The 57,272-nt window shown below is 68.2% G+C and carries 49 protein-coding genes and 1 pseudogene (1 of these 50 cut by a window edge); 21 read left to right on the top strand and 29 right to left on the bottom strand.

What is annotated here, in order from left to right; genetic code table 11:
- The 4 genes from BU28_RS0118800 to BU28_RS0118785 all read left to right on the top strand — a co-directional run.
- Positions 1 to 137, top strand: the final stretch of a protein-coding gene (locus BU28_RS0118800) for an ROK family protein (RefSeq protein WP_028720786.1). Its footprint begins 772 nt before the window's first position; 137 of the gene's 909 nt are visible here — the last part of the coding sequence; the start codon falls outside the window, past its left edge; the stop codon is at positions 135 to 137.
- On the top strand, positions 131 to 1,228 hold the full coding sequence (locus BU28_RS0118795) for an N-acetylglucosamine-6-phosphate deacetylase (protein ID WP_036763556.1): 1,098 nt from the start codon (positions 131 to 133) through the stop codon (positions 1,226 to 1,228). The genes BU28_RS0118800 and BU28_RS0118795 overlap by 7 nt, the downstream gene beginning before the upstream one ends.
- A complete protein-coding gene (locus tag BU28_RS23835; protein ID WP_036763554.1) occupies positions 1,225 to 2,220 on the top strand; it encodes a CobW family GTP-binding protein in 996 nt (331 codons plus the stop codon). Before BU28_RS0118795 ends, BU28_RS23835 begins: the two co-directional genes overlap by 4 nt.
- A 76-nt stretch (positions 2,221 to 2,296) precedes the next feature.
- A complete protein-coding gene (locus BU28_RS0118785; RefSeq protein WP_028720784.1) occupies positions 2,297 to 3,580 on the top strand; it encodes a lytic murein transglycosylase in 1,284 nt (427 codons plus the stop codon).
- A gap of 19 nt (positions 3,581 to 3,599) precedes the next feature.
- Here the strand turns inward: BU28_RS0118785 and BU28_RS0118780 are convergent, their stop codons facing one another.
- From BU28_RS0118780 to BU28_RS0118760, 5 genes and pseudogenes are all read right to left on the bottom strand, one after another.
- A complete protein-coding gene (locus BU28_RS0118780; protein ID WP_028720783.1) occupies positions 3,600 to 3,995 on the bottom strand; it encodes an acyl-CoA thioesterase in 396 nt (131 codons plus the stop codon).
- Positions 3,996 to 4,063: 68 nt separating this feature from the next.
- Positions 4,064 to 5,452 (bottom strand): annotated as a pseudogene (locus tag BU28_RS23830) (L-cystine transporter).
- 146 nt (positions 5,453 to 5,598) lie between these two features.
- Positions 5,599 to 6,015 carry a type II toxin-antitoxin system VapC family toxin gene (locus tag BU28_RS0118770; protein WP_028720782.1) on the bottom strand — a complete coding sequence of 139 codons (417 nt, stop codon included), beginning with the start codon at positions 6,013 to 6,015 and terminating at the stop codon, positions 5,599 to 5,601.
- A complete protein-coding gene (locus BU28_RS0118765; RefSeq protein ID WP_028720781.1) occupies positions 6,016 to 6,270 on the bottom strand; it encodes a type II toxin-antitoxin system Phd/YefM family antitoxin in 255 nt (84 codons plus the stop codon).
- A gap of 113 nt (positions 6,271 to 6,383) precedes the next feature.
- On the bottom strand, positions 6,384 to 7,691 hold the full coding sequence (locus BU28_RS0118760) for an MFS transporter (protein ID WP_028720780.1): 1,308 nt from the start codon (positions 7,689 to 7,691) through the stop codon (positions 6,384 to 6,386).
- Positions 7,692 to 7,897: 206 nt separating this feature from the next.
- Here BU28_RS0118760 and cyoA point away from each other — a divergent pair, with 206 nt between their 5' ends.
- From cyoA to BU28_RS0118735, 5 genes are read left to right on the top strand one after another with little or no spacing between them, the layout of a single operon-like run.
- Positions 7,898 to 9,103, top strand: a complete 1,206-nt coding sequence (gene cyoA, locus BU28_RS23825) for a ubiquinol oxidase subunit II (RefSeq protein ID WP_051578318.1) — start codon at positions 7,898 to 7,900, stop codon at positions 9,101 to 9,103.
- 12 nt (positions 9,104 to 9,115) lie between these two features.
- The gene (cyoB, locus tag BU28_RS0118750) at positions 9,116 to 11,128 is read left to right on the top strand and encodes a cytochrome o ubiquinol oxidase subunit I (RefSeq protein WP_028720779.1); all 2,013 of its coding nucleotides are present in this window, start codon (positions 9,116 to 9,118) and stop codon (positions 11,126 to 11,128) included.
- Positions 11,129 to 11,131: 3 nt separating this feature from the next.
- Entirely contained in the window at positions 11,132 to 11,752 is a 621-nt protein-coding gene (cyoC, locus tag BU28_RS0118745; protein WP_028720778.1) for a cytochrome o ubiquinol oxidase subunit III, read from the top strand.
- Positions 11,752 to 12,153, top strand: coding sequence for a cytochrome o ubiquinol oxidase subunit IV (cyoD, locus tag BU28_RS0118740; protein ID WP_036763551.1), 402 nt, complete (start codon positions 11,752 to 11,754; stop codon positions 12,151 to 12,153). The genes cyoC and cyoD overlap by 1 nt, the downstream gene beginning before the upstream one ends.
- On the top strand, positions 12,150 to 12,893 hold the full coding sequence (locus BU28_RS0118735; RefSeq protein ID WP_233145013.1) for an SURF1 family protein: 744 nt from the start codon (positions 12,150 to 12,152) through the stop codon (positions 12,891 to 12,893). Before cyoD ends, BU28_RS0118735 begins: the two co-directional genes overlap by 4 nt.
- Here BU28_RS0118735 and BU28_RS0118730 read toward each other — a convergent pair.
- From BU28_RS0118730 to BU28_RS0118705, 6 genes are all read right to left on the bottom strand, one after another.
- Positions 12,890 to 14,260, bottom strand: a complete 1,371-nt coding sequence (locus tag BU28_RS0118730; protein ID WP_028720775.1) for an alpha,alpha-trehalose-phosphate synthase (UDP-forming) — start codon at positions 14,258 to 14,260, stop codon at positions 12,890 to 12,892. The two genes, BU28_RS0118735 and BU28_RS0118730, sit on opposite strands and share 4 nt — an antisense overlap.
- Positions 14,257 to 16,053 carry a glycoside hydrolase family 15 protein gene (locus BU28_RS0118725; RefSeq protein ID WP_028720774.1) on the bottom strand — a complete coding sequence of 599 codons (1,797 nt, stop codon included), beginning with the start codon at positions 16,051 to 16,053 and terminating at the stop codon, positions 14,257 to 14,259. Before BU28_RS0118725 ends, BU28_RS0118730 begins: the two co-directional genes overlap by 4 nt.
- A complete protein-coding gene (gene otsB / locus BU28_RS23820) occupies positions 16,050 to 16,796 on the bottom strand; it encodes a trehalose-phosphatase (RefSeq protein ID WP_051578317.1) in 747 nt (248 codons plus the stop codon). The genes BU28_RS0118725 and otsB overlap by 4 nt, the downstream gene beginning before the upstream one ends.
- Before the next feature lie 233 nt (positions 16,797 to 17,029).
- Positions 17,030 to 17,209 (bottom strand): hypothetical protein, encoded by a 180-nt coding sequence (locus BU28_RS0118715; RefSeq protein ID WP_028720773.1) that lies wholly within the window; start codon positions 17,207 to 17,209, stop codon positions 17,030 to 17,032.
- A gap of 84 nt (positions 17,210 to 17,293) precedes the next feature.
- Positions 17,294 to 18,031 (bottom strand): calcium-binding protein, encoded by a 738-nt coding sequence (locus BU28_RS0118710; protein WP_036763709.1) that lies wholly within the window; start codon positions 18,029 to 18,031, stop codon positions 17,294 to 17,296.
- A 206-nt stretch (positions 18,032 to 18,237) separates the two neighbouring features.
- Complete coding sequence (locus tag BU28_RS0118705) at positions 18,238 to 19,233, bottom strand: AraC family transcriptional regulator (RefSeq protein ID WP_233145014.1); 996 nt, start codon at positions 19,231 to 19,233, stop codon at positions 18,238 to 18,240.
- Between the two features lie 141 nt (positions 19,234 to 19,374).
- On the opposite strand from BU28_RS0118705, the gene BU28_RS0118700 reads away from it, so the two are divergent.
- From BU28_RS0118700 to BU28_RS0118685, 4 genes are read left to right on the top strand one after another with little or no spacing between them, the layout of a single operon-like run.
- On the top strand, positions 19,375 to 21,048 hold the full coding sequence (locus BU28_RS0118700; RefSeq protein WP_028720770.1) for an AMP-binding protein: 1,674 nt from the start codon (positions 19,375 to 19,377) through the stop codon (positions 21,046 to 21,048).
- 3 nt (positions 21,049 to 21,051) lie between these two features.
- Positions 21,052 to 21,819 (top strand): 3-hydroxyacyl-CoA dehydrogenase, encoded by a 768-nt coding sequence (locus tag BU28_RS0118695; RefSeq protein ID WP_028720769.1) that lies wholly within the window; start codon positions 21,052 to 21,054, stop codon positions 21,817 to 21,819.
- A gap of 4 nt (positions 21,820 to 21,823) precedes the next feature.
- Positions 21,824 to 23,005, top strand: coding sequence for an acetyl-CoA C-acyltransferase (locus BU28_RS0118690; RefSeq protein ID WP_028720768.1), 1,182 nt, complete (start codon positions 21,824 to 21,826; stop codon positions 23,003 to 23,005).
- The gene (locus BU28_RS0118685) at positions 23,002 to 24,141 is read left to right on the top strand and encodes an acyl-CoA dehydrogenase family protein (protein ID WP_028720767.1); all 1,140 of its coding nucleotides are present in this window, start codon (positions 23,002 to 23,004) and stop codon (positions 24,139 to 24,141) included. The genes BU28_RS0118690 and BU28_RS0118685 overlap by 4 nt, the downstream gene beginning before the upstream one ends.
- 9 nt (positions 24,142 to 24,150) lie before the next feature.
- On the opposite strand, the gene BU28_RS23815 is transcribed toward BU28_RS0118685, so the two are convergent.
- The 13 genes from BU28_RS23815 to BU28_RS23800 form a co-directional block, all read right to left on the bottom strand.
- Positions 24,151 to 25,788, bottom strand: coding sequence for an OpgD/OpgG family glucan biosynthesis protein (locus BU28_RS23815; protein WP_233145015.1), 1,638 nt, complete (start codon positions 25,786 to 25,788; stop codon positions 24,151 to 24,153).
- A 134-nt stretch (positions 25,789 to 25,922) separates the two neighbouring features.
- Positions 25,923 to 27,290, bottom strand: a complete 1,368-nt coding sequence (locus tag BU28_RS24350) for an ATP-binding protein (RefSeq protein WP_028720766.1) — start codon at positions 27,288 to 27,290, stop codon at positions 25,923 to 25,925.
- Positions 27,287 to 28,006, bottom strand: a complete 720-nt coding sequence (locus tag BU28_RS0118670; RefSeq protein WP_028720765.1) for a response regulator — start codon at positions 28,004 to 28,006, stop codon at positions 27,287 to 27,289. The genes BU28_RS24350 and BU28_RS0118670 overlap by 4 nt, the downstream gene beginning before the upstream one ends.
- A gap of 81 nt (positions 28,007 to 28,087) precedes the next feature.
- A complete protein-coding gene (locus BU28_RS0118665; RefSeq protein WP_051578315.1) occupies positions 28,088 to 30,385 on the bottom strand; it encodes a FepA family TonB-dependent siderophore receptor in 2,298 nt (765 codons plus the stop codon).
- Positions 30,386 to 30,588: 203 nt separating this feature from the next.
- Positions 30,589 to 31,989, bottom strand: a complete 1,401-nt coding sequence (locus tag BU28_RS0118660; RefSeq protein ID WP_028720763.1) for a Vgb family protein — start codon at positions 31,987 to 31,989, stop codon at positions 30,589 to 30,591.
- Positions 31,990 to 32,194: 205 nt separating this feature from the next.
- Positions 32,195 to 32,941, bottom strand: a complete 747-nt coding sequence (locus BU28_RS0118655; protein WP_028720762.1) for a FadR/GntR family transcriptional regulator — start codon at positions 32,939 to 32,941, stop codon at positions 32,195 to 32,197.
- A gap of 5 nt (positions 32,942 to 32,946) precedes the next feature.
- Positions 32,947 to 33,927: a galactofuranose ABC transporter, permease protein YjfF gene (gene yjfF / locus BU28_RS0118650; protein ID WP_081791473.1), complete on the bottom strand. Its 981-nt coding sequence runs from the start codon at positions 33,925 to 33,927 to the stop codon at positions 32,947 to 32,949.
- On the bottom strand, positions 33,924 to 34,922 hold the full coding sequence (locus tag BU28_RS0118645; protein ID WP_028720760.1) for an ABC transporter permease: 999 nt from the start codon (positions 34,920 to 34,922) through the stop codon (positions 33,924 to 33,926). The genes yjfF and BU28_RS0118645 overlap by 4 nt, the downstream gene beginning before the upstream one ends.
- On the bottom strand, positions 34,919 to 36,433 hold the full coding sequence (locus tag BU28_RS0118640; protein WP_028720759.1) for a sugar ABC transporter ATP-binding protein: 1,515 nt from the start codon (positions 36,431 to 36,433) through the stop codon (positions 34,919 to 34,921). The genes BU28_RS0118645 and BU28_RS0118640 overlap by 4 nt, the downstream gene beginning before the upstream one ends.
- A 48-nt stretch (positions 36,434 to 36,481) precedes the next feature.
- Positions 36,482 to 37,444, bottom strand: coding sequence for a galactofuranose ABC transporter, galactofuranose-binding protein YtfQ (gene ytfQ / locus BU28_RS0118635; protein WP_028720758.1), 963 nt, complete (start codon positions 37,442 to 37,444; stop codon positions 36,482 to 36,484).
- 120 nt (positions 37,445 to 37,564) lie between these two features.
- On the bottom strand, positions 37,565 to 37,771 hold the full coding sequence (locus tag BU28_RS23805; protein ID WP_036763549.1) for a hypothetical protein: 207 nt from the start codon (positions 37,769 to 37,771) through the stop codon (positions 37,565 to 37,567).
- Positions 37,772 to 38,059: 288 nt separating this feature from the next.
- Positions 38,060 to 39,643 (bottom strand): DHA2 family efflux MFS transporter permease subunit, encoded by a 1,584-nt coding sequence (locus tag BU28_RS0118620; RefSeq protein WP_028720756.1) that lies wholly within the window; start codon positions 39,641 to 39,643, stop codon positions 38,060 to 38,062.
- A 1-nt stretch (position 39,644) separates the two neighbouring features.
- Positions 39,645 to 40,841 (bottom strand): HlyD family secretion protein, encoded by a 1,197-nt coding sequence (locus BU28_RS23800; protein ID WP_051578314.1) that lies wholly within the window; start codon positions 40,839 to 40,841, stop codon positions 39,645 to 39,647.
- Positions 40,842 to 40,949: 108 nt separating this feature from the next.
- On the opposite strand from BU28_RS23800, the gene BU28_RS0118610 reads away from it, so the two are divergent.
- The gene (locus BU28_RS0118610; protein WP_028720755.1) at positions 40,950 to 41,624 is read left to right on the top strand and encodes a TetR/AcrR family transcriptional regulator; all 675 of its coding nucleotides are present in this window, start codon (positions 40,950 to 40,952) and stop codon (positions 41,622 to 41,624) included.
- On the opposite strand, the gene BU28_RS0118605 is transcribed toward BU28_RS0118610, so the two are convergent.
- Both BU28_RS0118605 and BU28_RS0118600 read right to left on the bottom strand, forming a co-directional pair.
- Positions 41,583 to 43,427, bottom strand: coding sequence for an ABC transporter ATP-binding protein (locus BU28_RS0118605; RefSeq protein WP_028720754.1), 1,845 nt, complete (start codon positions 43,425 to 43,427; stop codon positions 41,583 to 41,585). The genes BU28_RS0118610 and BU28_RS0118605 overlap by 42 nt on opposite strands.
- Before the next feature lie 60 nt (positions 43,428 to 43,487).
- Positions 43,488 to 44,309: an ABC transporter permease gene (locus tag BU28_RS0118600; RefSeq protein ID WP_233145016.1), complete on the bottom strand. Its 822-nt coding sequence runs from the start codon at positions 44,307 to 44,309 to the stop codon at positions 43,488 to 43,490.
- 81 nt (positions 44,310 to 44,390) lie between these two features.
- On the opposite strand from BU28_RS0118600, the gene BU28_RS0118595 reads away from it, so the two are divergent.
- The 5 genes from BU28_RS0118595 to BU28_RS26535 all read left to right on the top strand — a co-directional run bounded on the left by BU28_RS0118595 (position 44,391) and on the right by BU28_RS26535 (position 51,101).
- Positions 44,391 to 45,914 (top strand): KpsE/RkpR family capsule polysaccharide export protein, encoded by a 1,524-nt coding sequence (locus BU28_RS0118595; protein WP_233577852.1) that lies wholly within the window; start codon positions 44,391 to 44,393, stop codon positions 45,912 to 45,914.
- Positions 45,915 to 45,917: 3 nt separating this feature from the next.
- Positions 45,918 to 46,592, top strand: coding sequence for an ABC transporter ATP-binding protein (locus BU28_RS0118590; protein WP_028720751.1), 675 nt, complete (start codon positions 45,918 to 45,920; stop codon positions 46,590 to 46,592).
- Positions 46,593 to 46,702: 110 nt separating this feature from the next.
- Complete coding sequence (locus BU28_RS25740; protein ID WP_051578313.1) at positions 46,703 to 47,239, top strand: biliverdin-producing heme oxygenase; 537 nt, start codon at positions 46,703 to 46,705, stop codon at positions 47,237 to 47,239.
- Positions 47,236 to 49,794, top strand: coding sequence for an HWE histidine kinase domain-containing protein (locus BU28_RS0118580; RefSeq protein ID WP_198945029.1), 2,559 nt, complete (start codon positions 47,236 to 47,238; stop codon positions 49,792 to 49,794). The genes BU28_RS25740 and BU28_RS0118580 overlap by 4 nt, the downstream gene beginning before the upstream one ends.
- A gap of 209 nt (positions 49,795 to 50,003) precedes the next feature.
- Positions 50,004 to 51,101, top strand: coding sequence for a Hint domain-containing protein (locus BU28_RS26535; protein ID WP_233145080.1), 1,098 nt, complete (start codon positions 50,004 to 50,006; stop codon positions 51,099 to 51,101).
- 77 nt (positions 51,102 to 51,178) lie between these two features.
- Here the strand turns inward: BU28_RS26535 and fba are convergent, their stop codons facing one another.
- The 3 genes from fba to BU28_RS0118560 form a co-directional block, all read right to left on the bottom strand.
- Positions 51,179 to 52,219 (bottom strand): class II fructose-bisphosphate aldolase, encoded by a 1,041-nt coding sequence (fba, locus tag BU28_RS0118570; protein ID WP_028720749.1) that lies wholly within the window; start codon positions 52,217 to 52,219, stop codon positions 51,179 to 51,181.
- 6 nt (positions 52,220 to 52,225) lie between these two features.
- A complete protein-coding gene (locus BU28_RS0118565) occupies positions 52,226 to 53,203 on the bottom strand; it encodes a class 1 fructose-bisphosphatase (RefSeq protein WP_028720748.1) in 978 nt (325 codons plus the stop codon).
- 227 nt (positions 53,204 to 53,430) lie between these two features.
- Positions 53,431 to 54,756, bottom strand: coding sequence for a C4-dicarboxylate transporter DctA (locus BU28_RS0118560; protein WP_028720747.1), 1,326 nt, complete (start codon positions 54,754 to 54,756; stop codon positions 53,431 to 53,433).
- Positions 54,757 to 54,903: 147 nt separating this feature from the next.
- Between BU28_RS0118560 and BU28_RS0118555 the strand changes: the two genes are divergently transcribed.
- Positions 54,904 to 55,806 carry a LysR family transcriptional regulator gene (locus tag BU28_RS0118555; RefSeq protein WP_028720746.1) on the top strand — a complete coding sequence of 301 codons (903 nt, stop codon included), beginning with the start codon at positions 54,904 to 54,906 and terminating at the stop codon, positions 55,804 to 55,806.
- 69 nt (positions 55,807 to 55,875) lie between these two features.
- Positions 55,876 to 56,997 carry a helix-turn-helix transcriptional regulator gene (locus BU28_RS0118550; RefSeq protein ID WP_028720745.1) on the top strand — a complete coding sequence of 374 codons (1,122 nt, stop codon included), beginning with the start codon at positions 55,876 to 55,878 and terminating at the stop codon, positions 56,995 to 56,997.
- Positions 56,998 to 57,272: the final 275 nt, after the last annotated feature.

The following is a 57,272-nucleotide window of genomic DNA, read 5'->3' as shown; positions in this document are numbered from 1 at the left end:
TCGACCGTCTGGCCCAGGCGCTGGACGGGCGCCGGCTGGGCGGCGTGCGGGAGCCCGACCTGCGGCTGGCGCTGCATGGCGACAGTTCCGGCGCGCGCGGCGCGGCGCTGATGGCCTGCGGGGTGGGCCCGTGCTGATCGCGGCCGACCGGATCTGGCAGGAGGGCGCGCTGGTCCCGGGCATGGCCGTGGACACCGACGGCCGCCGCGTCCTGGCCCTGCGCCCGCTGGGCGCCGACCGGCCCGACCATCATGTGCCGCTGCTGGTGCCGGGCTGCACCGACCTGCAGGTGAACGGCGGCGGCGGCGTCCTGTTCAACGCCGACCCGACGCCCGAAGGGATCGCCGCCATCGCCGCCGCCCATCATCGGCTGGGGGTGGCGCAGATCCTGCCCACGGTCATCACCGACGCGCCCGAGGTGCTGGAGGCCGCCGCCGATGCGGTGATCGCCTGCCGGGACGCGCCGGGCGTCGCCGGCATCCATATCGAGGGGCCCCATATCGCCCCCGAGCGGCGCGGCACGCATGAGGCGCGCTTCATCCGCCCGCTGGATGCCCGCACGCTGGCCGTGCTGCGCCGGCTGCGCGCCGCTGAGGTGCCGGTGCTGCTGACGCTTGCGCCCGAGACCGCCGATCCGGCCCTGCTGGCCGAGGCGAAGGCCCTGGGCGTGGTGCTCTCGGCCGGGCACAGCATGGCTGATGCCGCGCAGACGCGCATCGCGCTGGCGCAGGGCGTCACCATGTTCACTCATCTTTTCAACGCAATGCCGCAGATGGCGGCGCGCGATCCGGGGGTGATCGCCGCCGCGCTGTTGTCGGATGGCTGGTGCGGGCTGATCGCGGACGGCATCCATGTCTCGGCCGAAATGCTGGCGATTGCGCTGCGGGTCGCGGGGGATCGCTGCTTCCTGGTCTCGGACGCGATGCCGACGGTCGGGGGGCCGGACCGCTTCAGCCTGTACGGGCGCGAGATCGCGGTTCGCGACGGCAGGCTGGTCAATGCCGAGGGCGCGCTGGCCGGCGCGCATCTGGACCTGCCGCAGGCCATGCGGGTGCTGGTCGCGCTGACCGGGGCCAGCCCCGAGACCGCCATCGCGATGGCGACCGACCGGCCGCGCCGGGCGATGGGCCTGCCGCCGCTGGCCGTCGCGCCGGGGACCGCGCTGCGCGACCTGCTGGCGCTGGACCACGACCTGCGCATGGTGCCGCTGCCGGGGCGCGGCGCATGATCCCGGTCTTTGTCGTCACCGGCTTTCTGGGCGCGGGCAAGACCACGCTGGTCAACCGCCTGCTGGCCACGCATCCCGATACGGCCTTGATCATCAACGAATTCGGCGCGGTCGCGGTCGATCATCATCTGGTGCGACAGGGACGCGAGCGGGTGCTGACCAGCACCGGCTGCATCTGCTGCACGGCGGGAAGCGACCTGCGCAGCACGCTGGACGAGCTGCTGCGCGGGCGGCGCGACGGGTCCTTGCCCGGCTACGCGCGGGTGCTGGTCGAAACGACGGGGCTGGCCGATCCCGCGCCCGTGGTGAACAGCCTGATCCCCGGCGGCCTGCCCGCGACCGCGCTGCGCGACCATGCGGTGGCGCGGGCGTTCCGGCTGTCCTCGGTCATCACGGTGGCGGATGCGCAGGGGATTGCGGCGTTGGTCGCGCGCCATGCGCAGGCGCTGCGGCAGGTGGCCTTTGCCGACCATCTGGTGCTGAGCCACACCGATCTTGGCCCGCCCTGCGACTTGTCGGCGCTCACGGCGATCAATCCCGGGGTGCAGGTCCATGACTCGGGCGATCCGGGGTTCGATCCTGGGATGTTGCTGGCCCCCGGCAGCTATGACGCGGCGGGCAAGGGCGCGGCGCTTGGCGATTGGCTGGCCGAGGCGCGGGGGCCGGGGCATGGCGGCATCGCCGCCCATACGCTGGCGGCGGATGCGCCCCTGGAGCGCGCGCGGCTGATGAAGTTCCTGGCGGGCCTTGTCGCGGGCGGGCAGGTCCTGCGCGCCAAGGGGCTGGTCGCGGCGGCCGATGACCCGAGCCGCCCGCTGGTCGTCCATGCCGTGGGCCACCGGCTTTATCCCCCCGTCATGGCCGAGGCCTGGCCCCAGGGCCCGGCCGGCTCGCGGCTGGTCGTCATCGGCGAGGGGCTGGACGGCGCGCTGCTGCAACGCCGCTTCGCCGCGCTGGCGGCGGGTGCGCGCGTGCCGGGGCTTGGCGGCTGAGCGTCGATTCCAGGGGTTCCGGCCGGGCTGCGCTTTGGCTAGGCTGGCCGCAACCAAGAACACACAAGGGGCAGTCATGCGCATTTCATTCAGGCATTCGGTCGGCTTTGCGGCGGTGGCGTTGATGCTCGCCTCGTGCGGGGTGGGGAACTATGGTCCCGGTCCGCGCGGCGTGGCCCCGCAAAGCCAGGAGATCAAATGGGGCCGCAACCAGAACCCGCCCCCCGCCAAGGTCGCGGGGCTGAACGCCTGGGTCGCGAACTTCAAGGGTCAGGCGCGGGGGCAGGGGATCAGCGACCAGACGCTGGAATTCGCCTTCCGCGACGTGGTCTACAACCCCGAGGTGGTGAAGCGCAGCCAGAACCAGGCCGAGTTCAAGAAATCCCTGTGGGAGTATCTGGAAAACGCCGTCTCGGAAAAGCGGCAGACCAACGGGCGCGCGGCGCTGGGGCAATACGGCGGCGTGCTGAACGCGGTCGAGGCGCGCTACGGCGTCGACAAGGAGGTCGTCACCGCGGTCTGGGGCATGGAATCGACCTATGGCGAGCGCCGTGGCGACCTGCCGCTGATCGAGGCGCTGTCCACCCTGTCTTATGAGGGGTATCGCGGCGACTTCTTTCGCAGCCAGCTGATCGCGGCGCTGAAGATCCTGCAGGCGGGCGACATCGACCCCGCGCATATGACCGGCAGCTGGGCCGGCGCCATGGGGCACACCCAGTTCATTCCGACCACCTATCTGGCCTATGCCGCCGATTTCAACGGCGACGGGCGGCGCGACATCTGGTCGAACGACCCGTCGGATTCGCTGGCCTCGACGGCGAACTACCTGGCGAAATCGGGCTGGCAGCGCGGCCTGCCGGCGGCGGTCGAGGTGGTGCTGCCCGCAGGCTTCGACATGGGGCTGTCAGGCAAGGGCAAGCGCCGCTCGGTCGCCGAGTGGCAGTCGCTGGGCATCCGGCAGGCCAGTTCCCGGCCGCTGCCGCCGGCGGGGGCTTCGGCGGAACTGCTGGTGCCGGGCGGGCGCGACGGGGCGGCCTTCCTGATCACGCGCAACTTCCATGCCATCCTGCGCTATAACAACGCCGACAGCTATGCGCTGGCGGTGGCGCATCTGGCCGACCGGCTGAAAGGCTATCCGGGGCTGACCAACCCCTGGCCCGCCAGCCACCCCGGCCTGCGCATCGAGAGCCGCAAGGAGATGCAGGAGCTGCTGACCGCGCGCGGCTTCGACACGCAGGGGGTGGACGGCAACGTCGGCTCGAACACCACGAACGCGATCCGGGCCTATCAGCAGTCGCGCGGCCTGCCCGTGACCGGAGAGCCGAGCGCCGAGCTGCTGGCCCAGCTGCGCCGGGGCTAGGGCAGGGGGGTCGGGCGGCCTAGCCGCCCAGCACCGCCCGGGCTGCGCCGTTCTCGTCCAGGGCGACGAAGGTGAAGGTGGCCTCGGTCACCTGCTGGCTGTCGTCGCGGTGGCGTTCGCGGCGCCATGCCTCGACATGGATGCGCATCGAGGTGCGGCCGATGTGGACGATCTCGGCGTACAGCGAGACCTCGTCCCCGACCTTGACTGGGCGGTGGAACTTCATTCCCTCGACCGCGATGGTGGCGCTGCGGCCGCGCGCGGTCAGCGCCGCGACCGAACCGGCGGCCAGGTCCATCTGGCTCATCAGCCAGCCGCCGAAGATGTCGCCCGCCGGATTGGTGTCGGCGGGCATGGCGATGGTGCGGATGGTGGGGCTGCCGGGCGGCTGGATGTCGCTGTCGGTCAGGGGCATGGTGTCTCCTTGCGGGCGGGGGCTGGCAGGTCTTGCTAGCCGATCCGCCCACCCGGGGGAAAGCCCGTTCAGGCGTTCTGCAGGCTGCCTTCGTCCTCGCTGGCCATGACCGCGCGGTCGGTCTGGCCCAGCAGCTGCGAGGTGATGGTGCCCGCCGTCATCGAGCCGTTGACGTTCAGCGCGGTGCGGCCCATGTCGATCAGCGGCTCGACCGAGATCAGCAGCGCGACCAGCGTGACCGGCAGGCCCATGGCCGGCAGCACGATCAGCGCGGCCATGGTGGCGCCGCCGCCGACCCCCGCGACCCCCGCCGAGGAGAGCGTGACGATGGCGATCAGGCTGACGATCCAGCCCGGATCCAGCGGGTTGATGCCGACGGTCGGCGCGACCATGACGGCCAGCATCGCCGGGTAAAGCCCGGCGCAGCCGTTCTGGCCGATGGTGGCGCCGAAGCTGGCGGCAAAGCTGGCGATGGTCGGCGGCACGCCCAGGCGGCGGGTCTGGATTTCCACGTTCAGGGGGATGGTGGCGGCGCTGGACCGGCTGGAGAAGGCGAAGCTGAGCGCGGGCAGCACCTTGCGGAAGAAGGCCAGTGGGTTCACCCCGGTCGCCGCCAGCAGCAGCGCATGCACCCCGAACATGATCGCGAGCCCCAGATAGGACGCCAGGACGAACTTGCCGAGGTTCAGGATGTCGGCGGCGTTCGAGGTCGCGGCCATCTTGGTCATCAGCGCCATGACGCCGAAGGGCGTCAGCGTCATGATGAGCCGCACGAGCTGGGCGATCCAGGACTGCATCAGGTCGATGAAGGCGATCAGGCGCCCGCCCTTGTCCGGGTCGCGCCGCACCAGCCGGATCGCCGCGACGCCCAGGAAGGCCGCGAAGATCACCACCGAGATGATCGAGGTCGGGTTCGCGCCGGTCAGATCGGCGAAGGGGTTCTTGGGGATGAAGGACAGGATCAGCTGCGGCAGGGTCAGGTCGGCGACCTTGGGCGCATAGGTCGATTGCAGCGTCTACAGCCGGGCGGTTTCCTGCGCGCCCTGCGCCAGCCCTTCGGCGGTCAGGCCGAAGGCCAGCGACATCGCGACGCCGACGAAGGCCGCGATGGCGGTCGTCCCCAGCAGCGTCCCCAGCGTGAGCGCCGAGATGCGCCCCAGCAAGGACGCGTCGTGCAGCTTGCTGACCGCGTTCAGGATGGCGACGAAGACCAGCGGCATGACGATCATCTGCAACAGCTGCACATAGCCGTTGCCGACGATGTTGATCCAGCTGATCGTGGTGGCCAGCGTCGGATCGGCGGCGCCATAGACCAGTTGCAGGCCGATGCCGAACAGGGTGCCCAGCACCAGGCCCACGAAGACCCGGGCGGACAGCGAAAGCGTGCCGGATTGCAATCGGGCGAGGCCGAACAGCAGGGCAGCGAACAGAACAAGGTTGATGAACACGGGCGCCATGGTGCGTCTCCGGCTTATTGTATGGGGTCCTTATGCTAGTCACCGCCGCGCCGCAGGGTAAGGTCGCCGCGAAAATAAGCACGAACCCGGTCGCTTAGCGCCGGGGGACGTGAAAAAGTTCCACCCAGGCGGGAAAGCGTGGAACGCTATCCGGCCCCTTGCGCGAAGGGATCGACCAGCCGGCAGCCGGTCGGCCGGAAATCGGCGGTGTTGCCGGTGACCACGGCCGCGTCATGCGCAAGCGCGGTCGCCGCGATCAGCAGGTCGGCCCCGGCGTGGCCCAGCCGGGCGGAAAGCTGGCCCCAGAGCAACGCCTCGGCCGCGCCGAAGGGCAGCAGGCGGTCGGAAAACAGCGTGACGGTGCGCGTCAGCCAGTCGCGCAGGTCGCGGGCAAAGGGTGGGTTCTGCGATTCCTGGCGGGTGATGCCGCGCTCGATCTCGCCCAGGGTGACGACGGAGAGATAGAGCGCGGTGTCGTCCTGCCGGGCCAGCCAGGCGGCGACCGCCGGGCTGCGTTCGGGGCGGCGCAGCGCCGACAAGACATTGGTATCCAGGATCAGCATTCAGAAGCTGACGTCGCGCGGGGCCACCCGGGCGCGCCCGGAATCGGGGCCCAGGTCGGGGCCGGGAAAGCTGAGGAGGTGGGCGGCGAAGGAGCCGCGGTTTTCCTGCGTCGCGGCCAGCATCCGGGCGTAATCCGCGGCGGCCAGCACCACGACGGCGGGCTTGCCGCGCCGCGTCACCTGCTGCGGCTGGCCGGCAAGCGCCGCATCGACCACGGCCGAAAAGCGGTTCTTGGCATCCTGAAGCGTCCACATGGCGGTTTCCTGTCTAGCTCTCTGGCTAGATAGATAGCGCAGGATGGAGCAGGTTTCAAGAAAAACGCCCGGGCTGGGGCGGCCCGGGCGTGCTTGCAGGGACTGGGACGGGGTCAGCTGCGCCCGAATTCGATCCGGCGGGCGAAGCGCAGCGCCAGAACGGTGCAGACCGCGCCCGACAGCAGGTAAAGCCCCGCCGCCGGCAGGCCCAGCCAGGACGACAGCGCCAGCGCCGCCAGAGGTGCGAAGCCCGCGCCGAAGAGCCACGCCAGGTCCGACACCACCGCCGAGTCGGTGTAGCGCCGCGCCGGGTCGAAGAGCGATGCGACCGCGCCCGAGCTTTGGCCGAAGCTGACGCCCAGCACGATGAAGCCGACGGTCATGTAGACGGCCTCGCCCAGCTTGTCGCCCGACAAGAGAAGCGGCGCGACCAGGCTGAAGATGGCGATGGCGATGGCGCCGCGATAAAGCAGCTTGCGGTGCCCGATGCGGTCGGCCAGCAGCCCCGAGGCCGCGATGGCGAGAAAGCCCCAGCCGGCGGCGATGGCCTGGATCACCAGGAAGCCGGCGGGGTTTTCGCTGGTGTAGAGATAGACCCAGGACAGCGGGAACACCGTGACCATGTGGAACAGCGCAAAGCTGGCCAGCGGCACGAAGGCGCCGATCAGGATCATGCGGCCGTCCTGGCGGAAGGCGGCGCGAAAGCTCGACGGGTTCAGGTGGCGCGTCTCGAACGCCTCGGTGTATTCCGGGGTCACCACGATGCGCAGGCGCGCGAACAGCGCCACGACGTTGATCGCGAAGGCCACGAAGAAGGGATAGCGCCAGCCCCAGTCCAGGAAATCGGCCTGCGACATGTTGCTGAGCAGATAGGCGAACAGCAGGCTGGCGACGGCCAGGCCGACCGGCGCGCCAAGCTGCGGCATCATGGTGTAAAGGCCGCGCCGCCCCTTGGGCGCGTTCATGTTCAGCAGCGACGGCAACCCGTCCCAGGCCCCGCCAAGCGCGAAGCCCTGCCCGATTCGCAGCAGGCACAGCAGCCAGATCGAGGCCGCGCCGATGTTTTCATAGGACGGGATCAGGCCCATGCCGACGGTCGAGGTGCCCAGGATCAGCAGCGCCAGCGTCAGCTTGGCGCTTTTGCCGTGGCGCCGGTCGATGACGGTGAAGAACGCCGTGCCCAGCGGCCGCGCCAGGAACGCCAGCGCAAAGACGGTGAACGACCACAGCGTCGCAGTCAGCGGATCGGCAAAGGAAAAATACCGCGCCGGGAACACGATGACCGAGGCGATGGCGAAGACGAAGAAGTCGAAGAACTCGGACGACCGGCCGATGACGACGCCCACCGCGATGTCGGAAGGCGAGACGTGGATGTCCTTCGCCTCATCGGGAAGCGTGGAAGGGGTGTGCGCTGCGCTCATGTCTAGCTGACCTCTTGGGGGCACCCGGGCCGAGGAGGGGAGGCTTTGGGGGCAATAGAAGGCCGAGAGCATCCTTTGGTCAACCGCCAGATTCAAGGTGTGCAGGGTGTGGCAAATTGTCCTATGTCTGGTTCCGGGCCCAGCCTTTAGGGGGTGGGGCTTAACCGACTCATCCTCATGCTCCCCCCTTGGTGAGGTCAGGCTTCATGCACATACCCTTTCGCCTGGCGCGCCTTGCCGCGCTTGCCCCGATCGTTCTTGGCCTCGCCGCCTGCAAGATGGAGGTCCTGTCGCCCTCGGGCGATGTCGCCGAGCGGCAACGCGACCTGCTGGTGCAGTCCACCTGGCTGATGCTGCTGATCATCATTCCCGTGATGGCGCTGACCATCTGGTTCGCCTGGCGCTATCGCGCCTCGAACCGCGATGCGACCTATGCGCCCGACTGGGACCACTCGGCCAAGTTCGAGCTGGTGATCTGGGCGGCGCCGCTGCTGATCATCATCTGCCTGGGCGCGCTGACCTGGGTCGGCACCCACCTGCTGGACCCCTATCGCCGGCTGGACCGGCTGTCGGTCGAGCAGCCCGTGCCCGACGAGGACCCGTTCCGGGTCCAGGTCGTCGCGCTGGACTGGAAATGGCTGTTCATCTATCCCGAGCAGGGCGTCGCCTCGATCAACGAGCTGGCGGTGCCGACCGACCGCGAGATCGAGTTCACGCTGACCTCCTCGACGGTGATGAACGCCTTCTACATCCCGGCGATGGCGGGCATGATCTATGCCATGCCGGGGATGCAGACCACGCTGCACGGGGTCTTCAACAACCCGGGCGAATATCAGGGTCTTGCCTCGCATTACTCGGGACACGGTTTTTCGGGGATGCGGTTCAAGACCCATGCGACGGACCAGGCGGGCTTCGACGCCTGGGTGGACGAGGCGCGCGCCGCGGGCGGGCTGCTCGACCGCGCGAAATACCTGGAGCTGGAAGCGCCGACCGAGAACGTCAAGCCGCAGACCTTCGCCGACGTGGACCCCGAACTGTTCGACCGCGTGGTCAACATGTGCGTCGAGCAGGACAAGATCTGCATGGCCGAGATGATGGCGCTGGACGCGCAGGGCGGCACCGGGCTTGCCGGCACGATCAACACCGCGCAGCTGACCCATGACAAGGACCTGCGCCGCGGCATTCCGCGCCCGGTGCTGGGGCCCACCCCCTTCATTGTCACCGGCTTCTGCACGCCCGAGGATTCGGCCAAGATGTTCGCCGACCTGCGCAAGACCGATCCGCAGACCCGCATCGACCAGTCGCCCATGCGCGGCGTGGCGTTGCCCCGCCCTGAAAACCGCCTTGGCATCGATATGCCTCGGAGCATCCAGGACGCACGGCGAGACAACGCCGTCGAAACCCAACTCTGACCGGAGTCCCAGATGGCCATTCCAACAAATGTCGAAACGACCTTCCTTCTGGGGCGCCTGAACTGGGACGCCATCCCGAAGGAGCCGATCGTCATGGCGACCTTCGTGGTCGTCGCCCTGGGCGGCATCGCCATGGTCGCCGCCCTGACCAAATACCGCCTGTGGGGCTATCTGTGGCACGAGTGGTTCACCTCGATCGACCACAAGAAGATCGGGATCATGTACATGATCCTGGGCATCGTCATGTTCGTGCGCGGCTTTGCCGACGCGGTGATGATGCGCATCCAGCAGGCCATGGCCTTCAACGGGTCCGAGGGCTACCTGAACGCGCACCACTATGACCAGATCTTCACGGCGCATGGCGTCATCATGATCTTCTTCGTGGCGATGCCGGTCGTCACAGGGCTGATGAACTATATCGTGCCCCTGCAGATCGGCGCGCGCGACGTGTCCTTCCCGTTCCTGAACAACTTCTCGTTCTGGATGACAACGGGCGGCGCGGTGATCGTCATGGCCTCGCTGTTCGTGGGCGAATTCGCGCAGACCGGCTGGCTGGCCTTCCCGCCGCTGTCGGGCATCGCCTATTCCCCCTGGGTCGGCGTCGACTATTACATCTGGGGCCTTCAGGTCGCGGGCGTCGGCACCACGCTGTCGGGCATCAACCTGCTGGTCACCATCCTGAAGATGCGCGCCCCGGGCATGACCATGATGCGGATGCCGATCTTTACCTGGACGTCGTTCTGCACCAACATCCTGATCGTGGCGTCGTTCCCGGTGCTGACCATGACGCTGATCCTGCTGACGCTGGACCGCTATCTGGGCACCAACTTCTTCACCAACGACCTTGGTGGCAATCCGATGATGTACATCAACCTCATCTGGATCTGGGGCCACCCCGAGGTCTATATCCTGATCCTGCCGCTGTTCGGCGTCTATTCGGAAATCGCGGCCACCTTCTCGGGCAAGCGGCTGTTCGGCTATACCTCGATGGTCTATGCCACCATCTGCATCACGGTCCTGAGCTATCTGGTCTGGCTGCACCACTTCTTCACCATGGGATCGGGCGCGTCGGTGAACTCGTTCTTCGGGATCACCACGATGATCATCTCGATCCCGACGGGCGCCAAGATCTTCAACTGGCTGTTCACCATGTACCGCGGCCGCGTGCGCTATGAACTGCCGATGATGTGGCTGGTGGCCTTCATGCTGACCTTCGTCATCGGTGGCATGACGGGCGTGCTGCTGGCCGTGCCGCCGGCGGATTTCGTGCTGCACAACTCGCTGTTCCTGATCGCGCACTTCCACAACGTCATCATCGGCGGCGTGCTGTTCGGGACCTTCGCCGCGATCAACTTCTGGTGGCCCAAGGCCTTCGGCTTCAAGCTGAACGTGTTCTGGGGCAAGGTCCAGTTCTGGTGCTGGGTCGTCGGCTTCTGGGTGGCGTTCATGCCGCTTTATATCCTGGGCCTGATGGGCGTGACCCGCCGGGTGCGCGTCTTCGACGACCCGAGCCTGCAGATCTGGTTCATCATCGCCGGCATCGGCGCGGCGCTGATCGCCGCCGGGATCGGTGCGATGTTCGTGCAGTTCGCCGTCTCGATCTGGAAGCGGAACGAACCCGAATACCGCGACGTGACGGGCGATCCCTGGAACGGGCGGACGCTGGAATGGGCGACCTCGTCGCCGCCGCCCTTCTACAACTTCGCCTTCACGCCGGTGGTCCACGGGCTGGACGCCTGGTGGGACATGAAGCAGGCGGGCGCCGCGCGTCCCAAGGCCGATTACATCCCGATCCACATGCCGCATTACACCGGCAGCGGGGTGGTGCTGGCGGGGCTGTCCACCCTCTGCGGACTGGCGATGATCTGGTACATCTGGTGGCTGGCCGTCCTGTCCTTTGTCGGCATCGTCGGTTATGCGATCTGGCACACCTTCAACTATGACCGCGACTATTACGTCCCCGCCGAGGAAGTGCGCGAGACGGAAGAAGCCCGCGACCGCGCGCTGGCCGCACAGGGAGCCTGAGGCATGAGCACCGCAACCGAACTCAAGTCCCCCGCCGAATACTGGGAGACCGAGCCCCACCATCATCCGGAAGGCGCCTCGACCAGCATCGGGTTCTGGGTCTACCTGATGAGCGACTGCCTGATGTTCGCGGTCCTTTTCGCCTGCTACGGCGTGCTTCAGGGCAACCTGGCCGCCGGTCCGGGGCCAAAGGACCTGTTCGACCTGGAGCTGGTCGCGATCAACACGGCGATGCTGCTGTTCTCGTCGATCACCTACGGCTTTGCCATGCTGTCCATGGCCAAGGGCGACCGCAGCGGCACGCTGCGCTGGCTGGGGATCACGCTGTTCTTCGGCCTGTGCTTCCTGGCCATCGAGCTTTACGAGTTCCACCACCTGATCCACATCGGCGCGGGACCGGGACGCTCGGCCTTCCTGTCGGCCTTCTTCACGCTGGTCGGCACCCACGGGCTGCACGTCACCTTCGGCTCGATCTGGCTGGTGACGCTGATGGTCCAGGTGTCGAAATTCGGGCTGACCCAGGCCAACCAGCGCCGGCTGATGTGCCTGAGCCTGTTCTGGCACTTCCTGGACCTGATCTGGATCGGGGTCTTTACCGTCGTCTATCTGCTGGGGGTGCTGTGATGGCCCATTCGCACAATCATCATCACGACGCGCATCATGGAGACCATGGCCACGGCCAGGGCGATCACCATGACCACGGCAGCTATTCCAGCTATATCACCGGCTTCGTGCTGGCGGTGATCCTGACGGTCATTCCCTTCGGGATCGTCATGGGCGGCTGGATCGACAGCCGGCCGCTGGCCGTGGGCATCATCGTGATCTGCGCCGTGGCGCAGATGCTGGTCCACATGGTCTATTTCCTGCACATGAACAGCCGCGCCGAAGAGGGCTGGACCCTGCTGTCGACGCTGTTCACCATCGTCATCGTGGTGATCGTCCTGGCCGGTTCGCTGTGGGTCATGTTCCATATGAACCAGAACATGATGCCGCAGATGAACCACGAACTGCAGGTCATGCCGTGACCCAGCGCGCGGCCCCCGGCGGGCCGCGCAGGCGCGGCGCGGGCTGGTGGCTGATGGCGCTCGCCTCGGCGCTTGGCGTCGTCGTGCTGTGCGCGCTGGGGGTCTGGCAGGTCCAGCGCCTGCACTGGAAGACCGACCTGATCGCCCGGGTCGAGGCGCGGCTGGCCGCCCCGCCGGCCCCCGCGCCGGGGCCGGGCGACTGGCTTGGCCTCACCGCAAAGGACGACGAATACCGCCGCGTCGCGGTGACGGGCCGCTACGATTTCGCGGCCGAGGAACTGGCCCAGGCGGTGACTGCGCAAGGCCCCGGCTTTTGGGTGATGACGCCCCTGGAAACCTCGCAGGGCTGGGCCGTCTGGATCAATCGCGGCTTCGTTCCCATGGACCGCCGCGAGGCCGCCGACCGCGCCCGCCCGGACGGGACGGTCGAGGTCACGGGCCTGCTGCGCATGACCCAGCCGGACGGCGCCTTCCTGCGCAAGAACGACCCGCAGGCCGGGCGCTGGTATTCGCGCGATGTCGCGGCCCTGTCGGCGCAGCACGGCATCGCGCAGGCCGCGCCCTATTTCATCGACGCCGAGGCGGGTGAAGTCGCGGGCGCGCTGCCCGTCGGCGGGCTGACCGTGGTGAGTTTTCGCAACACCCACCTCAGCTATGCGCTGACCTGGTTCGCGATGGCGACGGGCCTGGCCGCCGCCTCGGTCTTTGCGCTCAGGCGGGACGGCCGCGACGAGCCCTAGGCCGCCGAGGCGTGCTTTCGTCCCTCGAGGTCGGTCACGAAGTTTTCCGCCCAGACCGAGACCGGGTAGCGTTCCAGGCGCCGCAGCATGTCGGTATGACGCTCGCGCCGTTCGGCGATGGACATGGTCAGGGCGCGGGCGATGGCGTTGGCCACCTCTTCGACGTCATAGGGGTTCACGATCAGCGCCGACTGCATCTCGGCCGCGGCGCCCGCGAACTGCGACAGCACCAGGACGCCCGGATCCTCGGGGTCCTGGGCGGCGACATATTCCTTGGCGACCAGGTTCATGCCGTCGCGCAACGGCGTCACCAGCCCGACCCGCGCCAGCCGGTAAAGCCCGGCCAGCAGGCTGTGGCTGAAGGCGCGGTTGATATAGCGCACCGGAACCCAGTCGAGCGTGCCGTAGCTGGCGTTCAGCCGGCCCGCGCGCTCGGCGACCTCTTGCTGGATGCGGTCATAGCCTTCGATCCCGCTGCGCGAGGCCGGGGTGATCTGCAGGAAGCTGACGCGGTTGTGCAGCCCGGCATGGTTTTCCAGCAGCTGCTCGATGGCGCGCAGGCGCTCGGGCAGGCCCTTGGAGTAGTCCAGCCGGTCCACCCCGATCACCAGGTCGCGGGGGCCGAAGCGCTGGTGCAGGTCGCGGATGCGGGGCAGGTCGCGGGCGCGGCGGGCGCGGGCGGTGAAGCCGCGCGTGTCGATCGAGATCGGATAAGCGCCGATCCGGGTCCCGCGCGGCGAGGTCGCGCGCTCCAGCCGGTGGCGCGCGGCGTCCAGCGCGTCGCGCAGGTTCTTCGCGTCCCCGGGCGTCTGCAGGCCCACCACATCATAGGCCAGCATCTCGGACAGGAAATCGTCGGCGCGGGGCAGGGCGCGGAACAGGTCATGCGCCGGCCAGGGAATGTGGTGGAAATAGCCGATGCGGTTCGTCACCCCCAGCGCGCGAAGCTTGGCCGCAAGCGGCATCAGGTGATAGTCGTGCACCCACACCAAATCGCCCGGCTGCAGCAGCCCGACCAGGACGCGGGCGAATTTCTCGTTCACCGCCAGATAGCGCTCCATCGCCGTGCGGTTGAATTCCAGCAGGTCCGGGCGGTAATGGCACAGCGGCCACAGGACCGAATTCGAGATGCCCTCGTAATAGCCCGCGATGTCCTCCGGGGTCAGGTCCAGGGCGGCATAGGTGACGTTGCCTTCGTCGACCAGCCGCAGGTCGTCGGTCGCGTCCTCGACCGCGCGGCCCGACCAGCCGAGCCACAGCCCTTCGTGATGTTTCAGCGCGGCTTCCAATGCCACCGCAAGCCCTCCGGCCGCGACGCCCTTGCCAAGGGCGGGCAGGCGATTCGACACGACGACAAGGCGGCTCATACGACCTCCTCCCAGCTTCTGGACAGTTTCATCGCGGCATCGACCAGGCCGACCATGGAATAGGTCTGGGGGAAATTGCCCCAGAGCTGGCCCGTTTCGACGTGGATCCCCTCGGACAGCAGCCCCAGCCGGTTGCGTTGCGCCAGCACCTCGTCGAAGATCTCGCGCGCCTCGTCGTGGCGACCCAGTCGGCACAGCGCGTCGATCAGCCAGAAGGTGCAGGCGTTGAAGGCCGTCTCGGGCGTGCCGAAATCGTCCGGAGCCTTGTAGCGGAACAGGTGGTGGCCCTGGCGCAGCTGCTCCTCGATCGCGGCGACGGTGGACTGGTAGCGGGCGTTCGCGCCCGTGGTATAGCCGACCTCGGTCATCAGAAGCAGGCTTGCGTCCAGGTCCTCGCCGTCGAAGGTCATCACATAGCTTTCCAGCCGGGGGTTCCAGCCGCGCGCCTCGATGGCGTCGCGGATGGTGTCGGCATGGCCCGCCCAGAACGAGGCGCGGTCGGGCAGCCCAAGCTGCGCCGCGATGCGCGCCAGCCGGTCGCAGGCGCCCCAGCACATCAGCGCGGAATGGGTGTGGATGCTTTCGCGGGTGCGGAATTCCCACAGGCCGGCGTCGGGCGTGTTCCAGCGCGCCACCGCCTGGTGGCCCAGGTTCTCGAGCCGCTCGAACAGGTCTGTGCCGCCCAGACGGGGCAGGCGTTCGTCGAAAAAGCACTGGCTGACCGCCAGGATGACCGAGCCGTAGCCGTCGTTCTGGACCTGGGTATAGGCCGCGTTGCCGCGCCGCACGGGGGCATTGCCGCGGTAGCCGGCCAGATGGGGGCACTCCTCCTCGGTGATGATGCGTTCGTGGCCCAGGCCGAACAGCGGCTGCATGTAGCCGTCCGGCGCCCCGGTCGCGAGGTTCAGGACGTAATCGAGATAGTCCTCCATCGTCTTGGTGACGCCAAGCGCGTTCAGCGCCTTGACCGTGAAGAAACTGTCGCGCAGCCAGCAGAAGCGGTAATCCCAGTTCCGGCCGGTGCCCTGGTATTCGGGGATCGAGGTGGTCAGTGCGGCCACGATGCCGCCGGTTTCCTCGTATTCGCACAGTTTCAGCGTGATCGCGGCGCGGATCACCGCCTCCTGGTAATCGGGCGGGATCGAAAGTGCGCGGACCCAGTCCAGCCAGTAATCCTGCGTCCGTTCAAGGAAGCGGTCGGCGATCACCTGCGGCGCATCGCTCAGCGGCTCGTTCGGGCCCAGCAGGAAGACTTGCGGCCGGTCCAGCAGGAAGGGCGTTTCGTTCAGCACGAATTCGATCGGCGCGGTGGTGGTCAGGCGCAGTTCTTCGGGGCCGAGCTCGTAGCGGACGTGGTTCGATCCGCGCCGGACCCGCGCCGGATGCTCGCCATAGCCGTGCCGCGGGCGCAGGCGCATGGTGATGCGGGGCATGCCCGTCAGGGGCTCGATCATGCGCACCAGGGTACGGCCGCGGAACATCCGGCCGCGGTCGCGAAAGCGCGGCATGAAGTCGGTGATGCGCAGGCTGTTGCCCTGGTCGTCCGTCAGCACGGTTTCCAGGATGGCGGTGTTGCGGCGATAGGCCTGGTGGCACTCGGCCAGGTTGTCCACCCGGATCGACCAGCGCCCCTCGTCGGGGCCGGCGACGGGTTCCAGAAGGCCGCAGAACAGCGGATCGCCGTCGAAGCGGGGCAGGCACATCCAGCAGATGTCGCCCCGCGCGTCGACCAGCGCGGCGGTCGCGGCATTGCCGATCAGGCCCAGGTCCAGCGAGGTGGGCAAAGCGGTCATGCGGCCAGCCTCCGTTCCAGCCACAGCGCCAGGGCGGCGGGTCCGGGCAGATGGACATCGGCGGGCATGTCGCGTTCGCCCATGGCGACGGCGATGCCGCCCGCCTCGCGCGCGGCCCGCAGCATGGGCAGGTCGTTCAGGTCGTCGCCGAAGGCCACGGGGCGGCGCCCGGCAAAGGGCGGCACGGCCAGGAAGCGGCGCAGCGCCGTGCCCTTGTCGGCCCCCCGCGGCCGGATCTCGGCCACGAACTTGCCGGGCTGGATGATCCAGCCGTCGCCCAGGTCAGCCAGGGCGCGGGTCGCGGCCTCGGTCATCGCGGCCTCGGCCATGGGGACGGCCCGCCAGTGCAGGGCCAGTCCTTCGCCCTTGTCCTCGAGGACAGAGCCGGGATGCGCCTCGGTCAGCGTCCGAAGCGGTTCGAGCAGCGGGCGCACCGCCGCGACGCGCCGCGCCCGGTCCGGGTCGTCGGACTCGGCCGGGTCGGGAAACTCGACCCCGTGCAGCCCCGCGACCGGGATCACCTCGCCCAGGCGTTCGTTGATCTCGGACCGCCCGCGCCCCGAAATGATCGCCACCGCGCCGCCCGTCCGCTCGCTGAGCCGCAAAAGGTCGTCGCGCAGCCGGTCCGAGATCGAGGCGTCCTGCGGGCGGTTGGTGAATTCGGCCAGGGTGCCGTCGAAATCGAAGAAGAAGGCGTGCCGGTCCAGGTCCAGGGTGGCAAGGTCGACGCTGGTGTCTTTCAAGGGTCTCTCCGTTCCTTTGCGGGTCTTGCGACCGGCGGAACGCCTCCCGCCGGGGCGCCCGGTCACGCAAGAAATGCGTCCCGCCGCGCCATGGTTCCGCGCTGCGGCGCCCGGGGCCCGGCCGTGCCGCGTGATTGATCGCCAGGCAGGCAAGGACGCCCCCAAGGGCATGCCGCGACAGGGGCCATGCCTGGGGGTTTCGCACGATTATCGCGGAAAATCAAACGCCGCCGTCAGCGGCCGCGCCGCAGGAACAGCGCATAGGCCAGATACAGCCCCGCCGCGGCAAAGAGGCCCGCCCAGACATGGGCGCCGGAATAAAGCTCGACCCCCGCCCAGGCGAGCGGCAGTATCACGCACAGGAGCCGCACCCAGAGCGCGTCGAAGAAGGGATTGTTCGGATCGACCAGCATGCCCCTTGGTAGCCGGGCGCGGCCCGCGCCGAAAGGGCCAATCGGGGGGACCGCCGGCCGGAACGGGCCGGCGGTCGTGTCGTGTCACCAGCTGAAGTCGTCGCTGCTGAGCTGGTTCAGGCGCATGTCCTGGATCACCACCCGGTCGGCGCCGGCATTGATGACCACGCTGTCGCCGCTTTGGACCGCCGCGCCGCGAATGTCGGCGAAGCTGTCGAAACGGGCATAATAGGACAGGTCGATGCGGTCGTCGCCGTTCTCGAAATCGGTGATCACATCGCGCCCGCCGTTCCAGACGAAGACGTCCGCGCCTTCGCCGCCGCTCATAGTGTCGTTGCCGGCACCGCCGTTCAGGGTATCGTTGCCCTCGTGTCCGAACAGCCGGTCGTTGCCGGCCTCGGCCAGGATGCGGTCATCGCCTTCGCCGCCATAGATGATGTCGGCGCCCGCGCCCGAACGGACTACGTCATTGCCTTCGCCCGCCCAGATCTGGTCGGCGCCCGAGCCGGTCACCGCGCTGTCGTTGCCTTCGCCCAGGGTGATGCGGTTGTTGCCGTGGCCGGCGTTCACCACGTCGTTGCCGTCGCCCGCGTCGATGATGTCGTTGCCGGCGCCGGCCGTGATGACGTCGTTGCCTTCGCCGCCCAGGACGCGGTTGTGGCCCTGGCCCGCGTTGATGCGGTCGTTGCCTTCGCCCCCGTCGATGGTGTCGGCGCCGTTGTAGCCGTTGATCGTATCGTCCCCGGACATGCCCCAGATCCGGTCAACCAGATTGGTGCCGTTCAGGCGGTTGTCGTCGTCGTTGCCACGAATGTTGGCCATGATGGTCTCCGTCATGCAATCGTCTGTGCCGGCGGGTCAGAGCGGACCCAAGGGACCCCTCGCCGCGCAGGGCTGCCGGTTCGGCCGCTGCGCGGGGTGGTGCGCGGCTTGATCGGCCCGCACGTTCCACAGGGATGACGCGGCGGGTGGGGGGATTATTCCGCACCCGCGACAAATATCTGGTCCTCGGCGGAACCTTGCCGGCCTCAGGCCCCGGCCGCGCTGTCGCGGTAACGGGCCGGGGTCGTGCCCTCGAGCTTGAGAAAGGCGCGGTGGAAGGCCCCCGGCTCGGCATAGCCCAGCCGCGCGGCGATGCGGGCGACGCTGTCGGTGCCGTCGCGCAGCAGGCGGCAGGCCTGGGCGTGGCGCATCTCGGCGCGCAGGGCGGCAAAGCCCTGGCCCTCGGCCCGCAGGCGGCGGCGCAGCGTGGCGGGCGACAGGCCAAGGTCGCGCGCGAGCCTGTCGAAGTCGGGCCATTCGGCGGGCGCCGTCGCGCGCAGCAGCGCCCGAACCCGCCCCGAGACGCCCTGATCGTGGCGATAGCGCAGCAGAATGTTCGCCGGCGCCCCGCGCAGAAAGGTCTTGAGCGCCTTTTCGCTGCGGATCGTCGGCAAGGCGAGGTGCCGGGCGGCCAGCACCAGCCGGCTTTCGGGCTGGTCGAAATGCACCGGCGCGCCAAAGAACTGGCGGTAATCCTGCCGGTTCGGCGGGGCCGGGCCGGCAAAGTCCACCCGGACCAGCGGCAGGCGGCGTCCGACCAGCCAGCACATCAGGCCCAGCAGGATCAGCCAATAGGCGCGATAGGCGAAGGCCGGGCGCGGGCCCGCCCGGTCGGTCAGCACGATCTCGGCCCGGCCGTCGCGCAGGACCAGCCGGCCCTGCGGATCGTCAAGCACCACGTTCAGGAAGCGCAGCGCCCGGGGCAGCGCGCGTTCCAGCCGGCCCGCGTGCAGCACGGCATGGCCCATCAGCGCAAAGCTGCCCGGCCGCATCGGCCGCGCGGCCATGCCGAAGATCTCGCAGCCGATGCGGTCCGCGATGGCCAGCCACAGCCGGCCGTATTGCAGGTTGTCGACCGGCCCCCGGGCGTCGGGCGCGATCCCTGCGCGGGCGAGCACCGGGCCGGGGTCGATGCCGCGCGCGGTCAGGCTGGCCAGCGCGTCCTGCACGAAGCCTTGAGAAATCATGCTGCGTTCGGCCACGCGCGCGCCCCTTCATGGCATTTCCGATCAGCAATTCTGGCCGCGAATGTCATTGCCTGCAATGCCCGCCGCATTATCCTTGCCCCGAACTCAGGGAGCCGCCCGATCGTCAGGGGCGGGAGTTTGACGGGAGGATCGACCATGTCCGACACGACAGTGTCCCCGGCGCCGCTGCGCCCTGCCTATGCCGATGCCTATGCCGGGTTCCGCCTGGATCAGGCCCGCGCCCGCCTGTCGGGCGACCTGGACAGCGGGCTGAACGCCTGCGTGGAATGCTGCGACCGCCATTGCGGGGCCAATCGCATCGCGCTGCGCTGCCTGTCGGCGGGCGAGGTGCTGACCGAGTACAGCTTCGAGGACCTGCGCGCCCTGTCCGCCAAGGCGGCGAACGTCCTGCGCGACAAGGGCGTCAGGCCTGGCGATGTGGTGGCGGGCATGTTGCCGCGCACGGTCGAACTGGTCGCGCTGATCCTGGGCGCCTGGCGGCTGGGGGCGGTCTATCAGCCGCTGTTCACCGCCTTTGGTCCCAAGGCGATCCAGCACCGGCTGGAGACCAGCCGCGCCAAGCTGGTCGTCACGAACAGCGCGAACCGCCCCAAGCTCGATGAGGTTCAGGGCTGCCCGCAGATCGCCACGGTGCGCGACGGCGAGGCGCCCCTGGCCCCCGAGGACGTCGATTTCCGCAAGGCGCTGGCCGAGGCGTCGACGGATTTCGCCCCGGTGATGCGCAAGGGCGACGATCTTTTCATGCTGATGTCCACCTCGGGCACCACGGGCCTGCCCAAGGGGGTGCCGGTGCCGTTGCGGGCCCTGCTGGCCTTTGACGCCTATATGCGCGACGCCATCGACCTGCGCGACGACGACGTGTTCTGGAACATCGCCGACCCGGGCTGGGCCTATGGGCTGTATTACGCCATCTGCGGGCCGCTGCTGCTGGGCCGCACGACGCTGCTTTACGAAGGCGGGTTCACGGCGGACTCGACCTTTCGGATCGTCGGGCGGATGGGGGTGACGAACCTTGCCGGCTCGCCCACCGCCTATCGGCTGCTGATCGCGGCGGGCCCCGAGGCCGCAGCGCCCGTCAAGGGCCAGCTGCGCGCCGTCAGTTCGGCGGGCGAGCCCCTGAACCCCGAGATCCTGCGCTGGTTCGCCCAGCACCTGGACGCGCCGATCCACGACCATTACGGCCAGACCGAAATGGGCATGTGCGTGAACAACCACCACGGGCTGGACCATCCGGTGCGCCCCGGCTCGGCCGGGTTGTCGATGCCGGGCTATCGCGTCGTCGTGCTGGACGATCAGGATCGGGAAATGGGCCCGAACCAGCCGGGGGTGCTGGCCATCGACCTGGAACAGTCGCCGCTGATGTGGTTTTCGGGCTATCTGGGCAAGCCCGCGCTGGACGGGCGGTATTACCGGACCGGCGACAGCGTCGAGTTCGAGCCCGACGGCTCGATCAGCTTCATCGGGCGCTCGGACGATGTGATCACAAGCTCGGGCTATCGGATCGGGCCCTTCGACGTGGAAAGCGCGCTGATCGAGCATCCCGCCGTGGTCGAGGCTGCGGTGATCGGCGTCCCCGACCCCGAGCGGACCGAGGTGGTGAAGGCCTTTGTCGTGCTGGCCAAGGGGGCAGAGGCCTCGGCCGCGCTGGCCGAGGAACTTCAGGCCCATGTCAAGCGGCGCCTGTCGGCCCATGCCTATCCCCGGCTGGTCGAATTCGTCACCGAACTGCCCAAGACCCCCAGCGGCAAGATCCAGCGGTTCCTGCTGCGCAAGGCCGAGGTCGAGAAGCTGGCGGAAAGTCAGGTCTAGGCGATGCAGATGCAGGACAGGGTTTTCGTGATTACCGGCGCGGGCTCGGGTCTGGGGGCGGCGGTCGCGCGGATGGCAGTCGATGCCGGCGCCCGCGTCATGGCGCTGGACATCGACGCCGAGGCCGGCCGCGCCACGGTCGATGCCTTGGGCAAGGCCGCGCGCTTTCAGCGCTGCGACGTGACCAGCGCGGCCGAGGGTGAGGCGGCGATCCAGGCCGCACTGGACAGCTTCGGCCGGATCGACGTGGCGGTGAATTGCGCGGGCGTCGCCCCGGGCGAGCGGATCGTCGGCCGCGACGGGCCGCACAGGCTGGAGAGCTTCGCCCGCGCCATCCAGATCAACCTGATCGGCACCTTCAACATCCTGCGGCTGGCGGCCTCGGCCATGACCGGGAACGCGCCGCTTGAGGGCGGCGAACGCGGGGTGATCGTCAACACCGCCTCGATTGCGGCTTTCGACGGGCAGATCGGCCAGGCGGCCTATGCGGCCTCCAAGGGGGGCGTCGCCGCGCTGACCCTGCCCGCCGCGCGCGAACTGGCGCGCCACGGCATCCGGGTGGTGACCATCGCGCCCGGCATCTTTGCCACGCCGATGATGGCGGGCCTGCCGGCCGAGGTGCAGGACAGCCTGGGCGGCACGGTCCCGTTCCCCGCGCGGCTGGGCGATCCCGCCGAATACGCCGCCCTGCTGCGCCACATCGTCGAGAACCCCTACCTGAACGGCGAGGTGATCCGGCTGGACGGCGCGCTGCGCATGGCCCCGAAATGAGGATTTGAGCATGGACCCGATTGTGATCACAGGCGCTGCCCGCACCCCGATGGGCGGCTTTCAGGGCGACCTGGCGGGGGTTCCCGCCGCCACGCTGGGCGCGACCGCGATCCGCGCCGCCCTGGCGGGGCTGGACCCGCAGGCGGTGGACGAGGTGCTGATGGGTTGCGTCCTGCCCGCGGGCCATGGCCAGGCGCCCGCGCGTCAGGCGGCGCTGGGGGCCGGCCTGCCGCCGGGGACCGGGGCGACCACGGTCAACAAGATGTGCGGCTCGGGGATGAAGGCCGCGATGCTGGGCCACGACCTGATCCTGGCGGGCTCGGCCGGGGTGGTGGTCGCAGGCGGCATGGAGAGCATGTCTAATGCGCCCTATCTGCTGCCCAAGGCCCGCGCAGGCTATCGCATGGGCCACGGGCAGGTCATCGACCACATGTTCCTGGACGGGCTTGAGGATGCCTATGACAAGGGCCGGTTGATGGGCACATTCGCCGAGGATTGCGCCGAGGCCTATCAGTTCACGCGCGAGGCGCAGGACGCCTTTGCCATCGCCTCGCTGACCCGGGCGCAATCGGCCATCACCCAGGGGCGCTTTGCGGTCGAGATCGCGCCGGTCGCGGTCAAGGGCCGTGGCGGAGAGGCGATGGTCGATACCGACGAACAGCCCGGCAAGGCGCGGCCGGACAAGATCCCGACCCTGAAGCCCGCCTTCCGCGACGGCGGCACGGTGACGGCGGCGAACGCCTCGTCGATTTCGGACGGAGCGGCGACGCTGGTCCTGATGCGCCAGTCCGAGGCCGAGCGGCGCGGCCTGACCCCGCGGGCCCGCATCCTGGGCCATGCCACCCATGCCGACGCGCCGAACCTGTTTCCCACCGCGCCCATCGGCGCCGTCAGGAAACTGCTGGAAAAAACCGGGTCGACTACCCGGGACTTCGACCTGTTCGAGGTCAACGAGGCATTCGCCGTCGTCGCCATGGCCGCGATGCGCGACCTGGGCCTGCCGCATGACGTGGTGAACGTGCATGGCGGGGCCTGCGCGCTTGGCCACCCCATCGGCGCCTCGGGCGCGCGGGTGCTGGTCACGCTGCTGGCCGCGCTGGAAACGCACGGGCTCAAGCGCGGCATCGCCTCGCTTTGCATCGGCGGCGGCGAGGCGACCGCCATGGCGATCGAGGTGCTGGCATGATGCTGACCGAGGAGCAGGAGCAGATCCGCGACGCCGCCCGCGCCTTCGCGCAAGAACGCCTTGCCCCCGGCGCGGCGGAACGCGACCGCGACAGCCGCTTTCCGCGCGCCGAACTGACCGAGATGGGCGAACTGGGCTTCCTGGGGATGCTGGTCCCCGAGGAACACGGCGGGTCGGAAACCGGCACCGTCGCCTATGCCCTGGCGCTGGAGGAAATCGCGGCGGCGGACGGGGCCTGCAGCACCATCATGTCGGTGCACAGCTCGGTCGGCTGCGTCCCGATCCTGCGCTTTGGCACCGACGACCAGAAGGCCCGCTTTCTGCCCCGCATGGCGAGCGGCGAATGGATCGGCGGCTTTGCCCTGACCGAGCCGCAGGCGGGTTCGGACGCCTCGAACCTGCGCACCAGGGCGCGGCGCGACGGGGACCATTACGTCATCGACGGGGCCAAGCAGTTCATCACCTCGGGCAAGAACGGCAAGGTCGTGATCGTCTTTGCCGTCACCGACCCGGATGCGGGGAAAAAGGGCATCTCGGCCTTTCTGGTGCCGACCGATACGCCGGGCTATCAGGTGGTCACGGTCGAGCAGAAGCTGGGCCTGCACGCCTCGGACACCTGCGCGCTGGCGTTCACGGACATGCGGGTGCCGGTCGAGAACCGGCTGGGCGCCGAGGGCGAGGGCTATCGCATTGCGCTGGCGAACCTGGAAGGCGGCCGCATCGGCATCGCCGCGCAATCCGTCGGCATGGCGCGCGGCGCCTGGCAGGCCGCGCTGGCCTATGCGCGGGACCGCATCGCCTTTGGCCGGCCCATCGCCGAACATCAGGCGGTGGCCTTCATGCTGGCCGACATGGCGGTCCAGATCGACGCCGCGCGGCTGCTGGTCCTGCGCGCAGCCGGGCTGCGCGAGGCCGGCAAGCCCTGCCTGACCGAGGCCAGCATGGCCAAGCTGTTCGCATCCGAGATGGCGGAAAAGGTGTGCTCGGCGGCGATCCAGATCCACGGGGGCTATGGCTATCTGGCCGATTACCCGGTCGAGCGCATCTATCGCGACGTGCGCGTGACGCAGATCTACGAAGGCACCAGCGAGGTGCAGCGGATGGTGATCGCCCGCGGCCTGGACGCCGCGGGCTGACCGGGGCTGTCAGTTGCTGGCGGCCGCGGCCGCGGGCGTGGCCTGGACATCGGCCCCGGGCCGGGCGCGGTCGAACTGGGCCGGATGGACCTGGCCCAGCCAGGTTTCCGTCAGCGGCTGGCCGTCCTTGGCCAGATAGGCGCGGATGTCGGCCGTCTCGACCCCCGGCGCGTCGATGTCGAAGATCAGCCGCCAGCGCGAGGTGCCCACCACCGGCAGGGCATAGCTTTGCACGATGGTGACGCCTTCGGGGACCGTCACGACGGGTTCGACCCCCTGGTTCTGGCCCAGCGTGCCGATCTGGCCGCCGTCGAAGTCGATCACGATCTTCAGCTCGTTCTTGGGTCGGGGCAGGCCGGGAACGCCGCCCGCGCCGATGCGGGTGGACACGGTGCGGGCCAGCGGCTGCGGCACCGGCGCCTGGTCGACCCAGCTGAGCGTATAGTCGAAGTCCATTTCCTGGCCCGGCTGCGGCTGGCGTTCGGGGTTCCAGAAGGCGACGATGTTGTCATAGACCTCGTCTTCGGTCGGGATCTCGACCAGCTGGACGTTGCCCTTGCCCCAGCCTTCCCTGGGCGCGATCCAGACCGAGGCGCGCTTGTCATAGAACACGCCGTCGTCCTCGTAGTTCTCGAAGCGGCGGTCGCGCTGGATCAGGCCGAACCCTTTCGGGTTCTCGGTCTGGAAGCTCGAGGTGACGACGCGGGGCGGGTTCATCAGCGGGCGCCAGATCTGTTCGCCGTTGCCCATGACCATCATCAGCCCGTCGGCGTCATGCACCTCGGGGCGCCAGTCGAATGCCAGCACGCGGTTGGTTTCCGAATACCAGTACATCGAGGTCAAGGGCGCGATCCCCAGCCGCTGGACCGCGTTGCGGAAGAACAGCTTCGAGGACACCTGCATGGTCTGGCCCTGGCCGGGCGTGCCCTTGCGGATGTCCATGCGATAGGCGCCCGCGACCGAGGGGCTGTCCATCAGCGCATAGATCGTCACGTCGGTCTGCCCGTCCTTGGGCTTTTCGATGTAGAACTCGGTGAACAGGGGAAATTCCTCGGGCTCGGTCATGCCCGAGTTGATGGCCAGGCCACGCGCCGACATGCCGTATTGGCCGAAGGGGCCCGAGGTGCGGAAATAGGACGCGCCCAGAAAGCTGATCCAGTCGGTCCTGAGGTCGGGGTCCATCAGGCGGAACCCGGCAAATCCGGTCCCTCGGGTCAACTGCCGCGCCGGGCTGTCGGCAGGCATGTCGAAAAAGCGCGGGTCATAGGTGATGGCGCGGGCCGCGCCGTCCTCGACCACGGCGATCCTGACCGGGTTGCGGAAATAGGTCCCCAGGTGGAAGAACTGCACCGGCACGTCGCCGACCCGGACCGTCGCCTCGGGGCGGAAGCGGATCTTCCAATGGGCGTCGTAGTCGATCTTTTCCAGGACCTCGGGCTGTTCGACCACCGGGGCGCGATAGGGCTGGGCGGCCAGGTCGCGGGCGCGCTGGGTCAGCACGTCCATGCTGAAGGGCTGCGCCTGCCCCAGCGCCGGCTGGAACGCGGCCGCTTGTTCCTGCGCCGCAGCAAGGGGGGGCAGGGCGGTCTGGCCAAGCGCCAAGGCAAGGACGGCGGCGCAAAGGGCGGCGGGACGGCGAAGGCGCAAGTCGGGGACTCCGTTGAACATTTCGGCGGCGAAGGGGGGTGATGCCCGCCCTATCGCTAGGGCGAATGCGGCGGCGCTGGCAAGCAATTTGGCTGCACGATCAAGCGAATGTTGCGGACTGTCGCCGGCGGGCGTCAGCCTTGCCGGCGGTCTTTCGCCGGTTCCCCGGCACCTGTACAGGGCAGATGCAATTCCGCGACGAGCCCGCCCGCCGGGGCGTTCGCCAGCGCCAGAGTGCCGCCATGGGCGCGGGCGATGTCGCGCGCGATGGACAGGCCCAGTCCCGCGCCGCCGGTGCCTGCGTTGCGGCTTTCCTCGCCGCGCACGAAGGGCTCGGTGACGCGGGGCAGCAGCGCCTGGGGGATGCCGGGGCCGTCGTCCTCGACCCGGATCACGGCCTCGCCCGCCTTGCCCATGGCAAGGGTCACGCGGGCATTGCCGGCATAGCGCAGCGCATTGCCGACCAGGTTGCAGACCGCGCGGCTGATCGCCACCGGGCGCAGCCGGACGGGCACGGGCCCCGGCCCGCGATAGGGCACGCCCTGCTCGGCGCAAAGCCGGGACAGCAGCCGGTCCAGGTCGGTCACCTGGCGCGGTTCGGTCGCGGCGCCGGTGGTGGCGGCCTGCAGCAGCCCTTCGGCCATCACCGCCATGTCGTCCAGGATGCGGATCATGTCGTCGCGCTGGTCGTCGTCCTCCAGCAACTCGGCCCGCAGGCGCAGGCTGGTGATCGGGGTGCGCAGGTCGTGGCCAAGCGCGGCCAGCATCCGCATCCGCTCGGCCTCGAGCCCGGCGATGCGGCGCTGCATGTCGTTGAAGGCCACGGCGGCCTCGCGCAGTTCGCTGGCTCCCGTCTCGGCCGCGCGGGCGGCGCGGTCGCCCCGGCCGGCGGCGCGCGCCACCTGGGCCAGCGATTGCAGCGGGTGCGTCATCCGACGGATGAACCACAGCCCGACCAGCAGCGTACCCACCAGGGATGCGCCCAGCGGCACGAACAGGCCCGACTTGACCGCCCAGGCGCGGGTGGTGGGCAGCGGATAGGCCAGCGTGTTCAGCCAGTCGCCCCGATAATGCCCGGCCTTCAGCCGGACCGAGACCGTCATCAGGGGGGCGCCGCGCGCGGCCCCGATCGGGGCGCCCCCTTCGCGGATCTGGATGTCGTGGGCGGGCAGGTGGGCGGCCAGCACCGCCTCCTCGGCCGGCAGGCGGTGCGAGTCGCCGGGATCGACCGGGGCGGCATCGACCGAGAACCGGGTAAATCCCGTGCTGCTGCGCCGGGGCAGCAGCCGCGCCGTCGCCGCATCGGCCGATTCCAGCGCCGAGACCAGCGCCATCAGCCGCTGCGTGTCGCCCTGCAAGCGGATCGCACGGTCAAAGGACGATCCCTCGCGCGCCAGAAGGATCGCGGCGATCAGGTTCATGCCCAGCACCGCCGCGACCAGCAGCAGCGAAAACCGCGCCGCCAGCCGGTCGGGCAGCAGCCGGCGCAGCGGGGCGATCACGGCAGGACCTCGACCGCGGCGGCCAGCCGATAGCCGCCGCCCCATTCGGTGACGATCAGGCGCGGGTTGCGCGGATCGGCCTCGATCTTGTGGCGCAGGCGGCTGATGGTGTTGTCGACGGCCCGGTCGTAGGCCCGCGCCTCGCGGCCCGCGTGCAGGTCCAGCAGCCGCATCCGGGTCAGCACCTGGCCCGGATGGTCCAGAAGCAGCCCGAGCATGCGGCTTTCCCCCGAAGTCAGCGCGATCTCGGCCCCCGAGGGGCGGATGATGCGCCGGCTGGCGGGGTCGTGGACAAGCCCGCCGAAACGGCGGCGCAGCGCGCTGGGGCCGGGCTGGAGCGGGGGCGCGCGGCGCAGCACGGCGCGGATGCGCGCCAGCAGTTCGCGCGGGTTGAAGGGCTTGGTCACGTAATCGTCGGCGCCGGTTTCCAGTCCGGTCACCTGATCCTCGGACGTGGCGAGGGCGGTCAGCAGGATCACCGGAACCCGGCCTTCGCGCGCAAGCGAGGCGCACAGGCTCAGCCCGTCCTCGCCCGGCATCATCACGTCGATGACGGCCAGGTGCACCGGGTCCTCGGCAAGGGCCTGGCGGGCCTCGGCGGCATCGGCGGCCAGGCGGGTGCGATAGCCGCTGCGGCGCAGGAACTGGCCCAGCGGCTCGCGGATGTCGCGGGCGTCGTCGACGATCAGGATGCGCGGCTCGGCTGCGTCGGTCATGGGGCCCTCGGCTTGGGAATGCGAACGACGGCGGCATCCCGGATGCCGCCGCCCATGGTGGGGGAAAGGCCAGTCGGCCGATCAGAACGAGGCGGTCAGCCCCATGTAGAAGGCGCGGCCCGGTTCGTTGAACGTGTTCGCGCCGTCGCTGGTATTGGTGCGCAGGATCTGCTTGTCGAACAGGTTCGTCACCCCCGCCGACAGCCGCGCGGTTTCGTTGACCTGCCAGTTTGCGCCCACGTTGACCAACGTATAGCCGCCGCGCGCCTCGGGGTCCTCGATCTCGTTGCCCATGCTGTTGCCGATCGTTGCCGGGTCGATCTTGCCGTAGTGCGTCGCACCCAGGGTCAGGGTCAGATCCGGCGTCGCATACCAGTCGAGCGAGGCGTTGATGGTATAGTCCGGCACCAGGCTCAGCGGTTGGCCGTTTTCGTCCTCGGACTTGATCATCTTGGTGAAGTTGGTGTTGAAGGCATAGCGGTCGCCCAGCGGTGTCGAGAAGTTGCCCTCGATCCCCGAGATCACCGCGTTCTTCTGGTTCTCCCAGCGGAACAGGCGGTTTTCCGTGGCGCCGGGGTTGTGCTGGATCCGACCCGAGCCGATGCGGTTGTCATAGTCGTTGTGGAACCAGGTCAGGCTGGCGTTCAGATCGTTGGCGCCCTGATAGGCGATCCCGATTTCCTTGTTCAGGCTGCGTTCGGCCTCGAGATCGGGGTTTCCCAGGACATAGCACGGACCGCTGATCTGCACGCCGTCCACATAGGGGCAGCCGCGCCCGCGCGTGGTGTAGACGTAGTTCGGGTTCAGCTGATACAGGTTCGGTGCCTTGAACGCGCGCGCCACGCCCAGCTTCATGGTCCAGGCCTCGTTGAACTCATAGGTCGCGTTCAGGCTGGGCGACCAGGCGGCGCCGAAATTGTCGTTGTAGTCGAAGCGCAGACCGGGGGTCAGGGTCAGCCTGTCGTTCCACAGGATATTCGCCTCGGCATAAAGGCCGATGGTCTGTTGGTCGGTCTTGGGATCGCGGTTCTCTCCGTCGGGATCGACGCCGATGTCTTCGCCCAGGTCCGGATCCAGCGACCCGCGGATCGACACGCCGTCCTCCATGAACTCGCCGCGGTATTCGGCGCCGAAGGTCACGCGGCTGTCCCGGCCGGCCAACTGCATCGGCAGGATCCATTCGCTTTTGGCGGTGATGTTGTCCAGCGTGATCGTGCTGAACGCCATCGCGTCGTCTTCGCCGTCGCCATCGGTATCGACGCAGTTGGTGATCGCGCCCTCGCCACTGCCGGCCGTGCCTTCGCACAGCCGCGCGTTGCGGGTGTTTTCCCATTGCAGATAGCTGAAGGACTCGCCGAAGTCATATTCGCCCCGGTGGGTCACCGACAGGGTGCGGCGATACATCCGGTTGGTCTCGGTACCGATCAGGTTGACGCCGTCCTGTTCCTCTTTCACCGAGCCGAACATGGTGTCGCCGGCATAGATGTTGCCCTGGCGCGAGAAGCCCGCTTCGAAGTCGATGACATGGCCGGGGGCGACCTGCCAGCTCAGCAACCCGTTCAGATCCTTGTTCACCACGCCTTCGCGGCCAGCGAGGTTGCTGTATTCGGGGTTGCCCTCGTCATCGAGGACCGGGTTGCCGTCGTCGTCCAGCAGGGGCACGCGGTTGATGTCGGGGGAATCGGCATCGGTCTTGTTGTAATTGCCGAACAGCCGGAAGGTGAGATTTTCACCGATGGGCCCGGCCAGCATGAAGTTGCTGCGCACCGAGTCGCCTTCCTGCCGGCTTTCGGGCGAGTTGTAGTGCATCCCGACCTGCCCCGAGAAGGTTTCGGGGCGCTTGGTGATGATATTGACCACCCCGCCCGACGAGCCCGAGCCATAGCGCGCCGCCGCCGGGCCGCGCAGAACTTCGATGCGCTCGATCATCTCGGCCGGCACCCAGTTCGAATCGCCGCGCGAATCGCGTTCGCCGTTGCGGCTCATGCGGACCGAGTTGCGCGACATGACGGGCTTGCCGTCGATCAGGATCAGGGTGTTTTCCGGCCCCATGCCGCGGATGTCGATCTGGCGCTGGTTGCCGCGCTGGCCGCTGGCGGTGGCGCCGGTCAGGTTGACGCCGGGCATCTTGCGCACGATTTCCGAGATGTCGTTGACGACCGGCTGTTTTTCGATGTCCTCTGCGGTGATGGTCGAGACGCCCAGGGCCTGCTTGCCCTGTTCCTCGGCGGAAAGGACGACGGTTTCAAGGACGACGGTGTCGTCGGTATCGGTGGTTTCGATCGTGTCCTGGGCCAGGGCAAAACCTGCGAAGGCCGGGATCGAGATCAACAGGCAAAGGGCGGTGCCCATTGCTGGGCGCGGGATAAGCGTAGCCATCGCATGCTCCGGGATCGGGGGGCTGAGGGAGGGATGGCTGGCTTGCGCGGGCTTGTGGCCTTCAATCACTTACAGGCACAAGCATCAAGAAAAGTTACAGAATATTTTGTCGCAATCTGTCGCAAAGCTGCGGCTGCGCCGCACGGAAACGCCCGGCGGAAGGCTGTTCCGCCGGGCGCTCGTCGGTCAACCGGCCAGGCCGATCAGGACTTGGGCGTGATCTTCCAGATGCGGTCGCCCGCCTCGTCGCCCTGCGCGCCCTTGTTCACGGCCCAGATGTTGCCCTTGCCGTCGGCGCGCAGCTGGTTCGGCATGCCGCCGATGTCCAGGTTCGCGACGATTTCACCCTGCGGGCTGACGACGGTGACGGTGCCCGCGCCGCGGTTCGCGACATAGGCCAAGCGCCCCACCGGGTCGAAGGCCACGTTCAGCGCACCCGCACCCACCGCCACGTCATGCAGGACATCGCCCGTGTCGGCCTTGAGGATCAGCAGGTTGTCGGTCGCTTGCGAGGCGACGAAGATCAGCCCTTCCTGCGGGTCATAGGCCACGCCCGAGGCGGCCTTGGCGCCCGGCAGCGCGTGCACCTTGACCTCGCCGGTCTTGAGATCGACGATGGCCGCTTCGGGCGTGGACAGGCTGACGGTGACGAGTTTGCCGCCCGGCTCGTCGATGTCCAGCGCCATGGTCGAGAACTCTTCGCCCCGGATCTTGGACGGGATGACGATGGGGTCCAGCGGCTCCAGCGTCTTGGTGTCGAAGACCTTGATTTCATTCGTGCCGGTCGCGCTGGCATAGGCGCGGCCATTGGATTCGTCCACCACCACGTCGCGGGCGTGCGGCACCGCGCCCGGTTCGAACTGCTTGACCAGCGACAGATCGGATTGCTTGTAGACGGCTGCCGTATCCTGGCGGGTGTTGGTGACCCAGACATTGCCGTTGGCCTCGTCCACGTCCACGCCATAGACGGCCAGCAGGCCGCCGTCGCTGCCGTCGGCACGGGCGGGGGCGGCGGCGGGCGTCACCTCGGCCAGGACCTTCAGGCTGTCGGCGTCGATCTTGACAAGCTTGGATTCCTTGACCGGCGGTCGGCCGACGGCGCTGGTCACGAAGGCGGCGTTCGCACCTTGGCTGTATTTCACCTGGTACAGCCCGCGCGTCACCGGCTGGTTTTCCACGGTGAACTTGTCCGCCCCCGACACAGGCACCTCGGGCGAGACCTTCAGCTGCACGACCTCGGCGCTGGCCGGGTTCTCGGTCACGACCAGGATCGGTTGCAGGCCGATTTCCGCATCGGCGTCCAGCGCCAGATCAAAGCTGAAGTTGCCTTCGGCATCGACGGTGATCGGCTGCGGATTCAGGGGGGTCGTTCCGCGCAGCAGGGTCACGGTCTGGCCGGGCACCAGCCCCTCGCCGGAAATGACCGCCTTGCCGCCCTTGAGGATCGGCGCGCGGTCCACCCCCTGGGCCGAAACGCGACCCACGAAGTCGGGGACGGGTTTGGTGAAAAGCGTATCGGCCAGGCTGGCCGTGGCGCCGCCGGCCAGCGCGATTGCCGAGGCGCACAGCATCAGCCGCATACGGGACATCCGGATCATCGACATGAAACGTTCCTTATCATGTAGTTCGCGCCGCAGGCCGAGGCCACCATCGGGTCGCGCAAGGCTGCCCCGGGGCCGGTCGTCCTGACGGTCGAAAGTTGGCAGGCTGGCGTGGGGCTGGCACGGCGCGATTAAGACCAGCACCCCGATCCGAGCGCAAGCGAAAACCTGCGGCGAGTTTGTCGCGAAATGTCGCTGGCCCGGATGGTCAGGACTTGTCGGGCGCGGCCAGGAAGGCCTCGCGCGCGCGGTCGGCCCCCTCAAGGATGACGGCGCGCATGGCCGCGGCGGCGGCCTCGGGGTCGCGCGCGGCGATGGCGCTGGCGATGGAGAGGTGCTGGGCCGCGCAGCGGGCGATGCCCTCGGGGCTGAGCGCGGGGGACGACATCTGGAACGACACGGCCAGCGCCGCCTCGATCAGCGTGGTGACCGAGCGCATGAAGGGGTTGCGCGACATGGCGGCGACCGCCAGGTGAAAGTTCAGGTCCTCTTGCGCGACGGATTCGCGGCTGTGGCCCGGGTTGTCGATGCGCGCGGCGATGCCGAACAGGGCTGCGATTTCCTCGGCCGTGGCGTTCAGCGCGGCCAGGCGCGCCGCGGCCGGCTCGAACGCCAGGCGCATTTCGCTGAGATGGTCGATGAATTCGGCGCTCATGCCCGATTGCATCGTCCATGTGATCACGTCCGAGTCGACGAAGTTCCAGGCTGCGCGGGGATTGACCCGCGTGCCGACGCGGGATTTCGCGCGGACCAGCCCCTTGGCGGCCAGCGTCTTCATCGCCTCGCGCAGGACACTGCGGGACACGCCGAAGCGGTCCAGCAGCTGCGGATCGCCGGGCAGGGTGGCGCCTTCGGGGAACTCGCCCGCGATGATGGCGCGGCCCAACTGGTCCACCACCCGGGCGTGGCTGGATCGCGGCGCGTCCCCGAACATGCGCTGGCGCAGGACTCCCATCGGCCTCAGCCCCCCGACGCGCGCAGGGCGGCGCGACGTTCAGAGACCAGCAGGATCAGCCGCTGCAGCACGATGAAGGCGAAAAGCAGCAATCCCACCACGATCTTGGTCCACCAGGACGACAGCGTGCCGTCAAAGACGATATAGGTCTGGATCAGCCCCTGGATCAACACGCCGAACAGCGTCCCGAGAACCAGGCCCGATCCGCCGGTCAGCAAGGTGCCGCCCACCACCACGGCGGCGATGGCGTCCAGTTCCAGCCCGACCGCCGCCAGCGAATAGCCGGCCGAGGTGTAAAGCGTATAGGCCAACCCCGAAAGCCCCGCCATGAAGCCCGAAAAGGCGTAAAGCTGCACCATGGTGCGGCGCAGCGGCACGCCCATCAGCTCGGCCGATTGTTCCGACCCGCCAAGCGCATAGACATTGGCGCCGAAGCGGGTGCGATGGGCCAGCACCACGCCGACGGCAAAACCTGCCAGCATCAGCATGGCCAGGAAGCTGAGCTTGCCGCGGTCGGGCAGGGCGATGAACAGCCCCTTGAGCGCGCGCAGGAAGTCGTGGCTGATCGGCACGCTGTCGGTCGAGATCAGGAAGGCCGCGCCGCGCGCCAGGAACATCCCCGCCAGCGTCACCACAAAGGCCGGCATCTTGAGCGCGTGGATGGTCAGCCCCATCAGCGCCCCGAACCCGGTCGAGACGGCCAGCGCCAGGGCGAAGGCCAGCGCCGGATGCACGCCGGCCCGGACCAGCACCGCCACGAAGACCGAGGTGAAGGCGATGACCGAGCCCATCGACAGGTCGATCCCGCCCGACAGGATGACGAAAGTCATGCCGACCGCCGCGATGCCCAGGAAGGCGTTGTCGGTCAGCAGGTTCCCCGCCACCCGCCAGGACAGCATGTTCGGGAACTGCGCCGCGCAAAGCGCATAGGCGGCCAGAAAGATCAGGACGGTCGCGGCAAAGGGCAGGTGGCGTGCGCGGATCATTCCGGGGCCTTTCGACGGGCGGTCAGGCCCTTCAGCATCGTCACCTGGTCGGCGACCGCGGGCGATTGCAGCGTCAGGATGGCGACGATGACCACGGCCTTGACGATCAGGTTGAACTCGGGCGGCCAGCCGGACATCAGGATGCCCGTGTTCAGGGCCTGGATGATCAGCGCCCCGATCAGCGAGGCAGTGATGGAAAACCGCCCTCCCGCCAGCGAGGTGCCGCCGATCACCACGGCGAGGATCGCGTCCAGCTCCAGCCAGAGGCCCGCGTTGTTGGCGTCGGCGCCGTGGATGTCGGCGGTGACGATCATTCCCGCCATTGCCGCGCAAAGCCCCGAGATGGCATAGGTCGCAAGGATCAGGAACCGCGCCCGCACCCCCACCAGCATCGCGGCGCGGCGGTTGATCCCCACCGCCTCGATCAGCAGCCCCAGCGCGGTGCGGCGAACGGCCAGCCCGACCGCGGCCCCCATCGCCAGCCAGATCAGGATCGGCATGGGCACGCCCAGGACCGCGCCCGAGCCCAGAAAGCTGAAGGCGTCCGAATTGAAGGTCAGGATCACGCCGCCGGTGACAAGCTGCGCGATGCCGCGCCCCGCGACCATCAGGATCAGCGTGGCGATGATCGGCTGGATGTCCAGGAATGCCACCAGCACGCCGTTCCAAAGCCCGCACAGCAGCCCCAGCGCCAGCGAGACCGCCAGCACCACCGGGACCGGCTGGCCGTTGGCCACCAGCGTCGCCGCGACCGCGCCGGTGATCGCCATGACCGCGCCCACCGACAGGTCGATGCCGCGCGTGGCGATCACCAGTGTCATGCCGATCGCCAGCAGCGCGACCGGCGCGACGCGCACGCCCACGTCGATCAGGCTGCCGTAAAGCCGGCCGTTCTGCACCGTGACCAAAAAGAACCCGGGCGAGACGAGGCCGATCAGCACCAGCACCACGGCCAGCGCGACAAGTTGCGGACGAAGCGCGACCAGCTTTTTCATGCGGCCTCTCCGGGCACGGCCATCGCCTCGACGATGGCCTGGGCCGATATGTCGGCGCCCCGCAGTTCGCGGACGTGCTGGCGGTCCGACAGCACGATGACGCGGGTGGAATAGGCGACCAGTTCCTCGATTTCCGAGGAGATGACGACCAGCGCCATGCCGTCGGCGCGCAGCCGCTCGATCAGGGCGATGATCTCGGCATGCGCGCCAATATCGATGCCGCGCGTCGGCTCGTCCAGGATCAGCAGGCGCGGGTCGGTCGCAAGCCAGCGCGCCAGGATCGCCTTTTGCTGGTTGCCGCCGGACAGGAACTTGATCGGCCGGTCGGGGTCGGGCGGGCGGATGTCCAGCGCCTTGATATAGCGCCGCGCCAGCGCATCCGCCTCGCGCCGGGGGATGGGGCGTGCCCAGCCGCGCCGGGCCTGCAGGGCCAGCGCGATGTTCTGGCTTACCGACAGGTCGCCCACGATGCCGTCGGTCTTGCGTTCCTCGGGGCACATGCCGAAGCCCAGCGAGATCGCCTCTTCGGGCGAGGTCAGGGCGACGGGGCGGTCGTCGACCAGCGCACGGCCGCTGTCGGGGCGGTCGATCCCGAACATCAGCCGCGCCGTCTCGGTGCGCCCCGAGCCCAGAAGCCCCGCGATCCCCACCACCTCGCTCGCGCGGATCGCCAGGTCGAAGGGCGCGACCGAGCCGCGCTTGCCGTAGCCTTCGAACCGGAAGGCGGCCGGCGTGTCGCCGGGGGCCTCGGCGCCTGGGTCGCGATGCGCCGTCGCCTCGGCCAGGTCGCGGCCCAGCATCAGGGCCACCAGATCGCGGCGGGGCAGGTCCGCCAGGCGGCGGCTGCCGACCATGCGGCCGTTCCTCAGCACCGTCACGCGGTCGGCGACCTGATAGACCTGATCCAGGAAATGGGTGATGATGACGATGCCCAGGCCCTGGTCGCGCAACTGTTTCAGGACGGTGAACAGCGCCTGTACCTCGCGCGCGTCCAGGCTGGCGGTGGGTTCGTCCAGAAACAGCACCTTGCCCGACAGATCCACCGCGCGGGCGATGGCGATGATCTGGCGCACGGCCACGGAATAGCGGGCCAGGGTTTCGTCCGGGTCGGCGGCAATGCCATAGCGGGCCAGCAGCACGCCGGCGCGGGCCCGCATCCGGCGGCGGTCGATCATGCCCCAGCGGCGAGGCTGGCGGCCCAGATACAGGTTCTCGGCCACCGTCAGATTGTCGAGCAGGTTGACCTCTTGATAGACCGTGCCGATGCCCAGGGCCTGCGCCTCGGCAACGGATCGCGGCTCGACCTCGGCACCCTCAAGCTGCATGGCGCCGGCGTCGCGGCGATAGGCGCCGGTCAGGATCTTGACCAGCGTGGACTTGCCCGCGCCGTTTTCACCCAGCAGGGCATGGATCTCTCCGGGATGCAGGGTGAAATCGACGCCGTCCAGCACCTTCACGCCGAAGAATGCCTTGTCGATTCCCCGCGCGGTCAGCAGCGCCGGGTCGGTCATGATCGGGTTCCCTAAAAGGGGCGGGGCCGGACAGCCCCGCCCGCAGGCTCAATAGCCCAGGTCCTTCTTGGATTCGTAGACCGCCTTGGGGTCGTCGGCCTGGGTATAGAGTTTCGATTCCGTCTGGATCCATTTCGGCGGCTCGGTGCCGTCGGCCAGGTATTTCTCGAGCACGTCGAAGGCGGGCCCCGCCATGTTCGGGGTCAGCTCGACCGTGGCGTTCGCCTCTCCGGCGGCCATGGCCAGGAAGATGTCGGGCACGGCGTCGATCGACACGATCCTGATGTCGGTGCCGGGCTTCAGCCCCGCTTCCTTGATGGCCTGGATCGCGCCCACGGCCATGTCGTCGTTATGGGCATAGACAGCGCAGATGTCCTTGCCGCCGTTTTCCGCCTTGATGAAGCTTTCCATCACCTCCTTGCCCTTGGTGCGGGTAAAGTCGCCGGTCTGGCTGCGGGCGATGGTGATGTTGGAATGGCCCGCGATGGCTTCCTCGAAGCCCTTCTTGCGGTTGATCGCCGGGGACGAGCCAGTGGTGCCCTGCAGTTCCACGACCTTGCACGGCTTGTCGCCCACGTCCTTGACCAGCCATTCGCCGGCCACCTTGCCTTCGTGGACCTGGTCCGAGGTCACGGCGGTCAGGTACAGGTCCTCGGGCGCGTCGATCTGGCGGTCCAGCAGGACGACGGGGATTTCGGCGTCCTTGGCCTCGGCCAGCACGTCCTCCCATCCGGTGGCGACGACCGGGGCGATCAGGATGGCGTCGACCCCCTGCGCGATGAAGCCGCGCACGGCCTTGATCTGGTTTTCCTGTTTCTGCTGGGCATCGGCGAATTTCAGGTCGATGCCGCGGTCCTTGGCCTGGTTCTGCGTCACCGTGGTTTCGGCGGCGCGCCAGCCCGATTCCGAGCCGATCTGCGAAAAGCCCACGGTCATGTCCGCGGCAAAGGCGCCGGCGCCGGACAGCATCAGGCAGGCGGCCGAACTGGCCGCCAGAAGCGTGCGTTTCATGATGATCCTCCCCTGTGAAGGTCCTCCAACCCTCAGACTCAAGGGATAAAGTATGATTTATTGCCGGTCAACAGTTTCAACTGTCATCCCGAACGGCGGCAGGTCCGCCGAATAGTCAGATCAATCGCGATGCCGCCGGTCGCAGCGCAGGACCCAGAGCCAGCCCAGCAGGTGCAGGATGACGCCGATGCGAAAGGCCAGGCCGACATGGCCCACCAGCCAGCCGATCAGCAGCGCGACCTCCAGCACCAGGGCCAGCGACATCGCGAACCAGATCAGCCCGCAGCACAGGCGCATCCGCCAGTTCTGGTCGCGATCGAGTGTCATGTGGGGAATACCTTGGACCGCCAAAGGGGCAAGGGCGTGTCGGCAAGCCGCGTTGCCACATCGATGCAGACGCGCGGCGTCCGCGCCACCAGGGTGTTCGGCGCCAGGTCCATCACGCGGCCGTCGCGAAGGGCGCCGACGCTTTTCTGGCCTTTCCAGGATGAAATCAGCCTTCGCCCCATCGGGTCCGCTCCGCATGTGCAGAATCGCAGTAAAACATCGCCGCGAGCGAGCCAGCAATGGCTGATTACAATTTCCCCGATTCCTGTGTTCGGCTTCGCGGGCGGGCTAGTGCCCGCCGCCGCCGCCCCCGGCCGCCGGTTTCTGGACAAAGGCCAGGAGCATTCCGAGCGCGGCGAAAAGTCCAGCCAGCAAAAGGAAGATATCGCCCAGCGACATGACCATGGCCTGCATGCGCACAAGGCCCGTCAACGTCGACAGCGCCGCGGTGTCGGCCACATCGCCCAGCGAGGCGTAAGCGCCCTGAAGCATCCCCATCGCCTGATCGGCGGCCGGGTTCGTGGCGCTGACGCTTTCGGCGATCCGGGCATAGTGGAAGTCCTGGCGATTCGACAGGATCGTGTTGATCAGCGCCAGCCCCACCGCGCCGCCCAGGTTGCGCGTCAGGTTGAACAGGCCCGAGGCGTTCTTGACCTTGTCGGGCGGCAGCATCCCCAGCGCGATGTTCGACACCGGCACCATGCACAGCATCAAGGACACCCCGCGCAGGATCTGGGGCACGAAGATCTCCCAGTAATCCCAGTCGTCGGTCAGCCGGGTCATCATCCAGCAGCTCAGCGAGAACATGACGAAGCCCACGGCCATCATGATCCGGGGATCGACCGAGCGCGACAGCCGCCCCGCCACGGGCGCGGTCAGGAACATGGCGATGCCCGACACCATCATCGCCTCGCCGATCTGCAGCGAGTTGTAGCCGCGGATCCCCGACAGATAGACCGGAAAGATATAGATCAGCCCGTAAAGCCCGATGCCAAGGCCGAAGCTGAACATCGAGCCCATGGCGAAGTTGCGGTCGGCGAAGGCGTCCAGCCGCACGATGGGCTCGCGCGCCGTGAAGGCCCGCCAGAAGAACAGGAATCCCCCCACCAGCATCACGGCCGTCAGAAGCACGATGGTCTCGTCCGCGAACCAGTCGTTCTTGGCGCCTTCCTCAAGCACGTACTCCATGGCCCCCAGCAGCAGCGCCAGGCCCAGAAAGCCCCACCAGTCGAACCGGCTGAGCAGGCTCATGTCCGGCTTGTCGAAGTCGATCAGCAGGAAGGCCGCCGTGGTGACGATGATGCCGGGGATCACGTTGATGAAGAACAGCCAGTGCCAGCTGAGGAACTCGGTCAGATAGCCGCCCAGCGTCGGGCCGATGGTCGGCGCCAGCGTCGCCACCAGCCCGATCATGGGCGAGACGATGTGCATCTTGGAGCGCGGAAAGATCGTGAAGGCGCAGGCAAAAACCGTCGGGATCATCGCGCCCCCGATGAAGCCTTGCAGCGCGCGCCACAGGATCATCTCGCTGATGTTGTTCGAAAGGCCGCACATCAGGCTCATCAGCGTGAAGCCGGCCGACGAAATGGTGAACAGCCAGCGCGTCGACAGCATCCGCGACAGATAGCCCGACAGCGGGATCATGATGACTTCGGCGATCAGGTACGAGGTCTGGATCCACGGGATCTCGTCGCCGGAGGCCGCAAGCCCGGACTGGATTTCGGACAGCGAGGCCGAGACGATCTGGATGTCCAGGATCGCCATGAACATGCCCAGTACCATCAGCAGGAAGGTGATCAGCCGGCGGGGGTCGATGCGGTCCTCGGCCGGGGCGACCGCGGGCCCGGCCACCGTCGCGGCGGGGCTTGCCATGTCAGCCCTCGGCGTTGGCAGCGGCGGTCACTGCGCCGCGCCGGTCCAGCGCGCTGGTCGGCGGGGCGTCGCCCGGGTCGGCGTCGGTGGGCCGCTTTGTCGCGGGGGCGGCGGCGGGCAGGGGCTCGTCCTGGCCGGTGCGGGTGTCGACCTCGACCACGACGGACATGCCGGGGCGCAGCGGCAGGCGGGCGCGGTCCTGGGCCTCGATCTCGATGCGGACCGGGACGCGCTGGACGACCTTGGTGAAGTTGCCGGTCGCGTTCGAGGCGGGCAGCAGGCTGAACACCTGCCCGGTCCCGGCGGTCAGGCTGTCCACATGGCCGCGCAGCTCGGCGTCGGGCCAGGCGTCCACGGTAATGCGCACCTCGGCCCCCGGGCGGATGCCGGCGATCTGGGTTTCCTTGAAGTTTGCCTCGACATAGACGGCGCCGGTGGGCACCAGCGTTCCGATGCGCGAGCCGGTGGTCACGAAGGAGCCGACCTCGATCTGGCGTTCGGTCAGGATGCCGTCAAAGGGCGCGCGGACCCGGGTAAAGTCCAGGTCGCGCTGCGCCAGCCGCAGCCCGGTCTGGGCCGAGCGGACATCCAGCGCGGCGCTGTCGCGCTTGGCTTCGAGGACCTGCACCTCGGCCTTGGCCTGCGACAGCGCGGCGCGGGCGCTGGCGACCTGGGCGCTGGCCGATTTCGCCGTCGCCTCGGCCGCGTCAAGCGCCGCCTGGGTTCCGGCCGATGTCACTTTCAGTTCCTGGGCGCGGCGAAAGCTTTTCTGCGCGCCATCGTTCGTCGCCTCGGCGGCGGCAAGGGCCGCGCGGGCCTGTTCGACGGCGGCCTGGCCCGCGACGATCTGCGCGTCCAGCTGGACCTGCGCGCTTTCGGCCAGGGCCAGGGCGTTCTGCGCCTTTTCCAGCGCCAGCGCGTAATCCTGCGGGTCGATCACCGCGATCACCTGGTCCTTTTTCACGGGCGCGTTCGGGGCGACCAGCACCTCGGCGACATAGCCGGTATCGCGGGCCTGCAGCATGATCAGGTCGGCCTGCAGATAGGCGTCGTCCGTTTCCTGGTGAAAGCGGCCGTGGCTGTACCAGCGCCACCCCTGCCAGCCGGCCAGCACCAGCACCAGAAGGGCCACGATGGCCAGGACGCGCTTGGCCTTGCCGCCCTTGGCGGGCTGCGGGGCAGAAATATCGGAAGCCATGGGGCGGCCTTTCTAAGGGAGGCGAATCTGATCAGGAGGCTTTGCAATATAGTGTTGACCGAACCGTTCGGTCAATATACCAAAACCCGATATGACAAGGGAAAAACGATGACCGAGACCGCGCCCCCTGTCACCGGGCCCGAGGCCGCACCGAGCGACAGCCCCAAGCGCCAGCAGATCCTGGATGGCGCCCGCCGGATGTTCCTGGCCAAGGGGTTCGAGGGCGCGTCGATGCAGGACGTGGCCAAGGCGGCGGGCGTGTCGAAGGGGACGCTCTATGTCTATTTCGACAGCAAGGAGGCCGTGTTCGAGGCGCTGGTGCTGAAGGAATGCGGCCGGATGCAGGACACCGTCCGCCGGCTGGGTTCCGGCGCGGGGCAGGCGGGGGACGAACTCTGCGCCATTGCCCGGCAGATGGTTTCGACCCTGCTGCAGCCCGAGGTGCTGGCCGCCATGCGCATGATGATCGGCGCGGGCGAGAAGTTTCCCGACCTGGCCCGCAAGATCTACGAAGCGGGGCCCGCGCGCTCGGCCGCGATCCTGGCGGACTATCTGCAAGGCAGGGTCGACCGGGGCGACCTTGCGATCGAGGATTGCGGGGCGGCTGCGGCCGAATTCCTGGACCTGGTGATCGCGGGGCTGCAGCGGCGCGCGCTGTTGATGATGCCGCCGCTGCCCGATGACCGGATCGAGGCGCATGTGACGTCCCGCGTCGGCCGCTTTCTGGCGGTCTATGCGCCCTCAGACGCTTTGCAGGAAGCCGCCCGACTGCCGCGCCCATAGGCCGGCATAGATGCCGCCCCGGGCCAGCAGCGCCTCGTGCGTGCCCTGTTCGACGATGCGGCCCCGGTCCATGACGATCAGCCGGTCCATCTGCGCGATGGTGGACAGCCGGTGCGCGATGGCGATGACGGTCTTGCCCTGCATCATCAGCTCCAGCCGGGACTGGATCGCGGCCTCGGCTTCGCTGTCAAGCGCGCTGGTCGCCTCGTCCAGGACCAGGATCGGCGCGTCCTTCAGCAGCACCCGCGCGATGGCGATGCGCTGGCGCTGCCCGCCCGACAATTTCACGCCGCGTTCGCCGACATGGGCATCCAGGCCCCGGCGGCCCTGGGAATCGGTCAGCCCCTCGATGAACAGGTCGGCCTCGGCCAGTTCGGTTGCGCGGCGGATCTGCGCCTCGGTCGCGTCGGGACGGCCGTAGGCGATGTTGTCGCGGATCGAGCGGTGCAGAAGCGAGGTGTCCTGCGTCACCACCCCGATGGCGGCGCGCAGGGATTCCTGCGTGACCTGCGAAATGTCCTGCCCGTCGATCAGGATCGCCCCCGATTCCAGGTCATGAAACCGCAGCATCAGGTCGACGAGCGTGGATTTGCCGGCACCGGAACGCCCGACCAGACCGATGCGTTCGCCCGGCGCGACGGTCAGGTCCAGCCTGTCCAGAACCGCGCCGCGGCCGCTTTCCTCGGTCGCGCCATAGCGGAAGGTGACATCGCGGAACTCGACACCGCCGCTGGTCACGGCCAGCGGTCGCGCCGCCGGCGCATCCGTCACCATGCGCGGCAGCGCGAGCGAGCCGATGCCGTCCCGGACCGTGCCGATGTTTTCGAACAGCCCGGCGAATTCCCACATGATCCAGTGCGACATGTTGCCCAGGCGCAGCGCAAGGGGGATGGCGATGGCCACCGCGCCCACCTCGACCCGGCCCGAGGTCCACAGCCACAGCCCCAGCCCGGTCACGGCGAATGTCAGCCCCGAATTCAGCGCCGACAGCAGGATGTTCTGGATCGACGCCAGCCGCATCTGCCCGTGCACCGTGTCCAGAAAGCCCTCCATGCTTTCGCGGACATAGCCTTCCTCGCGCGAGGAGTGCGAGAACAGCTTGACGGTCGAGATGTTGGTATAGCTGTCCACCACCCGGCCGGTCATCACGGCCCGGGCGTCGGCCTGCGCCTCGCTGACGCGGCCGATGCGCGGGATCAGCCACCACAAAAGCACGCCGTAGGCGAGGCCCCACGCGAGGAAGGGCAGAGCCAGCCAGCCGTCGGTCGAGGCGGCCAGCACGATCGCGCCGATGAAATAGACCGCGACATAGACCAGCACGTCCAGGAACTTCATCGCCACTTCGCGCACCGCCAGTGCGGTCTGCATCAGCTTGGTGGCGATCCGGCCGGCGAATTCGTCCTGGAAATAGCTCATGGACTGGCGCAGCAGATAGCGGTGCGCCTGCCAGCGGATGCGCTGGGGCAGGTTGCCCATCAGCGTCTGATGCATCAGCAGCGAAAACAGTGTCTGCAGCAGCGGCAGGCCGATCATCAGGATCGTGCCCATCAGGATCAGGCGGCCCCCCTCGTCGGCCCAGAATCCGGCCCGGTCTGCGCCCGACATGCGGTCCACCAGATCGCCCAGATAGCCGAACAGCACCACCTCGGCCACCGCGATCAGGGCCGAGCAGGCCGCCATCGCCAGCATGTAGCCATGCGCCCCTTGCGTGAAATGCAGCATGAAACGCCACAGCCCCCGCGGCGGCATCTGCGGCGCCTGGGCCGGATAGGGATCAAGCCGGCTTTCGAACCAGCGGAACATGGCAGACCTCGTGGCAAGGGGACGGGGGCAGGCTAGCGGATCGGCCTGCCGGTCGCCAGCCTAGCGTTCCAGCAGGTCGCGGTGAAAGCGCTTGAGCAGCAGCAGCCCGAAGACCAGCAGCACCACCGAAACCCCGACGACATAGGCCTGGTTCACATAGGCGGCCTCGTAGGTTGGATAGATCCCGCGCCGCATCAGCCCCACGCAATGCAGCAGGGGGTTGTACCACAGCAGGTTCTGGACGCTGGAGGGCATGAAATCGTACAGAAACAGCGTGCCCGAGATCAGGAACAGCGGACGCGTGACGATCTGCCAGGTCCGTTCCCAGACCGGAAAGGCCGTCATCAGGTAGCAGTTCATCGACCCGACGCCGATGCCCAGCAACGAGATCATGACCAGCGACTCGAAGATCGCGGCCATGTTAACGACGGGCGGGATCTGGTAGACGATAAAGATCCCCGTGATCACGATGGCGATGACGGCGATGTTCGTCAGCATGTTCAAAAGCGCGCGCGCGATCATCGTGTCGATGAAGGTGACGCTGGGATAGGCCAGGAACGGGCGCGAGAAGCGGATCGACAGCGCTATCTTGGCTGCCATGCTGTTGAACATCGTGAAGGGCAGAAAGCCGCTGGCATAGAACAGTGGAAAGCTGGTTCCCAGCGCGGGTTCGTTCAGCATCATCCCGAAGATCAGCGCCAGGATGACGATGCCCAGGACCGGCTCGATCACGGCCCAAAGATAGCCACCCGCGGACTTGCCATAGGTAGTCGCCATCTCGCGCAGGATCAGCGCCACGATGATGCGGCCCATGCGGCCGTGGGGGCGCCGGTGGGCGGCCGGAATCTGGGGCGTGCGCGGCTGGGACGTGATATCGGACATGTGAATACAAATACTGGTCTTGGCAGGGCGCAATATGTAACAACGGCGTGGAAAAGGTAAACCAGCGAAAGCGCGACCGTCGTGACCACCCCGCCCAAGACCAATGACGGCAAGGCCGCCGCCGCACCCGGCCAGCCGGACGCCGTCACCCCTGTCGTCGCGCGCGCCGAGGCGGTGAATGGCGGTGCCCCCCGGCCGTTTTCGGGGGCGGGGGCCGGGGCGGCGGCCTCGCGGCCCGTTGCCTCGGCCCGGCCGGTCCGTCCGTTCGAGGGCCAGAACCGTCCGCCGCTGAGCCAGCAGGCGCCGGCTGCCAAGCCCCAGGGCGGTGCCTTGGCGACCCGGCCGATTCCGGTCCAGCCCATGGCGCAACCGGCGCAGGCCCCCTTGCCGGCGGCCCGCCCGGCGCCCGGCCAGCCGGTGCCCGCGCGGCCGAAGGGGCCGCCCGCGGGTCCGGGCGGGGCGCAGACCGCCGTGCGTCCCCCGGTCGCCCTGGCCAAGCCCAAGGCGCGGCATTGGCTGGTGCTGCTGTCCTTTCTGCTGTTCGTCGCCCTGCCCAGCCTGCTCTGGGCCTGGTATCTTTGGGGCCGCGCCAGCGACCAGTACCTGTCGACCGTGGGCTTTTCGGTCAGGCAGGAACAGCAGACGCCTTCGCTGGACATCCTGGGCGGGCTTGCGCCCTTTACCGGCGGTGGCGGGGCGGCGGACACGGATATCCTGTATCAGTACATCCGCAGCCAGGACATGGTCGAAAAGGTCGATGCGGAACTGGACATCCGGTCCCGGTTTTCCCGCGAATGGCCGCGGGATTTCGTCTTCGCCTTCGATCCCGAGGGTCATATCGAGGATCTGACCCGCTACTGGCAGCGCCAGGTGAAGGTGCTTTATGACAGCCAGACCCAGATCATCACTCTGAACGTCAGCGCCTTCACCCCCGAGGACGCGCAGCAGATCGCCGCGGCGGTGTTCCAGGAAAGCTCGGACAAGATCAACGAACTGTCGGCCATTGCCCTGGACGATGCGACGCGCATGGCCAAGCTTGAACTGGACAAGGCGCGCCAGGAACTGACGGTGACGCGCCAGGCCATGACCGATTTCCGCATGCGCTCGCAGATCGTCGATCCCACGGCCGACCTCAGCAGCCAGATGGGTGTCATCGCGGGCCTGCAGGGGCAACTGGCCGAGCAACTGGTCGCCCATGACCTGCTGCTGGACAGCGCCCCCCAGACCGACCACCGCGTCATCCAGTCGCAGCAAAAGATCGACGCCCTGCGCCGCCTGATCGACGCCGAGCGCAACAAGTTCGGCGCCGACGGCAAGGGCCCCTCGGGGGAAAGCTATTCGCAACTGATGGCCGAATTCGAAAAGCTGTCGGTGGATCGCGAATTCGCCGAGGGCGCCTATCGCTCGGCCCGCATCGCCTATGAGGCGGCCTTGGCCACGGCGCAGCGGCAGTCGCGCTATCTGGCGGCGCATATCCAGCCCAAGGTGGCGCAAAGCTCGACCGAGCCCGACCGGCCCTGGCTGCTGTTCATGGTCTTCGGCCTGCTGCTGACCGGCTGGTCCATCCTGATCCTGATCTATTACAGCATCCGCGACCGCGCCTGAGCCATGATCGTTCTGGACAATCTGACCAAGGTCTACCGTCTCAAGGGCCGGCAGACCGTGGTCGCCGACCGGCTGAGCGCCGTGTTCCCCACCGGCAGCTCGGTGGCGCTGCTGGGGCGCAACGGGGCGGGAAAATCGACCCTGCTGCGGATGATCGCGGGCACCATCGGGCTGGACGGCGGGCAGGTTCTGTCCGACGGGACCATCTCGTGGCCGGTGGGCTTTGCCGGCAGCTTTCATGGCGAGCTGACGGGTGCGCAGAACGTGCGCTTCGTCGCGCGCATCTATGGCGTCGATACCGACGAACTGGTCGATTACGTCGCCGATTTCGCCGAACTGGGGCAGCACTATTACCAGCCCTTTGCCAGCTATTCCTCGGGCATGCGCTCGCGCCTGGCGATGGGCACCAGCATGGGCATCCATTTCGACACCTATCTGGTCGACGAAGTGACCAGCGTGGGCGACGCGAACTTTCGCGCCAAGTCCCAGCGCGTGTTCAACGACCGGATGAGCAGCTCCAGCGCGATCGTGGTCAGCCATTCGATGCCCATGGTGCGGCAGATGTGCAATATGGGCGCGGTGCTGGAGCACGGCCGGCTGACCGTCTTTCCCGACCTCGAAGAGGCCATCGCCATGCACGAAAGGAACATGCGCGTGCCGCCCGGCGTTCCCGATTGAAGGCCGGACCGTCAAGATTAACCTATGTTTGCTTTGACGCCAGGGGCGCGGCGGGCGTTGCAATTCGGGACAGCCGGCATTTACCAATGGCTGATGAAAGGGATGACGCCATGAAACATGACGGTCTTCGCCATGCCCTGATGGCGGCCACGCGCGATCTGCACGAGACGCTGGACACCGGCATCGGCGGCTTTCGGTCGGCGCAGGATTACGCGCGTTATGTGCAGGGCAGCCTGGCCTTTCGCCAGGCGATCGAGCAGGAACTGGCCCGTGGCGACGATGCCGGCTGGCAGGTCCTGCCCCTCGCCCCCTCCCTGCGCGGCGACCTTACGGACCTGGGCCTGTCCGAATGGCCGGTCCCCGCCGCCCCCGCGCTGGAAGGCGCGGCCGCGCGGGCAGGCGCCTACTATGTTCTGGAAGGGTCCGCCTTGGGCGCGCGGTTGCTGAAGCGGCGCGCGGGCGAACTAGGGCTGGATCAGGACCGCGGCGCGCGCCACCTTGCCGCGCAGACTCGGGACGCCGGGCGCTGGAGCCGTTTCCTGGCCTGGCTCGACGGTTCGGGCGCCGGCGCCGCCGAGGCCGGGGCGGCGGCCCGTTCGGTCTTCGGGCTGGCGCTTGCCGCGTACCGGCTGGACGCGACGGCATGACGGAAATCCCCGCTTCGGACATGATGCTGGCCGGCCAGCCCATCGACCTGACCAATTGCGACCGCGAGCCGATCCACATTCCCGGCAGCATCCAGCCCCATGGCTGCCTGCTGGCCTGCGACCACGCCATGCGGCAGGTCCTGCACCATTCGGCCAATGCCGCTGCGATGCTGAACCTGGACGGCGCCCCGGTCGGGCGCTTCCTGGCCGAGGTGATCGGGGGCGAGGCGAGCCATGCCCTGGGCAATGCCCTGTCCGTTGCGCTGACCGGCACCGTGCCGCAGCCCGCGACGCTGTTCGGCGTGGAAATCAACGGTCGCACGCTGGATGTCACCGCGCATCGGTTCGACGAACGCACCATCATCGAGTTCGAGCCCGCGACCCCTCTGCCGGGTCCGGTGCTGGGCATGGCGCGCACCGTCATCGGCCGCCTGCGCGCCGCCGAGACGCCCGAGCGCCTGATCCAGCAGGCCGCGCTGCTGCTGCAGGCGCAGCTGGGCTATGACCGGGTGATGGTCTATGAACTGGGACCCGACGGCGCCGGCAAGGTCGTGGCCGAGGCCAAGCGCGATTATCACGAAAGCTTTCGCGGCCAGTATTTCCCTGCAAGCGACATTCCCCGGCAGGCGCGGGCGCTGTATCTGCGCAACCCGATCCGGGTGATCGGGGACGTGTCCTTTGCTCCGGTCCCGATCCTGCCCGGGGCCCAGGACCGGCCGCTGGACCTGTCCTATGCCCATCTGCGCAGCGTCTCGCCCATTCATTGCGAATACCTGCGCAACATGGGTGTCGCGGCCTCGATGTCGGTCTCGATCATTCTCGACGGGGCGCTGTGGGGCCTGATCGCCTGCCACCATTATGCCCCGCGCGTCCTGAGCATGGCCGAGCGCGCCGCGGCCGAGATGGTGGGCGAATTCTTCTCGATGCAGCTCGACACGCTGCGCCGCCGCCGCGCCCGCAACGCGGAAATCGTGGCCCGTCGGGCGCTGGACGACCTGATGGTCGATGCCAGCCGCAGCGACGATGCCGCGGACACCCTGCGCAGCCGCCTGCCGCAACTGGCGGAACTGATCGCCGCCGAAGGGGTCGGGCTGTGGTTCGACGGCGAATGGACGCCCTTGGGCAACGCACCCGGGCGCGACCTGGTGGGCCCGCTGCTGCGCCTGGCGCAGGACAGTCCCGACGGGCAGGTGTTCCATACCGATCGCCTGATGGACCATCTGCCGGACGCGCCCGCTCTGACCGCGCAGATCGCCGGGGTCCTGATCGTGCCCCTGTCGCAGCGGCCGCGCGATTTCCTGTTCTATTTCCGGCCCGAGGCGGTGCGCACCCTGGATTGGGGCGGCGATCCGAACAAGACCTACGAAACCGGCCCCTTGGGCGACCGCCTGACACCGCGCAAGAGCTTCGCGATCTGGAAGGAAACCGTCCGCGACCGCTCGCATCCCTGGTCCGAGGCCGATCTGAGCTTTGCCGAGGCTCTGCGCATCTCGGTGGTCGAGGTGCTGCTGTTCAACAGCGAAGTCCTGGCGGACGAACGCACCCGGGCGGCGGTGCGCCAGCGCGTACTGAACCAGGAACTGAACCATCGCGTCAAGAACATCCTGGCCATCATCCGCTCGCTCGTCTCCCAGCGCCCCGCCCAGGGCGAGACGCTGGACAGCTATGTCGAAACGCTGCGCGGCCGCATCCAAGCGCTGGCCTATGCCCATGACCAGGCCGGGCGGGACGACAGCGGCGGGCTTCTGCGCACGCTGGTCCAGGCGGAACTGGCGCCTTATTCCGACAATCTCTCCCGGATCGGGATCGAGGGACCGGAGATCGCGCTGGATGCGCGGGCCTTTTCCGTGATGGCGCTGGTGCTGCATGAACTGGCGACCAATGCGGTCAAATACGGGGCGCTGGCGGCGGGGGCGGGGCGGCTTTCCATCACCTGGCACCTGGACGACGCCGGCAACTGCCGGATCGTCTGGCGCGAGACGGGCGTGCCGGACCTGGTCGCGCCGCAGCGCATCGGCTTCGGATCATCCCTGGTCAACGAGGCGGTGCCGTACGACCTGGGCGGAGAAAGCGGGCTCGACTGGCGCCCGGACGGCGTCGAGGCGCGCTTTACCTTGCCCGCGCGCTTCGTGCGGCTTGCGCCGGCGGCTGCCGCGGCCCCCAGGACCGAGGAACCGCCGCCGCTGGAACCGACCCCGGCCCACGCGCTGAACGGTCGCCGGGTGATGCTGGTCGAGGACCAGATCCTGATCGCCATGTCGCTTGAGGCGGACCTTACGGACTATGGCCTGGTCGTGACCGGCATCGCACCGGATTCCGCGACCGCCTTCGAGATGATCCGCCGCGACCCGCCCGAACTGGCCGTTCTGGACGTGAACCTGCGCAACGAGGATTCCTTCGGCGTCGCCGCCGCCTTGCAGGACCTGGGCGTGCCCTTTGTCTTTGCAACCGGCTACGGCGGGGATTTCGAACCGCCGCCTCGGTTCGGGGCTGTCCCGGTCGTGGACAAGCCCTATCACATCAGCGACGTGCTGAGCGGCTTGCGGCAGGCCTGAGGGCACCTCCGCCCGTCAAGCTATCGCAGTGGTAAAGATAGTCTTTGACCTGCTCGCCCCATGCGATAGACAGGCGACGTTGCCCATCGGGCAATGCGATGACCATCGTGCTCGCGTGGGCTGTTTCCACGCTTGTCTCGACCCTGTTCATCCCTTGACTTTTCGGTGCCCCTCGGGGCGCCTGCGACCCTGAGTCCTGTGGAGTAAAAATGGCCACCTATTCCCTTTATGTCCTGCCCGCGACGGCATTCACCACCTCGCCGGGTGGTTACCAACCTTTTCAGGACGGCTACATCGCGCCTGATGGCTCGAACTGGCAATATGCGACAGGGACCTTCACCTACGCGCGCGACGCCGCCACCCTGGTTACAGTCGATGACACCGACGGCCAAGACACGGTTCTGAACGACTATGGCGTCGGTGAAAGCACCCAGCAGCTGGCCGAAGCCGTCGGCGGTTATCCCGCCGGCACGACGGTCGAGAACGAGTTCGAGATCACGGTGGTGGCCACGGTCGACGGTGTCGAGCGTGAATATCGCCTGGTCGCGCTCAGTGCGAATGGCGCAAGCGGCACCATCGCGGGCTATACTTTCGACGGCCCCTGGCCGCCCGAGGGAACGCTCTTGACCGCGCGCTGGTCCGGCACCCAGGACAGCGACGGTCAGTCGCTGGACAGCGGCAACATGTTGGCGCCCTGCTTCACCCGGGGCGTCCGCATCCTGACCGACGCGGGCGAGCGGGCGATCGAGGACCTGCGCGCGGGCGACCTGGTGCTGACCCGCGACCGTGGCTTGCAGCCGATCCGCTGGATCGGGTCGGCGCGGCTGACTGCGGCTGCGCTGGCGCGCAATCCGGCGATGCGCCCGGTCCGCATCCGCGCCCATGCGCTTGGTCGGGGCCTGCCGGCCACCGACCTTGTCGTTTCGCCGCAGCACAGGATCCTGGTCCGTTCGAAGGTGGCGCGCACCATGTTCGGCGCCGACGAGGTGCTTGTCGCAGCCAAGCAGCTTTTGCAGATCGACGGCATCGACCTGGCCGATGATCTGCACGAGGTCGAATATTTCCACATGCTGTTCGACCGGCACGAGGTGGTCGTGTCGAACGGGGCGGAAACCGAGTCGCTTTATCCCGGTCCCGAGGCGCTGCGGTCCGTGGGCCGGGCGGCGCTGGACGAAATCCTGGCGCTGTTCCCCGAACTGCGCGCGCTGACCCAGGCGCCTGTATCGGCCCGGCTCATGCCCTCGGGACGGCAGTCGCGCAAGCTGGCGGTGCGCCACCTGCAACACGGGCGGCCGTTGGTGTCCTGACCCGGCGCGCGGCTTCGGAAACGGGAAGGGGGCAGGCCAGGCGGCCCGCCCCCTTTTTCGTTCTGCCGGCGCCCGGATCAGGCGGCGTAGCGTTTCGCCATCGCGGCCAGCGGCAGCGGCTTCAGCTTGGAGGCGTTGCCGGCGGTGCCGAAGGCTTCGTAGCGGGCCTTGCAGATCTCGGTCATCATCTCCATCGCCGGCTTGAGGTACTTGCGCGGGTCGAACTCGCCCGGCTCCTCGGCAAAGACCTTGCGGATCGCGGCGGTCATCGCCATGCGGTTGTCGGTGTCGATGTTGACCTTGCGCACGCCCGACTTGATGCCGCGCTGGATTTCCTCGACCGGGACGCCCCAGGTCGGCTTGATGTCGCCGCCATAGCTGTTGATGATCTGCTGAAGGTCCTCGGGGACCGAGCTCGACCCGTGCATCACCAGGTGGGTGTTGGGCAGGCGGCGGTGGATTTCCTCGATCACATGCATGGCCAGGATCTCGCCGTCGGGCTTGCGGGTGAACTTGTAGGCGCCGTGGCTGGTGCCCATGGCGATGGCCAGCGCGTCGACGCCGGTGTCCTTGACGAAACGCTCGGCCTCGGCGGGGTCGGTCAGCAGCTGGTCCTCGGACAGCTTGCCCTCGGCGCCGTGGCCGTCCTCCTTGTCGCCCATGCCGGTTTCCAGGCTGCCCAGGACGCCCAGCTCACCCTCGACCGAGACGCCGCAGGCATGGGCCATTTCGACCACCTTGGCGGTGACGCCGGCGTTATAGTCGTAATCCGCCGGGGTCTTGCCGTCGGATTTCAGCGAGCCGTCCATCATCACGCTGGTAAAGCCGTTCTGGATGGCAGTGGCGCAGGTCGCAAGGCCGTTGCCGTGGTCCAGATGCATGCAGATCGGGATTTCGGGATAGGCGCGCGACAGGCCCTCGATCAGCGCCTTCAGCACCAGGTCGTTGGCATAGGCGCGCGCGCCGCGGCTGGCCTGCAGGATGACCGGGGAATTGGTCGCCTGGGCCGCGGCCATCACCGCGAGACCTTGCTCCATGTTGTTGATGTTGAAGGCCGGGACGGCATAGCCGTTCTCGGCCGCATGGTCGAGAAGCTGGCGCAGCGTGATCATGGACATGGGCAATTATCCTTTGCTGGTGGCAAGATAGGCGTGAATGGTGTCGATTTCGTCGCGCGCGCCGAAATACAGCGGCGTCATGGCATGCAGGCTGCCGGGCCGGCGGTCCAGGATCGGCCCCTGGCCGTCAGTCGCAAGCCCGCCGGCCTGTTCGATCAGGAAGGCGATGGGCGCGGCTTCATAGACCAGCCGCAGCCGGCCGTCGCCGTAGCCCGGGCGGCGGTCATCGGGATACAGAAAGACGCCGCCCTTCAGCAGGATGCGGTGCAACTCGCCCACGGCCGCGGCCAACCAGCGCATGTTGAAGTCGCGCCCGCGCGGACCCTCGGACCCGGCCCGCAGGTCGCGCGCCCAGGCCTGCAGGCCGGGCGCCCAGTGGCGTTCGTTCGAGGCGTTGTAGGCGATGGTCGACGCGGCGGGCTTCAGCGCGACGGCTTCGCGCGTCACGCGGAAGATCCCGGCCTCGGCGTCATGGGTGGCGACATGGGTGCCCTGGCCCAGCGTCCAGCCGAAATCCAGCGAATGGCCAAAGCTGGCGTATCCGGCCCCGACCAGCGCCCGGCCGGGCCGCAGGAACCCTTCGGGCGCGGCGGGCAGGATCGAATAGAGCATCCCCAGCGGCGCCCCGATGCCGATGCTGCCCGAGCCGTCGATGGGGTCGATCGCCACGTCATAGGCCCCGCCGGGGTTCAACTCGATCACCGCCTCGGCCTCTTCGGACAGGACGCGGCCGACGCCGGCGCGGGCCAGGGCGTCCAGCATGTGGTGATGGGCGGCCAGGTCCAGCGCCTTCTGCCGGTCGCCGCTGTCGTTGGTGCCCACGACCGCCTCGGGGTCGCCGTGCAGCCGTCCCGCGGCCAGGCGCGCGGCCAGGGGCGGCAGAGCCTGGGCAATCGCCAGGGTGATGGCGGCGGGGCCGTCGCCCGCCAGCGCCTCGGGCAGGGGGCGTCCGGTCGCGGCGCGGTCGCCCGGCAGTCGCAGCATGGCGGACGGATCGGTCCCGGGGCGGGCCGGGCCGGGGCCTAAGTTGCCTGGCTGTGCCAACGTCATCAACGGATCCTGTCGAAACCTTGCAGGGGCGCCGCCGTCACCGGCGGCGGCCCCCCTCTGCCATGCCGCGCGCCGGATGAGAAGCCCTTGATTGCGACAGGGTCCATCCGGCGGCATCATGGGGCGGTTTCCCCGGGAAAACAGCCCCGGCGGCACCCCGCTCAGACGTGCCTGGGTTCGGGCAGCGGGACCTCGGGTTCGGCGTCCAGCAGGTCGAAGCTGTCCGGTTCTTCTCCGTTCAGGATGCGGCGGGCGCGGTCGCGGTCGATGTCGCCGACCCAGGCCGCGACCACGACGGTCGCCACGCAGTTGCCGATATAGTTGCCGACGGCCCGGGCGATGCCCATGAACCAGTCGACCGACAGGACCAGCACCAGCCCGATGGCGGGGATTGCCGGGATCGCGGCCAGCGTGGCGGCCAGGATCACGATGGCCGAGCCGGGCACCCCATGCGCGCCTTTCGAGGTGATCAGCGCCACGCCCAGGATGGTCAGCAGATCCACGGTCGACAGGGGCGTGTTCGTGGCCTGCGCGATGAACACCGCGGCAAGCGTCAGATAGATCGAGAAAGCGTCGAGGTTGAAGCTGTAACCCGTTGGCACGACAAGACCCACGGTCGATCCCTTGATGCCCAGCCGCTCGAGCTTGCGCATGGTCTGGGGCAGGACCGAGTCGCTGGACGCGGTGCCCGCCACGATGCCCAACTCGGTGCGCAGATAGCGCAGCAGCTTGACGATGCTGAACCCCGCCAGACGCATAACGGTGCCCAGGACGACGAAGACGAAGATCGCGATGGTGACATAGAACAGCGCCACCAGATACCCCAGCTGCGCCAGCGAGCCGATGCCGTATTTGCCGACGGTGAAGGCGATGGCGCCGAAGACGCCCAAGGGCGCCAGCCGGACGATGAAGGACATGATCTTGAACGTGACCTCTCCGGTCAGTTCGATCATGTGCAACAGCGGCTTGCCGCGTTCGCCGATCAGCGACAGCGCGCAGCCGAACAGGACCGCGACCACCAGCACCTGCAGCACGTCGCCCTGCGCAAAGCCGCTGACCATGGTGGCCGGGATCAGCTTCATCAGGAAATCGACCGTGCCGCCGCTGCTGACTTCATGCGCGCGGTCCACATAGGTCGACAGCGCCGAGGCGTCCAGCTGGCTGGGGTCCACGTTCATGCCGTGGCCGGGGCCGAACAGATAGGCCAGCAGGATGCCAAGCGCCAGGGCGATGGTGGTGATGACCTCGAAATACACGATGGCGCGGACGCCGACGCGGCCCACCTTCTTCAGGTCGCCCGCCCCGGCGATGCCGTGGACGACGACGCAAAAGACGATGACCGGGATCAGCATCTTGACCAGCTTGATGAAGGCATCGCCCAGCGGCTTCATCTTGGCGGCGAATTCGGGGGCGAAGAAGCCCGCCGCGACCCCAAGCACCAGCGCGATGCAGACCTGCCCGAATAGGGACCGTGACCAGCTTGGCATTCATTCTCTCCCTGCAAGGCAGAAGGGGGCGGCGGATGCCGGTTGCATCGCTTGTCCTGCGCACCCCTCCCGGACTGTCGTGGATAGTTGGTAAAAAGCCCCATTCATGTCTAATATTGATTTGGCATTGATCCATAGGGCCACCGTATGCGCATTCGTCAGCTGCACTGTTTCGTGGCCCTGGCCGAGGAGCTGAGCTTTACCCGCGCCGCGCAGCGGCTGAACATGTCCCAGCCGCCCCTGAGCACGCAGATTCAGACACTTGAGCGCGAGGTCGGGGTGGACCTGCTAAGCCGCACCAGCCGTCGCGTGGCGCTGACGCCGGCGGGGCAGGCGTTTCTGCTGCGGGCGCGCAACATGCTGGACCAGTACGACCGCGCTCTGCAGGAGGTGCGCGAAATTCAGCATGGCCAGGACGGGCTGCTGGAAATCGGTGCAACGGGCTCGATCCTGCGGGGCGGGCTGGCGGGTCTGCTGGCGCGTTTCGCGGCCCGACACCCCCGAATCACCCTGCGGCTGCACGAACAGTCGCCCTCGGCGCAGATCGCCGAAGTGCTGAGCCGGCGCACCGATGTCAGCTTCAACCGCTCGATCCCGCGCGAGCCCGAATTGGCCCACGAATACGGCTGGCGCGAGGAAATGGTGGCGCTGTTGCCCGCATCCCATCCGCTTGCCGGACGACCCGCGGTGTCCATCGACGACCTGCGCGCTGATCCCCATGTGGTGCTGCGGCCCGAAAGCTCGGACTTCGCGGCTTATCTGATGGCCTGCCTGATGGCCCGGGGCCACCGGCCGCGCATCTCGCAGCAGGTGGTGGACGCGCAGTCGATTCCCAGCCTGATCGAGGCGGGTTTCGGCGTCAGCATCGTTCCGGCGGCCATCGCCACGTTGACGGCGGGACCGCTGGTCTTTCTGCCGATCCGGCCCGATCCGCCGGTCAGCGACGTCTTCATGGTCTATCGCCGGGACGATCCGGCTCCGGTCCTGCGCAGCTTTCTGGCCGAGATGCGCACTTTGCTGGACGAAAAGCCGGCCGCCTCTGCCGGATAGGGGCGGTTTCCTTTTTCGGCGCGGGGTGGTCTGCGCTATGCTGGGGCCAGGACGGACGGAGATGCCCCGATGCAGCGGATCGTCGAAACCTTCCGGTCGCGTGCCTTTGCCGCCATGATCGGCGAGACCCCCTGGGACCATGCGCTGGCCGTGCTGGCCTCCGGCCTGCCTGGCGCAGGCGTGGCGATGTTCGTCCAGTTCCGGGGCGGGCCGACCGACGCGGGGCTTTACCTGCACGGGATCGACCGAGCGGTGGCGGACCTGTACCTGCGCGACTATGCCGCCATCAATCCGCTCTGGTCCAAGGATTACCGCTGCGATGTCGGCCGCGCCCGCGCCGATTTCGAGTCGGTGCCCCGCCCGGTGCTGGAGCGGTCGGCCTATTACCAGGACTTTGCCCGCCCGCACGGAATCCTGGGCACCTCGGGCATGGTCATCAGCGCCCAGCCGCAAGAGGCGGCGGTCATCACCCTGAACATGGACAGCACCAGCCCCGATGTGGCGCTGCTGGCCCGGGCCCGGCTGACGGCGGTCTGGCCGATGCTGGCCGCGATGGCGCGCTATTACCGTGCCCTGGGGTCGCGTCCGCCCGGGGGCGAGGCGGCCTCGGCCCATCTGGCGGCGCTGGGGCTGGACATGGCGCTGGTCGGGCAGGACGGCCGGCTGCGCCACGCGACGGCGCCCGAGCCCGCGCCAGGGGCGATGCGGATCGTCGCGGGCCGGCTGGTGCTGGCCGACCCCGAGGCGCAGAACCTGATGCGGCTGATGCTGCGATCCGATTACGCGGGCCCCCAACGCCGGGTCGTGCAGACCGGGCAGGGGCTGATGTCGCTGGTGCGCCATGGCGCCGACCCGATGACGCGGCTGTTCGCGGGGCCGACCGTTTCCGTCACGGTCGACCGCAGCCGCACGGGGCGCAGCCCGGCCGGCTGCGATGCGCTGCTGGCCCGCCACGCCCTGACCCCGGCCGAGCGGCGCGTCGTGAGCGCGATCCTGGCGGGGCACAGCGTGTCCGATATCGCCCAGGGCGCGGGCCTGTCGCGCGAAACCATCCGCAGCCAGCTGAAAAGCATCTATGCCAAGACCGGCGTGAACACGCAGGCGGGGCTGGTGCGGCTGCTTGGGTCTTTGTCGGAAATCACCCAACCGGGTGATGACAGGCCCCCGCGGCCCGCAGATGATACGGGGTGAGAGTGAACGGCCTCTCGCGTGGTTGGTAGCCTTGTTGCAGTGAACGGATAGTCTTCCCCCGGCCGTCTGCGCGCCCTTGGCTTTCCTGGGGCCAAGGCGCAGCGGACTTGGCGGCGGCGGCCCCAGGGCTGCCGCCCCGGCTGGCTTAAGGGCGATGGCGTTTGGCCGCCGTCGCCTGTTTTCTTTTCCATCGCGTTAATCCGACAGAAACGATTTAGGGGTCGGGCCGGCTCTGATGATGTGACCGCCCCCCCGACGGCTTCGCTGTGCCAGGG

Source organism: Paracoccus yeei ATCC BAA-599 (genome assembly GCF_000622145.1).
Lineage (GTDB): Bacteria > Pseudomonadota > Alphaproteobacteria > Rhodobacterales > Rhodobacteraceae > Paracoccus > Paracoccus yeei.
Note: the sequence above shows the minus strand (reverse complement) of the source record. Positions and strands in the feature narration are given on the sequence as shown.

Coding starts and splice junctions, on each gene's coding strand:
- BU28_RS25740 (WP_051578313.1), top strand. CDS start 46,703: ATGAAACATGACGGTCTTCGCCATGCCCTGATGGCGGCCACGCGCGAT.
- BU28_RS0118660 (WP_028720763.1), bottom strand. CDS start 31,989: ATGTCGATGATCCGGATGTCCCGTATGCGGCTGATGCTGTGCGCCTCG.
- BU28_RS0118695 (WP_028720769.1), top strand. CDS start 21,052: ATGCAGATGCAGGACAGGGTTTTCGTGATTACCGGCGCGGGCTCGGGT.
- BU28_RS0118580 (WP_198945029.1), top strand. CDS start 47,236: ATGACGGAAATCCCCGCTTCGGACATGATGCTGGCCGGCCAGCCCATC.
- cyoD (WP_036763551.1), top strand. CDS start 11,752: ATGGCCCATTCGCACAATCATCATCACGACGCGCATCATGGAGACCAT.
- BU28_RS0118725 (WP_028720774.1), bottom strand. CDS start 16,053: ATGACCGCTTTGCCCACCTCGCTGGACCTGGGCCTGATCGGCAATGCC.
- BU28_RS26535 (WP_233145080.1), top strand. CDS start 50,004: ATGGCCACCTATTCCCTTTATGTCCTGCCCGCGACGGCATTCACCACC.
- BU28_RS0118565 (WP_028720748.1), bottom strand. CDS start 53,203: ATGCTGCGACTGCCGGGCGACCGCGCCGCGACCGGACGCCCCCTGCCC.
- BU28_RS23805 (WP_036763549.1), bottom strand. CDS start 37,771: ATGACACTCGATCGCGACCAGAACTGGCGGATGCGCCTGTGCTGCGGG.
- BU28_RS0118670 (WP_028720765.1), bottom strand. CDS start 28,006: ATGACCGACGCAGCCGAGCCGCGCATCCTGATCGTCGACGACGCCCGC.
- BU28_RS0118590 (WP_028720751.1), top strand. CDS start 45,918: ATGATCGTTCTGGACAATCTGACCAAGGTCTACCGTCTCAAGGGCCGG.
- BU28_RS0118605 (WP_028720754.1), bottom strand. CDS start 43,427: ATGTTCCGCTGGTTCGAAAGCCGGCTTGATCCCTATCCGGCCCAGGCG.
- cyoC (WP_028720778.1), top strand. CDS start 11,132: ATGAGCACCGCAACCGAACTCAAGTCCCCCGCCGAATACTGGGAGACC.
- BU28_RS0118730 (WP_028720775.1), bottom strand. CDS start 14,260: ATGAGCCGCCTTGTCGTCGTGTCGAATCGCCTGCCCGCCCTTGGCAAG.
- cyoB (WP_028720779.1), top strand. CDS start 9,116: ATGGCCATTCCAACAAATGTCGAAACGACCTTCCTTCTGGGGCGCCTG.
- BU28_RS23835 (WP_036763554.1), top strand. CDS start 1,225: ATGATCCCGGTCTTTGTCGTCACCGGCTTTCTGGGCGCGGGCAAGACC.
- BU28_RS0118770 (WP_028720782.1), bottom strand. CDS start 6,015: ATGCTGATCCTGGATACCAATGTCTTGTCGGCGCTGCGCCGCCCCGAA.
- BU28_RS0118685 (WP_028720767.1), top strand. CDS start 23,002: ATGATGCTGACCGAGGAGCAGGAGCAGATCCGCGACGCCGCCCGCGCC.
- BU28_RS0118760 (WP_028720780.1), bottom strand. CDS start 7,691: ATGAGCGCAGCGCACACCCCTTCCACGCTTCCCGATGAGGCGAAGGAC.
- BU28_RS0118665 (WP_051578315.1), bottom strand. CDS start 30,385: ATGGCTACGCTTATCCCGCGCCCAGCAATGGGCACCGCCCTTTGCCTG.
- BU28_RS0118780 (WP_028720783.1), bottom strand. CDS start 3,995: ATGCCCCTGACCGACAGCGACATCCAGCCGCCCGGCAGCCCCACCATC.
- fba (WP_028720749.1), bottom strand. CDS start 52,219: ATGTCCATGATCACGCTGCGCCAGCTTCTCGACCATGCGGCCGAGAAC.
- BU28_RS0118555 (WP_028720746.1), top strand. CDS start 54,904: ATGCGCATTCGTCAGCTGCACTGTTTCGTGGCCCTGGCCGAGGAGCTG.
- BU28_RS23800 (WP_051578314.1), bottom strand. CDS start 40,841: ATGGCTTCCGATATTTCTGCCCCGCAGCCCGCCAAGGGCGGCAAGGCC.
- BU28_RS0118710 (WP_036763709.1), bottom strand. CDS start 18,031: ATGGCCAACATTCGTGGCAACGACGACGACAACCGCCTGAACGGCACC.
- BU28_RS0118655 (WP_028720762.1), bottom strand. CDS start 32,941: ATGGGAGTCCTGCGCCAGCGCATGTTCGGGGACGCGCCGCGATCCAGC.
- BU28_RS0118550 (WP_028720745.1), top strand. CDS start 55,876: ATGCAGCGGATCGTCGAAACCTTCCGGTCGCGTGCCTTTGCCGCCATG.
- BU28_RS0118600 (WP_233145016.1), bottom strand. CDS start 44,309: ATGTCCGATATCACGTCCCAGCCGCGCACGCCCCAGATTCCGGCCGCC.
- BU28_RS0118785 (WP_028720784.1), top strand. CDS start 2,297: ATGCGCATTTCATTCAGGCATTCGGTCGGCTTTGCGGCGGTGGCGTTG.
- BU28_RS0118610 (WP_028720755.1), top strand. CDS start 40,950: ATGACCGAGACCGCGCCCCCTGTCACCGGGCCCGAGGCCGCACCGAGC.
- BU28_RS0118715 (WP_028720773.1), bottom strand. CDS start 17,209: ATGCTGGTCGATCCGAACAATCCCTTCTTCGACGCGCTCTGGGTGCGG.
- BU28_RS0118620 (WP_028720756.1), bottom strand. CDS start 39,643: ATGGCAAGCCCCGCCGCGACGGTGGCCGGGCCCGCGGTCGCCCCGGCC.
- ytfQ (WP_028720758.1), bottom strand. CDS start 37,444: ATGAAACGCACGCTTCTGGCGGCCAGTTCGGCCGCCTGCCTGATGCTG.
- BU28_RS0118700 (WP_028720770.1), top strand. CDS start 19,375: ATGTCCGACACGACAGTGTCCCCGGCGCCGCTGCGCCCTGCCTATGCC.
- BU28_RS0118645 (WP_028720760.1), bottom strand. CDS start 34,922: ATGAAAAAGCTGGTCGCGCTTCGTCCGCAACTTGTCGCGCTGGCCGTG.
- BU28_RS0118640 (WP_028720759.1), bottom strand. CDS start 36,433: ATGACCGACCCGGCGCTGCTGACCGCGCGGGGAATCGACAAGGCATTC.
- BU28_RS0118765 (WP_028720781.1), bottom strand. CDS start 6,270: ATGTGGACGCTTCAGGATGCCAAGAACCGCTTTTCGGCCGTGGTCGAT.
- cyoA (WP_051578318.1), top strand. CDS start 7,898: ATGCACATACCCTTTCGCCTGGCGCGCCTTGCCGCGCTTGCCCCGATC.
- BU28_RS0118560 (WP_028720747.1), bottom strand. CDS start 54,756: ATGCCAAGCTGGTCACGGTCCCTATTCGGGCAGGTCTGCATCGCGCTG.
- yjfF (WP_081791473.1), bottom strand. CDS start 33,927: ATGATCCGCGCACGCCACCTGCCCTTTGCCGCGACCGTCCTGATCTTT.